42 protein-coding genes and 1 pseudogene are annotated in these 40885 nt (G+C 57.3%); 8 read left to right on the top strand and 35 right to left on the bottom strand.

Annotated elements, in window-relative coordinates; genetic code table 11:
• Nucleotides 1–22: 22 nt before the first annotated feature.
• The 6 genes from A1355_RS06080 to A1355_RS06055 form a co-directional block, all read right to left on the bottom strand.
• Nucleotides 23–1372, bottom strand: coding sequence for an autotransporter outer membrane beta-barrel domain-containing protein (locus A1355_RS06080; RefSeq protein ID WP_064026038.1), 1350 nt, complete (start codon nucleotides 1370–1372; stop codon nucleotides 23–25).
• A gap of 131 nt (nucleotides 1373–1503) precedes the next feature.
• Nucleotides 1504–2577, bottom strand: coding sequence for a molybdenum ABC transporter ATP-binding protein (modC, locus tag A1355_RS06075; RefSeq protein WP_064026036.1), 1074 nt, complete (start codon nucleotides 2575–2577; stop codon nucleotides 1504–1506).
• A complete protein-coding gene (gene modB / locus A1355_RS06070) occupies nucleotides 2574–3260 on the bottom strand; it encodes a molybdate ABC transporter permease subunit (RefSeq protein WP_064026034.1) in 687 nt (228 codons plus the stop codon). The genes modC and modB overlap by 4 nt, the downstream gene beginning before the upstream one ends.
• Nucleotides 3261–3262: 2 nt before the next feature.
• Nucleotides 3263–4033, bottom strand: coding sequence for a molybdate ABC transporter substrate-binding protein (modA, locus tag A1355_RS06065; RefSeq protein ID WP_064026032.1), 771 nt, complete (start codon nucleotides 4031–4033; stop codon nucleotides 3263–3265).
• A gap of 311 nt (nucleotides 4034–4344) precedes the next feature.
• The gene (locus tag A1355_RS06060) at nucleotides 4345–5850 is read right to left on the bottom strand and encodes an alginate export family protein (RefSeq protein ID WP_082885385.1); all 1506 of its coding nucleotides are present in this window, start codon (nucleotides 5848–5850) and stop codon (nucleotides 4345–4347) included.
• Between the two features lie 352 nt (nucleotides 5851–6202).
• Complete coding sequence (locus A1355_RS06055) at nucleotides 6203–6544, bottom strand: cupin domain-containing protein (protein ID WP_064026046.1); 342 nt, start codon at nucleotides 6542–6544, stop codon at nucleotides 6203–6205.
• A gap of 30 nt (nucleotides 6545–6574) precedes the next feature.
• Between A1355_RS06055 and A1355_RS06050 the strand changes: the two genes are divergently transcribed.
• Nucleotides 6575–7219 carry a DoxX family protein gene (locus A1355_RS06050; RefSeq protein ID WP_082885382.1) on the top strand — a complete coding sequence of 215 codons (645 nt, stop codon included), beginning with the start codon at nucleotides 6575–6577 and terminating at the stop codon, nucleotides 7217–7219.
• A gap of 4 nt (nucleotides 7220–7223) precedes the next feature.
• On the opposite strand, the gene A1355_RS06045 is transcribed toward A1355_RS06050, so the two are convergent.
• Nucleotides 7224–7523 carry a DUF2288 domain-containing protein gene (locus A1355_RS06045; RefSeq protein ID WP_064026028.1) on the bottom strand — a complete coding sequence of 100 codons (300 nt, stop codon included), beginning with the start codon at nucleotides 7521–7523 and terminating at the stop codon, nucleotides 7224–7226.
• A gap of 87 nt (nucleotides 7524–7610) precedes the next feature.
• On the opposite strand from A1355_RS06045, the gene A1355_RS06040 reads away from it, so the two are divergent.
• Nucleotides 7611–8318 carry a hypothetical protein gene (locus A1355_RS06040; RefSeq protein WP_064026025.1) on the top strand — a complete coding sequence of 236 codons (708 nt, stop codon included), beginning with the start codon at nucleotides 7611–7613 and terminating at the stop codon, nucleotides 8316–8318.
• On the opposite strand, the gene A1355_RS06035 is transcribed toward A1355_RS06040, so the two are convergent.
• Nucleotides 8303–8854 (bottom strand): DUF1415 domain-containing protein, encoded by a 552-nt coding sequence (locus A1355_RS06035; protein WP_064026023.1) that lies wholly within the window; start codon nucleotides 8852–8854, stop codon nucleotides 8303–8305. The genes A1355_RS06040 and A1355_RS06035 overlap by 16 nt on opposite strands.
• 48 nt (nucleotides 8855–8902) lie before the next feature.
• Between A1355_RS06035 and A1355_RS06030 the strand changes: the two genes are divergently transcribed.
• A complete protein-coding gene (locus tag A1355_RS06030) occupies nucleotides 8903–9694 on the top strand; it encodes a thermonuclease family protein (RefSeq protein WP_231883579.1) in 792 nt (263 codons plus the stop codon).
• Here A1355_RS06030 and A1355_RS06025 read toward each other — a convergent pair.
• The 14 genes from A1355_RS06025 to queF form a co-directional block, all read right to left on the bottom strand.
• A complete protein-coding gene (locus A1355_RS06025; protein WP_064026019.1) occupies nucleotides 9691–9996 on the bottom strand; it encodes a hypothetical protein in 306 nt (101 codons plus the stop codon). The two genes, A1355_RS06030 and A1355_RS06025, sit on opposite strands and share 4 nt — an antisense overlap.
• Before the next feature lie 433 nt (nucleotides 9997–10429).
• Nucleotides 10430–10933: a thiol peroxidase gene (gene tpx, locus A1355_RS06020; RefSeq protein ID WP_064026017.1), complete on the bottom strand. Its 504-nt coding sequence runs from the start codon at nucleotides 10931–10933 to the stop codon at nucleotides 10430–10432.
• Nucleotides 10934–10999: 66 nt separating this feature from the next.
• Nucleotides 11000–12391 (bottom strand): ribosome biogenesis GTPase Der, encoded by a 1392-nt coding sequence (gene der, locus A1355_RS06015; RefSeq protein WP_064026015.1) that lies wholly within the window; start codon nucleotides 12389–12391, stop codon nucleotides 11000–11002.
• A gap of 3 nt (nucleotides 12392–12394) precedes the next feature.
• Nucleotides 12395–13606, bottom strand: coding sequence for an outer membrane protein assembly factor BamB (gene bamB, locus A1355_RS06010; protein WP_064026013.1), 1212 nt, complete (start codon nucleotides 13604–13606; stop codon nucleotides 12395–12397).
• A gap of 16 nt (nucleotides 13607–13622) precedes the next feature.
• The gene (locus A1355_RS06005) at nucleotides 13623–14279 is read right to left on the bottom strand and encodes a YfgM family protein (RefSeq protein ID WP_064026011.1); all 657 of its coding nucleotides are present in this window, start codon (nucleotides 14277–14279) and stop codon (nucleotides 13623–13625) included.
• Between the two features lie 13 nt (nucleotides 14280–14292).
• Nucleotides 14293–15600 (bottom strand): histidine--tRNA ligase, encoded by a 1308-nt coding sequence (gene hisS / locus A1355_RS06000; RefSeq protein ID WP_064026009.1) that lies wholly within the window; start codon nucleotides 15598–15600, stop codon nucleotides 14293–14295.
• 7 nt (nucleotides 15601–15607) lie between these two features.
• Nucleotides 15608–16375: a type IV pilus biogenesis/stability protein PilW gene (pilW, locus tag A1355_RS05995; RefSeq protein WP_064026007.1), complete on the bottom strand. Its 768-nt coding sequence runs from the start codon at nucleotides 16373–16375 to the stop codon at nucleotides 15608–15610.
• Nucleotides 16365–17486: a 23S rRNA (adenine(2503)-C(2))-methyltransferase RlmN gene (gene rlmN, locus A1355_RS05990; RefSeq protein ID WP_064026005.1), complete on the bottom strand. Its 1122-nt coding sequence runs from the start codon at nucleotides 17484–17486 to the stop codon at nucleotides 16365–16367. Before rlmN ends, pilW begins: the two co-directional genes overlap by 11 nt.
• A complete protein-coding gene (gene ndk / locus A1355_RS05985; RefSeq protein WP_064026003.1) occupies nucleotides 17461–17892 on the bottom strand; it encodes a nucleoside-diphosphate kinase in 432 nt (143 codons plus the stop codon). The genes rlmN and ndk overlap by 26 nt, the downstream gene beginning before the upstream one ends.
• Nucleotides 17893–18045: 153 nt before the next feature.
• Nucleotides 18046–19893 (bottom strand): protein translocase subunit SecD, encoded by a 1848-nt coding sequence (secD, locus tag A1355_RS05980; protein WP_064026001.1) that lies wholly within the window; start codon nucleotides 19891–19893, stop codon nucleotides 18046–18048.
• Between the two features lie 75 nt (nucleotides 19894–19968).
• The gene (yajC, locus tag A1355_RS05975) at nucleotides 19969–20310 is read right to left on the bottom strand and encodes a preprotein translocase subunit YajC (RefSeq protein ID WP_064025993.1); all 342 of its coding nucleotides are present in this window, start codon (nucleotides 20308–20310) and stop codon (nucleotides 19969–19971) included.
• A gap of 96 nt (nucleotides 20311–20406) precedes the next feature.
• Nucleotides 20407–21267: an archaetidylserine decarboxylase gene (gene asd, locus A1355_RS05970; RefSeq protein WP_064025991.1), complete on the bottom strand. Its 861-nt coding sequence runs from the start codon at nucleotides 21265–21267 to the stop codon at nucleotides 20407–20409.
• Between the two features lie 3 nt (nucleotides 21268–21270).
• The gene (locus A1355_RS05965; protein WP_064026042.1) at nucleotides 21271–21549 is read right to left on the bottom strand and encodes an EscU/YscU/HrcU family type III secretion system export apparatus switch protein; all 279 of its coding nucleotides are present in this window, start codon (nucleotides 21547–21549) and stop codon (nucleotides 21271–21273) included.
• A 16-nt stretch (nucleotides 21550–21565) separates the two neighbouring features.
• Nucleotides 21566–21955, bottom strand: a complete 390-nt coding sequence (queF, locus tag A1355_RS05960) for a preQ(1) synthase (protein ID WP_064025988.1) — start codon at nucleotides 21953–21955, stop codon at nucleotides 21566–21568.
• 576 nt (nucleotides 21956–22531) lie between these two features.
• Here queF and A1355_RS05955 point away from each other — a divergent pair.
• Nucleotides 22532–23119 (top strand): TVP38/TMEM64 family protein, encoded by a 588-nt coding sequence (locus A1355_RS05955; protein WP_231883578.1) that lies wholly within the window; start codon nucleotides 22532–22534, stop codon nucleotides 23117–23119.
• 32 nt (nucleotides 23120–23151) lie between these two features.
• Here A1355_RS05955 and A1355_RS05950 read toward each other — a convergent pair whose 3' ends face one another.
• Together A1355_RS05950 and A1355_RS05945 are read right to left on the bottom strand one after the other, a co-directional pair.
• Nucleotides 23152–24654: a TIM44-like domain-containing protein gene (locus A1355_RS05950; RefSeq protein ID WP_064025986.1), complete on the bottom strand. Its 1503-nt coding sequence runs from the start codon at nucleotides 24652–24654 to the stop codon at nucleotides 23152–23154.
• The gene (locus tag A1355_RS05945) at nucleotides 24651–25274 is read right to left on the bottom strand and encodes a TPM domain-containing protein (RefSeq protein WP_064025983.1); all 624 of its coding nucleotides are present in this window, start codon (nucleotides 25272–25274) and stop codon (nucleotides 24651–24653) included. Before A1355_RS05945 ends, A1355_RS05950 begins: the two co-directional genes overlap by 4 nt.
• A gap of 59 nt (nucleotides 25275–25333) precedes the next feature.
• On the opposite strand from A1355_RS05945, the gene A1355_RS05940 reads away from it, so the two are divergent.
• On the top strand, nucleotides 25334–26353 hold the full coding sequence (locus A1355_RS05940; RefSeq protein WP_064025981.1) for an SPFH domain-containing protein: 1020 nt from the start codon (nucleotides 25334–25336) through the stop codon (nucleotides 26351–26353).
• A gap of 144 nt (nucleotides 26354–26497) precedes the next feature.
• On the opposite strand, the gene A1355_RS05935 is transcribed toward A1355_RS05940, so the two are convergent.
• The 9 genes and pseudogenes from A1355_RS05935 to mobA all read right to left on the bottom strand — a co-directional run bounded on the left by A1355_RS05935 (nucleotide 26498) and on the right by mobA (nucleotide 36055).
• Nucleotides 26498–27367: an AraC family transcriptional regulator gene (locus tag A1355_RS05935; RefSeq protein ID WP_064025979.1), complete on the bottom strand. Its 870-nt coding sequence runs from the start codon at nucleotides 27365–27367 to the stop codon at nucleotides 26498–26500.
• A gap of 351 nt (nucleotides 27368–27718) precedes the next feature.
• Complete coding sequence (locus A1355_RS05930) at nucleotides 27719–27976, bottom strand: hypothetical protein (RefSeq protein WP_064025977.1); 258 nt, start codon at nucleotides 27974–27976, stop codon at nucleotides 27719–27721.
• An 810-nt stretch (nucleotides 27977–28786) separates the two neighbouring features.
• Entirely contained in the window at nucleotides 28787–29182 is a 396-nt protein-coding gene (locus tag A1355_RS26025; RefSeq protein ID WP_064025971.1) for a hypothetical protein, read from the bottom strand.
• Between the two features lie 218 nt (nucleotides 29183–29400).
• Nucleotides 29401–31938: an ArsR family transcriptional regulator gene (locus tag A1355_RS05910; protein WP_064025969.1), complete on the bottom strand. Its 2538-nt coding sequence runs from the start codon at nucleotides 31936–31938 to the stop codon at nucleotides 29401–29403.
• Between the two features lie 9 nt (nucleotides 31939–31947).
• Entirely contained in the window at nucleotides 31948–33129 is a 1182-nt protein-coding gene (locus A1355_RS05905; protein WP_064025967.1) for an ATP-binding protein, read from the bottom strand.
• 219 nt (nucleotides 33130–33348) lie between these two features.
• Nucleotides 33349–33738 (bottom strand): annotated as a pseudogene (locus tag A1355_RS05900) (type II toxin-antitoxin system PemK/MazF family toxin).
• Nucleotides 33732–33986 carry an AbrB/MazE/SpoVT family DNA-binding domain-containing protein gene (locus A1355_RS05895; protein WP_064025965.1) on the bottom strand — a complete coding sequence of 85 codons (255 nt, stop codon included), beginning with the start codon at nucleotides 33984–33986 and terminating at the stop codon, nucleotides 33732–33734. Before A1355_RS05895 ends, A1355_RS05900 begins: the two are co-directional and overlap by 7 nt.
• A 122-nt stretch (nucleotides 33987–34108) precedes the next feature.
• Nucleotides 34109–35392 carry a DUF2130 domain-containing protein gene (locus tag A1355_RS05890; RefSeq protein WP_064025963.1) on the bottom strand — a complete coding sequence of 428 codons (1284 nt, stop codon included), beginning with the start codon at nucleotides 35390–35392 and terminating at the stop codon, nucleotides 34109–34111.
• A gap of 75 nt (nucleotides 35393–35467) precedes the next feature.
• Nucleotides 35468–36055 carry a molybdenum cofactor guanylyltransferase MobA gene (gene mobA, locus A1355_RS05885; RefSeq protein ID WP_064025961.1) on the bottom strand — a complete coding sequence of 196 codons (588 nt, stop codon included), beginning with the start codon at nucleotides 36053–36055 and terminating at the stop codon, nucleotides 35468–35470.
• Between the two features lie 17 nt (nucleotides 36056–36072).
• Between mobA and A1355_RS05880 the strand changes: the two genes are divergently transcribed.
• The 3 genes from A1355_RS05880 (at nucleotide 36073) to A1355_RS05870 (ending at nucleotide 39089) form a co-directional block, all read left to right on the top strand.
• Nucleotides 36073–36531: a DUF302 domain-containing protein gene (locus A1355_RS05880; RefSeq protein WP_064025959.1), complete on the top strand. Its 459-nt coding sequence runs from the start codon at nucleotides 36073–36075 to the stop codon at nucleotides 36529–36531.
• A 28-nt stretch (nucleotides 36532–36559) separates the two neighbouring features.
• Nucleotides 36560–36961 carry a hypothetical protein gene (locus tag A1355_RS05875; protein ID WP_064025956.1) on the top strand — a complete coding sequence of 134 codons (402 nt, stop codon included), beginning with the start codon at nucleotides 36560–36562 and terminating at the stop codon, nucleotides 36959–36961.
• A 382-nt stretch (nucleotides 36962–37343) separates the two neighbouring features.
• The gene (locus tag A1355_RS05870) at nucleotides 37344–39089 is read left to right on the top strand and encodes an LTA synthase family protein (RefSeq protein ID WP_197471731.1); all 1746 of its coding nucleotides are present in this window, start codon (nucleotides 37344–37346) and stop codon (nucleotides 39087–39089) included.
• Here A1355_RS05870 and A1355_RS05865 read toward each other — a convergent pair.
• Nucleotides 39025–39651, bottom strand: coding sequence for an alpha-ketoglutarate-dependent dioxygenase AlkB family protein (locus A1355_RS05865; protein ID WP_064025951.1), 627 nt, complete (start codon nucleotides 39649–39651; stop codon nucleotides 39025–39027). The two genes, A1355_RS05870 and A1355_RS05865, sit on opposite strands and share 65 nt — an antisense overlap.
• The coding region (locus A1355_RS05860; RefSeq protein ID WP_064025949.1) for a putative transporter at nucleotides 39648–40885 on the bottom strand (1238 nt) is incomplete at its 5' end. The genes A1355_RS05865 and A1355_RS05860, both read right to left, overlap by 4 nt.

The following is a 40885-nucleotide window of genomic DNA, read 5'->3' as shown; positions in this document are numbered from 1 at the left end:
GTCCGACAGGCTCCTAGGCCGGTTAAAACTCCCAGCGCAATCCGCCTTCCAGCGCGTGATTGTAGGAGCCGGACATAATCAAGGCCTGATAGCCCAAATTCGCGGCCAAGCCGTTCGATAGATTGAGTTGCAGGCCGGCGCCCATGTTGCCCCAATCGCGTTCGGCGGCGTTGGAGACGATGCTCGCCGCCAAGCCGGAGCGGGTAAAGGCGCGGGTGACTCGCGGATCGTTGGCGTATTCGCGCACCCACTCGCCGTTGACGCGGGGTGTCAGCACGCCGAATGGCAGGCTCCACGCATAGGTCAATTCGACGCCGAAGGTGCTGGTGACCGAGACTACGTATTGCTCCGGTACCGTCAGCAGGCCGCTGCCTGCACCCAGTAGGCCCTGTTCGCGGTAGCCGCCGATATTCATGTAAATCGTCGAGGCTTGACCGTAGCCGCGCAGGCTCCAGGCGCCGATGTTGTGGGTATAGCCGGTGCCGGCCAAAATGTTGAATTCGTCGGTTTCGAACTGGGCTTTGGCCCCGCCGCCGCAAGTCAGGCATTGCCGGTTTGCCGCGTTATCGTGTTTGGCGTAACCGGCCGCCAGATCGATATACGTGTTTTCGGTGGGCGTTAAGGTTGCGAAGGGCGAGAATCGAAAGATGTTCGCATCGAAACGGCCTTGGGCGCGATCCAGCTCGGCGGCGGAACTGGTATAGCCGAACAGAATACCGGTCGCGAAGCGCTCGCTGATTTTGAAATCGAGCGCGGCGTTGAAATTGCGGTTGTACAACGCGAAGCCGGCACTGCCGGTATTGCCGTCCACGTGGCCCCAGGAACCGCCGGCATTGACGAAAAATCCGAACGGTCCGACCATGCTGTAGAGGTCGTCGCCGGCACCGCCGCCTTTCGCGGTGGAATGATCGATGCGCAGGTGACGGAGCGACTGTAACGAGCTGGAAATCTGGGTGGTGCTGCGGTTGAGTTGCAAACCGATCGTGGTGGCGTCGTTGACGGCGTTTAGGCTTTTCTGCTCTTGAGGCGTGGTGCCTGTCGCGAAATTGCCGGTCGCATAGGCGGTAAGGCTAGCGCAGTCTTCGATTGAAGTAGCGGTACGGCCTTGGTAGTAACAAGTCAGTAAACCGCCCAGCGTGGCTTCCAGGGTAAAGACATCGTCGGTGACGACGATTTTTGCGGTAGACAAGTCTAGATTGTTGCTGGTTTCGTAGTTCAGTAACTGAGTGTAGGCGGTTTCGATCAGCGAAGCCGACGAAAAGTCGTTAATCGAGTAGCTTTGCAGCGAATCGGAACTGATCAAACTGCCGGTGATCGTCGCGTGGGCGGACATGCTCAATCCTAAACCGGCCAGGGCCAATAGTGTTTTCACGGTTCAACTCCATGGTGTTGAGATGGTAAACCCTCGGGATTATAAGGCCTTAGGCAACTTTGTCACGGTCTAGTCGCCTTGAAACCGCGCGGACTCTGGATGCCCGGTTTGGGCACGTCTCCCCAAGCGACTTAGTTCAGGATGGAAGTGCCCTTGATTTGTGCGTAGACCAGCATGCCGGTTTTTAAGCCCAACACGACGGCGGATTTTTGACTGACGTGCGCCAGTAGCGGCAACGGGCCGACTTGCAAGCCGACCACGCATAGGCCGTCGCACTCGGCGGCAAGCCCGGTGACCGTCGCGGGCAATACGTTGAGGATGCTGGTCGCCGCCGGTTTTTCCAGCGCGATGCTGACATCCCGCGCCTGAATTTGCAGGCGTAGCGGCGTGCCCGCGGCGGCGGGTAAAGCCGCCAAGCTCAGCGAGCCGGCGGCGGTTTCCACGCGGGTTAGATGGTAATCGGATTCATGACTTTGAATTAGACCTTGCCAAACCGTGGCTGCTTCGCGGTCCTGAGCTAGCGGCATGTCCAGTCGGCTCTGGGTTTCGGCGAGCGGGCCAGCGGCTAAAACGCGGCCGTTGGCCATTATCACCAGGTGGTCGGCGAGTTGAGCGACTTCCTGTTGCGAATGCGTGACGTAGACCACCGGGATTTTCAGTTCCCGGTGCAGGCGGGACAAATAGGGCAGGATTTCTTGCTTGCGTTTGAAATCCAGCGCCGCCAGCGGCTCGTCCATCAGCAGTACTTTAGGGTTCAGGGCCAATGCCCGCGCTATGGCGACCCGTTGGCGCTCGCCGCCGGACAGCGCGTCCGGCATGCGTGCCAACAAATGGTCTATGCCCAGCAGTTCCAGAATGTGGGTCAGGTCGACGCCGGCTTGGCCGGTGCGTTTCAAACCGAATTGCAGATTACCCTTGACCGACAGGTGCGGAAATAGATTGGCTTCCTGAAATACGTAGCCCAACGAACGTTGGTGGGTTGGTAAAAACAGCCCGCGTTCGCTGTCCTGCCAGACTTCGCCGTTGATCTGCAAAAAGCCGCTGCTGGATTTTTGCAAACCGGCGATGCAGCGCAGCAGCGTGGTCTTACCGGAGCCGGAATGTCCAAACAGCACCGAGACGCCGCTGCCGGGCAACACCAAATCTACATTGAGTCGAAATTCGCCGTAGTCGAGGTCGAATTCGGCGCGGATGGGTGCGGTCATTTAAGTTGATGGGCGACGGGGTGGGTTTTCAACGCGCTGTACAACGCCATTAGAACGGTAAAGGAAAACAATAGCAGGCCGCCGGCCAACCAGTGGGCTTGTTCGTACTCCATGGCCTCGACGTGGTTATAAATCTGTACCGATACTACTCGGGTCCGGTCCGGGATATTACCGCCGACCATCAACACCACGCCGAATTCGCCGACGGTATGCGCGAAACCTAAAATCGTCGCGGTCATGAAGCCGGGTTTCGCCAAAGGCAGCACGACGCTGAAAAAGGTATCCAACGGTCCGGCCCGTAGCGTCGCGGCGGCTTCCAAGGGTTGCCGTCCGATCGCGGCAAACGAGGCTTGTAGGGGTTGAACGACGAAGGGCAGCGAATAAAACACCGAAGCCACGATCAAGCCCGGAAACGTGAAAGGCAAGGTGCCCAAGCCCAATTCGCTGGTCAGTTTGCCGATGGGGCCTTTGGGCCCCAGCGTTACCAACAAATAGAAGCCCAATACAGAGGGCGGTAATACCAGCGGCAAGGCCACCAACGCGTTGCAGAATCCTTTGAAACGGGAGTGGGTGCGCGCCAGCCACCACGCCAACGGGGTACCCAGAATCAGCATGATCAGGGTGGCCAGGCAAGCGACTTTAAACGTCAGCCACAAGGTGGCGATATCGGCGGAGTTGAGCATGCTTAGGGTTGGCTGGGCAGGCTGTAGCCGTATTTCAAGATGATGGTCGAGGCCGCCGGCCCTTTTAGGAATTCCAGCAATGCTTGCGCGGCGGGATTCTCGTCTCCCTTGTTAAGCAGAATTGCATCTTGCCGGATAGGGTTGTAGCTATCGCTGGGCACGATCCAGCCCGAGCCGCTGCCGATCTTGCCGTTATCGATGACTTGAGACAAGGCGACGAAGCCCAGTTCGGCATTGCCGGTACTGACGAATTGATGGGTTTGCGAGATATTTTCGCCTTGAACGATTAGCGGCTGCAATTTCTCCCGCAAGCCGAGTTTTTTCAAAACGTCAATCGCTGCGGCACCGTACGGTGCCAGTTTGGGATCGGCCAGCGCCAGATGTTTGAAACCGCCCTTGGCGAGGATTTCGCCTTGCTCGTCGACCAAGCCCGGCGTTGCCGACCACAACACCAGCTTGCCCAATGCATAAGTAAAACGAGTGTCGGCGACCGCCAACTCGGCGTTGACCAATTTGACCGCGCTTTCCTGATCGGCGGCCAAGAAGACTTCGAACGGCGCGCCGTTTTCGATCTGCGACACGAATTTGCCCGAGGAGCCGAACGACAGCTTGGCCTCGTGACCGGTGGCTTTTTGGAATTCGGCGGCGATTTGTTCCATTGGTTTGGTGAAGTTGGCGGCGACCGCGACCAGCGTGGTTGCGGCCCAGGCCGACGACGCAGGCAATAGCGAGGTCGCCAGAACGATGGCGCGAAGGGTAAGGCGATGTATCATAGGGTTCTCCCAAAGGTTTAAAACAGCAGGTTCAAAATTCAAACTGACGCAAATGTGTGCCGGCACGAATCGGCACGGCGAAAGCCTCGCCGATCAGGGATAGGGTTTCGGTCATCAACGTGCTTGGTACAAAGTCGAGCCTACCGATCATTAATGGCTACCGGAGTTCGTGAATGCCGAATCATTTCATGCCGAGCAATTTCGGGTTTGACGCCGCCGCCCCCAAGTCAGGAACCGTTACCGATCATCTTACTAACTGGCCTTCTAAGAACCGTCGAGCTATCGGATCTGTCGCGACGTGAGGCGGCTCGTCAAAACCGAAACAAACTTTGCACATAGAAGTAATCGATGTCCTGAGGTGCGGGTGCGTTGGTCGCCGTTTTGGCAAACGTTCCTTTAAATAAGTGGGTCCAGCCGGTTTCGAAATTCAGACTGCTGTTAAAGTCCCAGCGCGCGGTCAATTCGAGTTGCTGGCCGATGAAATTTTTGGTCTTCCCGGTTCTGTCGCGCAGCATGGTGGTCGCGGTGCCGGAAGTTGTCCAGCCGTCCTTGTCCTCGGCCAGCCAGAAAAAACGGTGGCTCAGGCCGAGCTGGACTGCCGAAGTCGGCGCAAGATTGATGCGGTAGCCCGGCGAGTTGATGTTGCTGCGAGCGAAGGCGCCATAGATGCCGGTCGCGCCGAAGTCTCCCCGTCTGACGCCGTATAAGGTATCGAAGCGTTGATCTTTGTTGTCGTTGGGGTCGTGGTCGCCGCTGGCGTAATCGTATTCCAAACCCAGTCGCGGAGACCAAGGGATTCCTAGGGTATAGCCGACATCCAGATGTTGGAACCAGGCGGAGTGTTCTTGATCTAGGCTGGCGGAGGCAGCGGTCGATGCGCGAACCGTCCCGAATTGGCCGATGGTTTCGGTTTGGAAGTCAAATTTGTCCTTGCCGGGTTTTCGGTAAAAACGCATGCCCGGCGTAAAATAACGGCGATTGCGAGTTTGATTGCGAATGCTGTCGCCCTCGTCGAGGTTGTACAGGTATACCTCGCTGTTGACGCCCCAGCCGATGTCGAAAACCTCTAAAAAGCCGCCGGAAAACCAAGTATGGGTGTCTTCCTCATCGAATTCGTGGGTCTCGTCGAGGATATCGACGGCAGTGTTCGGGTAACGAAGTACAGGCATCGTCACAAAACTGGTGAATTGCCATTTGTCGTAATCCAGAACCCGCAGTTTTACCCCGGTGAAGGTGTTCATGGTGTTGCGCATCGCGTTACGGGCGACCAGGCGGCGGCTCCCCAAATTCAGGGTTTGCCGGCCGGCGACCACTTCGGTGCCTAAGCCACTGTAAAACACGTTTTGGTCCGCCCAGGCAATATAACCTTGTAGAAAATCCGCGGTATCGGCGTGAGTGTTGTTAACGCCGGAGCCGCTGTCGGCGCCTAAGGCCCGCGAATCCACGAATTCGGTCGCGAAACGGAATTGACCGAGGTGCGCTTGCAACCACAAGTCGGTTTGCAATGGAATTTGTTGGTCGCCTCCCTTGGCGTTTGCTGTGAAGCGTCCATCCAGGCTTTCGTAGCGGGTGCGCTGTTCAATCGATATGTCCAACCATTTGGGTAACTGCAACGCATCGTGCAGATTCCAGACCGGCTTTTCGAATTTACCGCCGCCCAACAACGCATCGTCCATTTGACTGGAGAAGGCTGTGACGGCGGGTTTGGTGTAGGTTTTGGCTTCGGCGCAGTCTGCCGGATTTGCGTTAACTCTAGCCAGCGCCATCGCAATCAGGTAGCGGCCGGAAGTGGGGGTGGAGAATGGGCAATTAATCATCACGGTATCCCTGGTTAGTTTGTCGGACGACGGCTCCTTCCGGCGGTCCGGTTTCGGAGTCTCGTGGTTAGCCGGCAAAGACTGGACTCAAAGTATATCAGCCGTTATGTATCATTGATAATAACGTAGAGCAAATACACTATTGCCGGTCAGTTAATTTTAGTCGAGGCTGCGCAAATGGCTGACTAGGGCGCGTTGCTAGGATTTTCAGGCGTTGGAACCGTATTCCGGGCGTAGCGGCGACCTCGATTGGGAGCGTCGTTTCCAAAACGTCGCCGGAACTGACGAGGTGGAGTAAGATGGCTGGCGCCTGTCGAGAAGTTCGGAAAGGTTGCGTGACCGAGAGCTGGATTTAGACGCTAGTCGATTTGGATTCTAGATGAATGGCCAGCCAGACGGTTTCTGTGTCGGGATCGGTCCAATCGACCCGATGCCGGCAGTGCGCCGGAATCAGCAAATAGTCGCCGGCCCGCATCTCCAATACCGCCCGGTCCGCGAACGCGAGTCTGGCCCTACCTTGCAGAACGATGACCCATTCGTCCTCGGCTTGATCGTACCAATCGTCTGGAGCGCTGGCATGGCCCCGCGAGACGATGCGCTCGATGCGGGCGGTAGGCGCGGCATGCAAGGTTTGGCATAATTCGGCCGGCAATCGGCTGGGAATGTCGGCGAAGATCGAAGAACAGCCAGTCATGATAAAAACGAACATTTCGAGGGGGAGAGCATGAATAATACGACGTTTGCCACGTTAATGAACATCGCGGCCGAAAAGGTGCCGGTCGCGGCGCGTTGGTGCCGAAAGGCTTGCGACACCGCCAGGTGTCTGGATTTTCTGGCGCCGCTGCTGATCCGGCTATATTTGGCGCCGGTATTTTGGATGGCCGGAACCAAGAAATTCGCCAACTTTACCGACACCGCCGCATGGTTCGGCAATGCGGAATGGGGCTTGGGCTTGCCCGCGCCGTATGCGCTGGTGTTTCTGGTGGCCTTCGTCGAGACCTTCGGCGCCTTGTTTTTAATGTTCGGTTTTGCAACGCGGGTGATCAGCCTGCCGTTGTCGGTCATCATGGTGGTGGCGGCCGTGACCGCGCATTGGCAAAACGGTTGGCTGGCCATCGCCACCGGTAGCGGTCTATTCGCGACCGATCGTACCGTGGCGGCGATCGAACGATTGGACAAGGCCAAGGAGATTTTGCAGGCTCAGGGCGATTACGCCTATTTGACCGAATTCGGCAGTCTGGCGATGCTGAACAACGGGATCGAATTCGCGGCGACCTATTTCGTGCTATTGGTTGCGTTGTTTTTTCTGGGCGGCGGCCGTTACGTCAGCGCCGATTACTGGCTTAAACGCAAATACCTGATCGATTGAGCACTCAGCGCGCTTGTACCAGCACCCACGGTTTGACGACGACGGCCCAAACCAGGCTGTCGTCGGCATACCAGCGTCCGGCTTGCTCGTCGCTAACATGGCCGATACGGCCGCTATTCAGCCATTGCTCGACTTGGGCCTTGTTGTCTTGGGAGAATTGCCAAGCCACGTCTACTAAATCCAAATCGGCGGCGACGGCAATCGCCAGTCCGGCCGCGAAGAAACGTTGCAATTCCCGCCAGGCGATGGCGGAGGTTTCCAGATTGATTTTGGCGAATTCGGTAGGGTTGGCGGTGTCGGTCATTAACATTTTCCGGCGGCTGGGCGATGGTGTAGTATGCACGGCTATTTTAACGCAACCCGATCGGTTAACCATCAGCGAGGATTTTAGATGTCGTTATTGAGTTCCATTAAAAAACGTTCGACGTTGGATGCGGCGATCAAGCAAGTTGCCCAAGCCCGCAAAGCCGACGGCGGTAGGGCCGAGCAATTGTTCAAGGGCGCTTATCAAGGTTTCGCCAGCGTGGTATCCGACCAGCCCCTGGTGGCGGACGGCTTGTATCATTGGGGTTTTGCGTTATTGCACGAAGCCAAGACCAAGCAAGGTCAGGAGGCGGTCGAAATCTACGAGGACGCGATTTCCAAGTTTTCGTTTTGTCTGTTGATCGCGACCAATTATCTGGGGGCCGCCATCGACGGCGGCGTGGCATTTATGGAATTGGCCCGGATCAGTCCGGACGAGAGCAAACCGGGCTTGTATCAATTGGCCGAGAGTTTTTTCGAAAAAGCGTGCGACATTCAAACAGGTAGCGCAGCTTATAACTTGGCTTGCATTTTTGCGTTACGAGGCGACCAAGAGGCTTGCTTGGGGGCTTTGCGGACGGCACGCGATTACGGCAGCCTGCCTGACGAGCCCAACATACTGCAAGACGAGGACATGGCGGAAGTGATCGACCAGGCTTGGTTCAAGGATTTTCTGGAAGAAGTCCGAGCCAAGGTAGCCGAACCCAAGGAAAAGCTTAAAGACGTTCAAATCGATGTCGAGCCGAATTTTAAGTTGAAAAAGACCGAAGATTTCGACTACTACTCCAAATCCTGAAAGCAACCGGCAAGGATGTCGCGTAATTTCTCCACCCCCATTCGCCGGGTCAACGCAATATTGCGTTCCGGGATCGTTTCGGGATGGGCGTAATGGGCCAGGGCCGCCGCGATGCTGGCTTCTCGGATCAGATGCAGCATCGGGAACGGCGCGCGATTGGTGTAATTGGCGGCATCCTCGGCATCGACGCGGTCGAAGCAATAGTCGGGATGAAAGCTGGCCAGCTGGTAAATACCTTCGTAGTCCTGATCGCTCAGCAACTGTTCGGCAATCGCCAACAGGTCCAGGAAATCGTCGAAATTCTGAAAGTCCTCGTTAAAAATCAACAAGGTGGTTTCGGTTTCCGGTTCGGCGTCCAGATGCAGGCACTCGCTAATCAAGGTTTCCAACGCGAATTCCAGGCTGTTGCCGGCGACGAGCCGGTATCGGATACTGCCGCGTTGATGCTCGCGCCGGGCGAAAGGGCAGATGTCGTAGGCAATCACAAAGTGTTCCAGCCAACGGCGGGTGGCAGTAATCGCGGGGTGTTCAGTCATGGTTAGTGGTGGGTGATGGCTAAGCGGTGGGAATTATGCGGGCTAGGCATGCTGCTTGTCTCCGTGGCTCAGGGCGGCGACGTTTATCGTTGGACCGATGCGCAAGGACGGCGGCATTATTCGGACCGGGGTACCGAAAGCGCCGAGGTTTTGAGTGTCGATCCCGGCGTCGCGCTGGTCGAAGTCGAGAGGGTCTACGACGGCGACACTATTTTATTGGCAAACGGTGAAAAAATCCGATTTCTGGGCGTCAATACGCCGGAAGTTGCCGGTCGCAACAAGTCCGCCGAAGCGGGCGGAGAACAAGCCAAGGCTTGGCTGCGCGCCAAATTGGAGCGCCGAAAAGTGTATTTGGAAGGCGACGTCGAGAAACAGGACAAATATCAACGCCGATTGGCTTACGTGTTTACCGAGTCGCGTGAATTCGTCAATCTGGAGTTGGTTCGGGCTGGCTTGGCGATGGTCAACATATTCCCGCCGAATCTGAAATATGTCGATAGCTTGTTGGCGGCTCAGCGCGACGCCGAACGAGCCGGTTTGGGTATTTGGGGTCGGTCCGAGTACGCGGCGCAACCCTATGCCAGCTTGAACGCCGAAAATTATCACGGTTGGAAGCGGTTGACGGGCCGAATTAGCGGTATCAAACGCACCGCGAAATATAGCTATCTGCAATTTTCCGACGGGGTGGCCGTCGCGGTGGAAAATCGCTATGCCTCTTTGTTTCCGCCGCTTGCGTCCTATGTCGGCCGGCAAGTCGAGGCCAGAGGTTGGGTCCGGCGCAGCAAGGACAAATTCGCGTTGCAAGCGCGCCACGGCGGCGACATCCTGCTCGGCGACTAATCGTCCGCGAACAGCTCGCGGATCATCTGTTTTTCGTCGTCGTTGAGCAGATCGTCGGCGGACAGCAGGCGAACCCGGCGGAACGCGTGTTCGGTGGCGGCGGAGCGCAACGAGGCGCGCCTGTCCATCGCACGGCGTTCGGACTGACGCCGATCGCCCGCTCGCCGGTCGAATTTCGGCCAGAGCAGATACTGTTCCCGCATCATCGCAATCCATTCCTCGCTGTTGAAAGCGTAGGGATTGGTTCTGCGTTCTGCTTGGCGACGTACGACGCTACGGCGCGCCGAGAGCTTGCTATCCATTAATGGCGGTTTTCCAGGCTGCTCCTACCCTGCTTGCTATTTGATCCGGCCGATTAAGGAACGACCGGATGGGTAGGCAATTGGTTTCGAATGCTGCTTTTTAGCGCGATTACCATAGTAAATAGAGGTTTTTTCGCCTAAAAAAGCAACGGGCACCTTGATTTTATCTGGAAATCGACTAGCGGGCGAGACCTTCGGTCTCGGCGTTTTGAGGAGGAACGTCCCGAGTCGCTTGGCGGCGGAACTGGAAAGTTATCCAGTAAGGGCGCAAGATTATGTTCCTAGGCCATTATTCGTGGGTTGGTCGCGCGTTCGAGTTGTACTGCCTTTAAAATGCAAAATTTGGTAAATTCCGCCGAAGCACAACGATTTCGACCGTGAAAGCGGTTGAAATCGTGGTTGCTCCTTAAGAAAGCGTTGCGAATTCGGCTGATCAGGCTTTGGAGAGAGCTGCCAGCGCTGCCGCGTAATCGGGTTCGTCGGCAATTTCGGCGACCAGTTCGGCATGAATCACGGTATCGGTTTCATCGAGTACCAAGACCGCGCGCGCGGTCAGGCCGGCCAGGATGCTGTCCAGCAATTCGACGCCGTAATCTTGCGCGAAGCTGGAGCGGAATGTCGAAAGCGCACCGACATGTTTGATACCTTCGATTTCGCAGAAGCGCACCTGGGCGAACGGCAGGTCGGCCGAGATCACCAAGACTTCGGTATTGTGCAGATGGGCCGCCTTCTCGTTGAACTTGCGGGTCGAGGTGGCGCAGGTTGGGGTATCCAAACTGGGGACGATATTCAGTAATTTACGCTTGCCGGCAAAGTTGGTCAGGCCGACATCTTGCATCTTTCGGTTGGTCAGCTTGAAATCCGGGGCTTGGGAGCCGATAGTCGGTAAATCGCCGCAGGTATTGATCGGTTTGCCTTGGAAGGTGATGGTGGCCATGCAGTTCTCCGGGAATGGCTGAACACAATAGCCGGGCGTCGTACCTCGGCTCTGTTCGCGGGTTAGCTATTTGTGACGCTTGCTGAAATCGATCAGCCGCTTGCGTTTCTTGACTTGGCGGTCGCTAAGCTGGTTTTTCTGGCCGTGGAACGGATTCTCCGGCGATTTGAACACCAGCCTGACCGGTGTACCGGCCAAGCGCAATTGCTCGCGGAAATAGTTCATCAGATAGCGCTTGTAGGCGCCGGGCAGCACGTCGGTTTGTACGCCGTGAATCACGACGACAGGCGGATTGCGGCCGCCTTGGTGCGCGTATTTGAGCTTGATGCGTCGGCCGCCGACCAGCGGCGGTTGGTGGGCCGCAACCGCGTCGCTAAGAATGCGGGTCAACAGCGGTGTGGACATGTCCACCATCGCCGAGTCGTACAAGGTATGTACCACGTCGAACAGTTTGCCGACGCCGCTGCCGTGCAGTGCCGAAATCGGATGTTTTTCCGCGAAATCGAGGAAGGACAATTTCATCTCGATCTGCTTCTTGACGAAGTCCTTGTGTTCGGCGTTCAGGCCGTCCCATTTGTTCAAGCCGATAATCAGTGCCCGGCCGGCTTCCAACACCAAGCCCAAAATGTGGGCGTCCTGATCGGTGATGCCTTCGCGGGCGTCGATCAGGTAAATCACCACGTGGGCTTTTTCGATGGCTTGCAGCGACTTGATGATGCTGAATTTCTCGACGGTCAGCGAGACCCGCGAGCGGCGGCGCATACCGGCGGTATCGATCAGCGTGAATTTTTTGCCGTCGCGTTCGAACGGAATGTAAATGCTGTCGCGGGTGGTGCCGGCTTCGTCGAACACCACGACCCGTTCCTCGCCGAGCAGGCGATTGACCAGCGTGGACTTGCCGACGTTGGGCCGACCGACGACCGCAATGGCAATGCCGGGATCGACTTCCTGAAACTCATCGGCCTGAGGTGGGAGCAGCGTGTCGATCTGGCCGAGCAATTCGTGAACGTTGCGGCCGTGGGCGGCGGCGATCGCCACCGGTTCGCCCAGACCCAAGCCGTAGAAATCGTTGGCGACGGTGTTGCTGTCGATGCCGTCTATCTTGTTGACGACCAGCACCACCGGTTTGCCCAACTTGCGCAGCATGTCGGCGATGGCTTCGTCCGACGCGTTGACGCCGTCGCGGGCGTCCACTAAAAAGAACACCACGTCGGCTTCTTGCAGCGCGATTTCGACCTGCTTCTTGGCGAACACGTCAATGCCGTCGCGCTCGTCGGTAATACCGCCGGTATCGACGACCAGGCAGTCGCGCTCGCCGCGCTTGACTCGGCCGTACTGGCGGTCGCGGGTCAGGCCAGGATAGTCGGCGACCAGCGCTTCGCGGCTGCGGGTCAGATAATTGAACAGCGTGGATTTGCCGACATTGGGGCGGCCGACCAGGGCGATGACGGGTAGCATGATTTAGTGGACTCTCAACGCGGCCAAGGTGCCGTCTTTAGCGTAAACATAAACGGTATCGTCCACGACGACCGGCTTGGCCTCTATCGCGGCCTTGCCGACCTGAATGCGGCCCAGCTGGCGGCCGTCGGTAATCGACAGCCAGTGCACATAGCCCTCGTAATCGCCGACCACCACATAGTTTTGGTAGGCAACCGCGGCGGTCAATTGCCGATTGTGCAAATCCTTTTGTTTCCACAGCGACGCGCCGCTACGTTGATCCAACTGCCAGACCTCGCTTTTGGTATCGCTGACGTAGAGATAACGGTAATCTAGGCTCAAGCCGCTATACGACGACACGGCTTCGTTGCGCCACAGCACATCGCCGTCGACTTCCGACACCGACGAGGTGCCGCCTTGAAAGCTGGCGATATAAATCGCCCCGCGGGCGGCGACCGGATCGACGTCCAGATCGACCAAGCGTTCGACTTCGGAACGTCCGCTCGGAATCGCGATCGTGGCTTCCCACAAGGCCTTGCCGTCTTTTAACTGTAAGGCCTGCAATTTACCGTTGGCCGAGCCGATGACGACGCTGTCGTCGATGACGATAGGGGCGCCGGTACCGCGTATGCTCAGGGCCGGCACGCTGTGCTCGAACGACCACAACACGCCGCCGCCGTTTTCCTGCAAGCCGAGGACCTTGCCGTCGGTGGTGCGGACCAGGACGATGCCGTGGCTGACCACCGGCGTCGCCAGTACTTCGCTGGGAACGTCGGTTCTCCAACGTTGCTCGCCGGTGCCCTTGTCGAAGGCTACCACTTCGCCGGTGCTAGTGCCCATGATGACGCTGTGCGGCCCCAGACCGGGGCCGGCCGAAAAGCTGTACTCGCTATTGTTTTCCCAGGTCAAACTGCCGTTGCCGGCGCCGCGCGCTTGCAAATGGCCCTTGTGGTCGCCGACGTAGACGCTGCCCTCCGCGGCGGCCGGGATCAGTTTCAGATATTTTTCGTCGGCGCCGCTACCGATCGATTCCTTCCAGACGATTTCGGGCTGGACTTCCATCGTATATTCTTGCAACGTCGCCGGCGGGTCGGCGTTATCGTCGTCGCCGGTAATGTATTCGGTGATGCCGGAGATGAAGTCGCGGCCGGCATCCAGACCGGCGCAACCGCCGAGTAACGGCAGGCAGGCGATCAGAGCGGCCAGCGGGTGAAGTCGATAAATCCTGGTCGGCATGTGCATTGAATGAGGGTTAGTTGGCGGCTGGCGGCGCTAACGGCGTTTCGGTGCTCAGATCGTCCAGCTTGAATTGAGTCAGCGGCGTGGCTTGCCCGGTGCGGATCGCGCTTTGGTAAGCGTTGCGGGCCTCGTCCGGCCGGTCCAGGGCGACGTAAAAGTCACCTTGCAGTTCGTCGTAGGCGGCGGCAAAGCCTTCCGATTTGGCGGGGTCGACCGACGCGATCAGTTGCAGGCCTTGTTCGAATTCGCGGCTGGCCAGCAGCAACTGGAGCAGACGCAGGCGAGCGACATGGCGCAGTTCGTCGCTGGTGGTGGTTTCGACGGTTTTTTTCAACAGGGTTTTCGCGCCTTCCAGATCGCCTTGTTCGACCTTGGATTTCGCCAATTCCAGGCCGGCGAACTCGGCGTAAGCGGTTGACGGAAACTCGCTAGGCAGGCGCTCGGCCAGTTTTTCGGTCGATTCGCGGTTGCCGGAATTCGCGCTTTCCAGCATCTGCTGAAACATCAGCGAGGCCTGGCTGTTTTTTTCGGTGTGATGGTTTTGCCACAGATTCCAACCGGTCACCAGGACCAGCGCGGTGACGACGCCGGCAATCACGGCTGTCTGATTGGCTTCCCACCATTTTTTCAACTGTTCCAGTTGTTCTTCTTCGGTATCGTAAATTGCCACGGTAATTCTCTACTTAGTTTGCGGTTGTGTGAAATCGTTGCTGTTGCCAGGCGCGCAAGGTTTCGATGAGCGCCTGATGATCCAGCGTGGTTTGTTCCTGTTCAAGGCGCAACGGCTTTAGCGCCGCGACCTGGTTTTGGGCTTCGTCGTCGCCGATGATAATCGCGTATTCGGCGCCGGATTTGTCGGCCTTTTTGAATTGGCTCTTGAAGCTGCCGCCGCCGCAATTGACCTGGATTTTTAAGCCGGGCAGGGCATCTCTCAGCTGCTCCGCCAATCGCATGCCAACGGTTTCGGCCTGTTCGCCGACCCGGATCAGATAAACGTCGACGCCGGCCGGAATGTCGACGTGTTCCAATTGTTCGATCAGCGCCAGAATACGTTCCATGCCCATCGCGAAGCCGATCGCATGGTTGGCCTTGCCGCCGAGTTGCTCGATCAGGCCGTCGTAACGGCCGCCGGCGCAAATCGTGCCTTGCGAACCTAGGCGTTCGGTGACCCATTCGAACACGGTTTTGCCGTAGTAATCCAGGCCGCGTACCAGACGGGTGTTGATCGCGTACTTCAGCCCCAAGTCGTCCAACGTGCCTTTCAGACGGTCGAAATGCGCCAGGCTGTCTGTGCCCAGATGATCGAGCAGAACCGGCGCGCCGCGCAGCATCGCCTGCATGTCGGGGTTTTTGCTGTCCAGAATACGCAGCGGATTGGTATCCAGGCGGCGGCGACTGTCTTCGTCCAAGTAATCCAGGTGTTGATTGAAGTATTCGACCAGCGTGCCGCGGTAGGCCAGCCGTTCTTCGGCGGTACCCAGCGAGTTGATTTGCAGTTCGACCATGTCGCGGATACCGAGGCGTTTCCAAAGCCGATCGGTTAACAAAATCATTTCCGCATCGATGTCGGGACCGGCCATGCCGTAGGTTTCGACGCCCAACTGGTAAAACTGGCGGTAACGGCCTTTTTGCGGACGTTCATGGCGGAACATCGGTCCGTAATACCAGAGCCGATGGCTTTGATTGTGCAACAAACCGTGTTCCAGACAGGCGCGCAGACAGCCGGCGGTGCCTTCCGGACGCAAAGTCAGCGAGTCGCCGTTGCGGTCGTCGAAGGTGTACATTTCCTTCTCGACAATATCGGTGACTTCGCCGATCGAACGTTTGAACAGCTCGGTTTTTTCGACGATGGGCAGCCGAATTTCCTGATAACCGTAGGCGCCGAGCACGTCGCGGGCATGACCTTCCAGCCATTGCCAGTGCGGCGATTGCTCGGGAAGAATATCGTGCATGCCTCGGATGGCCTGTATGGCCTGCTGTTGTTTTGCCATGTTGGGTTTACTTGCTAATCGCGGATTTAACGAGTTGAGCTTCCTTCGAAGCCGGGAAAGCGGATAGGAGTTTGTCGCGGTACTCTTCGGCCAGTTTGCCGTTGCCCAGCGAGCGTTCGGTTTGAAAAGCCAGCCACAGGGTTTCCGGGGTGTGATTGGCGACGGCCAGATAGCGTTCCAGGAAGCCGCGCGCCGACAGATATTGGCGGTTCTGATAACTGATTTTCTGCATCTCCAGCAAGGCCGGAGCGTATTCGCTTTGGGCTTGCAAGGCTTGGCGGAAATAGCCTTCGGCCTGCTGCGCGTCGTTTTGCTTGAGCGCGCAAGCGCCGAGATTGGTCAGTGCGAACCACGGCCGGGTGTTCATTGCCGAGTCCAGCGCTTGCTTCAATAGTTCCACGCCTTGGTCGACCCGGTCGCGTTCGCATTGAAACCGGCCGTAATTGTTCAAGGTGCTGAAATTGGCGGGGTCGCGGCTTAAGGCGCTACGGTAGCTGTCGTCGGCGGCGTCGTAGTCCTTGACCCGCTCGTAAAACACCGCCAATGTGTTATGGATTTCGGCATTGCCGGAGTCCAGGCTGAGCGCGGTTTGCAATTTTTCGCGGGCGGCGTCCAACATGCCCATGTCCAGATAGCGAGCGCCCATTTGCAGATTGAGCGTGGCCTTTTCGGCATTGCTCATCGACGGCTTGATGTCTGGCAGCAAGCCGCACCCGCCGGTCAGAAGACCGGCGATGCCGCAGATAGCCCAGTATCGTATCGGTTTACGCGACATTGCCGCTGCCGTGCGCCTGCATCGCTTGGAGTTTTAGATGGCGGCGACTTTTATCCTGGACTTGGCCGACCAGTTGGCCGCAGGCGGCGTCGATATCTTCGCCGCGCGTTTTGCGTATCGTGGTGACTAGTCCCGCGTCCTGCAGAATGTCGCGAAAGCGCAGGATGTTGGCGCTGCTGGAGCAACGGTACGACGACTGCGGGAACGGATTGAACGGAATCAGATTGAGCTTGGACGGGACGTTCTTCAACAGTTTGACCAAGGCGCGCGCGTGTTCGGCGCCGTCGTTGATGCCGTCCAGCATCACGTATTCGAAGGTAATGTGCTTGCGCGGACCGGTCTTGGCGTAGTCGCGGCAAGCGTCCATCAGTTCGGCGAGCGGGTATTTGACGTTGATCGGCACCAATTGGTCGCGCAGTTCGTCGTACGGCGCGTGCAACGATACCGCCATGCTGACGTCGCAGACGTCGCCCAGTCTTTTCATCGCCGGCACGACGCCGGAGGTGCTGACGGTGACCCGGCGTTTGGACAAGCCGTAGGCGAAGTCGTCCATCATCAGATTCATCGCCGCGACGACATTATCGAAGTTCAACAGCGGTTCGCCCATGCCCATCATCACGACATTGGTGATGCGGCGCTCGGGCCCGAGGCGTTGTTGGGCCAGATAAAGCTGGCCGACGATCTCGGCGGTACTTAGATTGCGGTTGAAGCCTTGCTGGGCGGTCGAGCAGAAACTGCAGGCCAGCGCGCAGCCGACTTGCGACGACACGCACAAGGTCGCGCGCCGATCTTCCGGAATATAGACCGTCTCGACCCGATTGCCGCAGCGCATTTGCATCGCCCATTTGCAGGTGCCGTCGCTTGCCAATTGTTCCGTGACAATGTCCGGCGCCCTGACTTCGCAATGTTCCCGCAAGTGCTGGCGCAACGATTTGCTCAGGTTGGTCATTTGCTCGAAATCGGCAACGCCTTCCTGATAAATCCACTTCAGTAATTGGGTGGCGCGAAACGGCTTTTCGCCGAGTTCGACAAAAAAGGCTTGCAGACCTTTTCTGTCGAAATCCAGCAAATTGACCAATGCCGGTTTAGCGGATGCGGTCGCAGAGTTCATTCGCGCTGAAGAAGTAAGCGATTTCTCTGGCGGCCGATTCCGGAGCGTCGGAGCCGTGAACGGCGTTTTCGTCGATGCTGACCGCGAAATCGGCGCGGATCGTGCCCGGCGCGGCTTCTTTAGGGTTGGTCGCGCCCATCAGTTCGCGATTTTTCAGAACGGCGTTTTCACCTTCCAACACTTGTACGACGACCGGACCGGAAGTCATGAAGCTGACCAAGTCTTTAAAAAAGCCGCGTTCCTTGTGTTCCGCGTAAAAGCCTTCGGCTTGGTCTTGGGTCAATTGCAGCATTTTCGATGCAACGACGCGCAGTCCGTTTTTTTCGAAGCGGCTGACGATTTCTCCAATCACGTTTTTTGCGACGGCGTCGGGCTTGATGATGGAGAAAGTACGTTCGATGGCCATTGATTTAACTCCCGTAGGTTTATGATTAAAAAATAGAATAGGGCATTATAACCCGTTCGCCGGGGTGATGAGAAACCCGGCCAAGCATATGGAGCGCCTGTGCCGGAGTAGCCCAGCGTATCGGCCGGGCTTCCGGACAGCGGCGCGGGCGGATTAGATCGACAGCCGGCTGGGGTCGCCGTTGCTGCCGTAGAACCAATTGACCAGCATCCGGGTGCTGGTGACCGCGGTAAACACCGAGGTGGCGATCCCGATCACCAAAACCAGCGCGAAGCCCTTGACCGGGCCGGTACCGAAACCGAACAGCAGGATCGCGACGATGAAGTGGGTCACGTTGGAGTCCAAAATCGTCGCGAAGGCTTTTTCGTAGCCCATGTAAATGCTGGTTTGCAAGCTGTTGCCGTGACGCAGTTCCTCGCGGATCCGTTCGTTGATCAAAACGTTGGCGTCCACCGCCATGCCCACCGTCAACACGATACCGGCCATGCCCGGCAAGGTCAGGGTCGCTTGCAGCACCGACATGATCGAAATCAGCAGTACCACGTTGAACAGCAGCGCAAAGTTGGCGATTAGGCCGAAGGCTCGGTAGTAAATCACCATGAAGACCACGACCAGCAAGAAGCCTGCGACGATGGAGTTCATGCCCTGGTCGATGTTTTCCTGACCCAGACTGGGACCGACCGTGCGTTCCTCGACGATTTCGACCGGCGCGGCCAGGGCGCCGGCGCGCAGCAACAAGGCCAAGGTGCGGGCTTCCTCGGGGCTGTCCAGACCGGTGGTCTGGAAGCGTTTGCTGAAGCTGTCGCGTATGGTCGCGACGCTGATGACTTTTTCGACTTTTTCCTTGTGCTGGACTTTTTCGCCGTTGACGACGCGGGTCTCGGATTTGTATTCGATGAAGACCACCGCCATCGGCTTGCCGATATTTTCTTGGGTCAATTTGCCCATCTTTTTAGCGCCGGCGCCGTCCAAGGTAATAAAGACCGCCGATTGGCCGTCCTGGTCCATGCCGGACGAAGCGTCGGTAATCTGGTCGCCGGTAACGATGACCGAACGTTTCAGCAAGATCGGATTGCCGTTTTTGTCCTTGTAAAGGCGGGCGCCGGCCGGTTCGTGGCCGGACAGGGCCGATTGCACGTCGTGTTCGACGTCGACCAAGCGGTATTCCAGCGTCGCGGTGGTGCCGAGCAGTTCCTTGGCGCGAGTCGTGTCCTGTACGCCGGGCAGTTGGACGACGATACGGCTGTCGCCTTGCTGCTGGATAATCGGTTCGGCCACGCCCAGCTCGTTGACCCGGTTACGCAACGTCGTGATGTTTTGGCCCAGCGCCGATTTTTTAATGTCGCGCAATTCGCGCTCGGTGATCGACAACGTGAATTCGTTGGGGCCGGTTTCCTTCAGGTCCAGATTGCGGAAATCCTTGTTCAATACCGCCGCCGCCGCGACCCTGGCCTCTTCGTTCGGCAACACCACCTTGATGCCGTTCGCTTCCTTGCTGACCGACTGATAACGGACCTTGGCGTCGCGGAAGGCGGTGCGGATGTCGTTGTTATAGCGTTCTTCGGTTTGCTTCAACGCGGAGTCCATGTCGACTTCCAGCAGGAAATGCACGCCGCCCCGCAAGTCCAGACCCAGATGCATCGGCTCCGCGCCGATCATGCGCAACCAATCCGGCGTGGCCGGCGCCAGATTGAGCGCGACCGTGGCTTGCTCGGCCAGCTTGTCGCGCAACAGGTCGGCGACTTTCATTTGTTCGTCGGTATTGTTGAAACGGGCCAGCACCTTGCCGTCGGTAAATTCGAAGGCCTTGGTCGTGAAACCGGCGTCGCGGATGCTGGCGGCGACATCGTCCGCTTGGCGTTGTTGCAACGGCGTGGCGGAGGACGAAGCCACTTGCACCGCCGGATCGTTGCCGTACAGATTCGGCAATGAGTAGAGCGTGCCGATCACCAAAAGGGTCAGAACCATCAGGTTCTTCCAGACTGGAAAATGATTTTGCATAGGTTTCCGTTAATAGCTGCGCGAGCCAGGCCGCCGGAGGGGCGAGCGGATTGAGGGCGGCGTTGTGAGCAGTCGTTAGGCTTTTTTGTTCAGGGTTTTGTACGTGCCTTTAGGCATCATCGTCGCGACGGCGTGGCGTTGGACTTGGATGAAGGTGTTGTCCGAGACTTCCAATTTGACGAAGTTGTCGTCCAGATCGACGACTTTACCCAGTATCCCGCCGCTGGTGACCACTTCCGAACCTTTGCCGAGCGCGGCCAACATTTGTTTTTGTTCCTTGTTGCGCTTGGATTGCGGGCGAATGAACAGGAAGTAGAAAAAGATCAGGATGCCAAGCGGAAACAGCATGCCTTCGATGCCGGGTTGTTGGGCGGCGGGTGCGGTTTGCGCAATCGCGTCTGAAATCAAGAAACTCATTGTTGTCCTCTAATTGTTATCGTTTTGTTAGCGGTCCGGCCGGGCGGACAGGCGCGCATTATGCCATAGCCCGCCGCCGATCGCATTTTAAGGGTGTTAAACCAGATGCCTACCGATGCTTTCGCCCAGCCGGACCGGCCGGCCGGCGGTCAGATCGGCATGCCAGGCGACTTGCTCGGGGCCGAACAGGACGATGATCGTCGAACCCATGTTGAAGCGGCCCATCTCGGCGCCTTTAGCTAGCGTCGGTGCGTCGGCGCCGTATTGCCAAACCCGCGCTTGGCTGACGGTCGGTGGCGTGACGACGCCGTGCCAGACCGTTTCGACGCTGGACACGAAGATGGCGCCGACCAAAATCAAGGCCATCGGCCCGGCTTCGGTGTCGAAAATGCATGCCACCCGCTCGTTACGCGCGAACAGATTCGGCACCGCGCCGACCGTGGTGTTATTGACGCTGAACAGCCGGCCGGGTACGTGGATCATCTCCTTCAGCGTGCCGGCCAACGGCATGTGCAGGCGGTGGTAATCCTTGGGCGACAAATAAATCGTGGCAAACCGACCATCACTGAAAGCAGCTGCGCGCTCCGCGTCTCCTCCCAGTAACTCCAGCACGCTGTAGTCGCGGCCCTTGGCTTGGAAAATCCGCCCGGCCTCGATCTTGCCGGCTTGACTGACTTCGCCGTCCGCCGGGCAAGCCAGCTCGTCGCGGCCCGACGCAAAAGTGCGGGCACCGTCTTGCAATTCGCGGGTGAAAAACTCGTTGAAACTGGCGTAACTGTCCGGGTCTGGATATTTGGCTTCCGCCATGTTCACGCCGTACAGGCGAACGATGGTCTTGATGAACAGGTTTTTCCAGGTCGAGTTTCGGCAATGGGTCAGCTTGGCCATCAGATTCGACAGCGCGTGATGGGGCAAGCCGTATTGCGGCAGGACGGTTAACAATTCTTTTAAATTCATGGATTACAGGTCGGGCGTTTTGCCGGCGATCAGATAGGCGAAGGCGATGACTTCGGCGACGGCGACGTAGAGTTGTTCGGGTATCTCGTCGCCGAGCGGCACCTGGGCCAGAATGCGCGCCAGTTCGGGTTGATTTTGTAGCGGAATGTCGTGTTTTTCGGCAATCGCCAGAATTTGTTGAGCGGTAAAACCTTCGCCCTTGGCGGTGACCTTGGGCGCGTTCTTGCCGTCGTATTTCAGAGCGACGGCGATGTCGGCGTTGTAGAAGGTTCTACCGCTCATCATCGGACGGATCGGATCAGGGCAACTGGACCGGCGTCGGCGCTTGCCAAGCCGGGTTGCGATGTTCGACGACCACCGTCGTATAGATCCCGCCGCGCACATTGAAGTCGGCACGCAAGCGCATGAAATTCGGTTGGGTCGCCGCGGCGATGTGATCGAGAATTTCGTTGGTGACCGCTTCGTGGAAGGCGCCGCGCTCGCGGAAGGTCCACATATATAGCTTCAGCGATTTCAATTCGACGCACAGCCGATCCGGCACGTATTCGAGCGTCAATTTGGCGAAATCCGGCTGGCCGGTCATCGGGCACAAACAGGTGAACTCCGGAATGTCGATACGGATCGTGAAATCGCGCGCCGGTCTGGGATTTTCGAAAGTGGTCAGGTCGGAACTGGGTTGGGTACTCATGATGGACTTATTAGAATTGATCGCTCGAAATGCCGCCGAATGTCGGCGATCCGACAATTTTACCAGCTATCGGTTCGCAATGACGGCCGATTGTCGCGCGCGGGCGATCTTCGCTAGTTTCAGTTTAAATGCCTATGGTCGAACGGCGTTGTCTTATTGCGGTCATCCGGGCATGGTATCAATTGGAGGATTCTTCGCGAGCGGCTGTGCGGAAAGTGTTGGCCCGTGGGCGGATCAGCCGCCGAACGATCCCGTGAGGCTTATTGCCCCGAGAAATGGAATATAGAACACGTCGTTAGTCGCGATTGTCCGCCCCGCGCACGGGTTTAAATGGGGTTGTGTCCGATGACATTGACAGACTCTCGTTGGGTGTGGGTGTCACGTCGCGTTGATGAACGGACCTGGTCGGCAGAGAAACAACCAGTCGTACCCGCACGAGTTCTCCAGAGTAATACGGCTAGGGATTTATTCGAAGATGGCGGTTTTGTGATAATAAAAAAATATGCTTTGGCGTTGTTATTTATTTTGTTTTTGGCAGTTTCAATCTATTATGCCGACAATTTGACGCTGGAAACGGTGAAAACTAATAAAGTTTGGTTAAGTCGGTTTATTCAAGATCATTACTCGTTTTCGGTGATCTTGTTTTTTCTGGCTTGTGTCGTTTTCGTCAACTCCCCGGTACCGGCCGCCGCGGTGATCAAAGTGTTGGGCGGCTATTGTTTCGGGTTTTATCTGGGAGCTATCTATAATGTCGGGGCGACTATTTTAGCCTGTTTGGTCGGGTTCGCCATTAGCCGCTATGCGTTAAAAGGGTGGTTTGAAAAAAGCTATTACGATCGAATAAAAAATATCGATACCGAGTTGGAACATAATGGCTTTTATTATTTCCTGAGTTTACGACTGGTCATGGTGGTGCCGTATTTTATCATCAATATCACCGCCGGGATTTCCAGAGTATCGTTTCGGCAATATTGTCTGAGTACGATATTGGGTGTGTTGCCGACTTCGTTGATTTACGCTAACGGCGGCGAAAAACTGGAGCGGATCGCGTCGTTTAACCAATTGCTCGAACCGCCGGTAATTGCGGCTATCTTATTAGTGGCGGTCGTTTCGCTGGTGCCGGTGCTGGTCAAAAAATTGTGGATCAAACGGAAGACCAATTAGAACACGGCTTATCTTTGCGAATAGGGTTTTACTCAACCCGCATACACCTCGTCCTGCTCGATCAAAAACAGCACCCAGGAAAACTGGCCGGTGCTGATCTTGCTGCCGCAATAACCGCATTCGCCGCTTTGGCCCATGTTGTCGGCCGGGGCGCCGCAACTGGGGCATTGGCTTAGCGCGTAGGGCTGGGCGCGGTGTTCGGCGGCGGTACGGCGGACGAAGGTCCAGTATTCGGAATAGCGCCGTAACTTGGATTTGGAGCCTCCGACCAGTTTGCCGTTGCCGTCTTCGGTGTAATCGTTGCAGGCGGCGAAGATGCGTACGGTGACGGCTTCGTAAAACAGGTCGCTATCGATTTTCGCCAAAACGACTTGTTCGATCCGCAGATTATCCAACCGGTTGAACCAGCCGCGCGCGACGTACATTTTTTGCCAAAAGGCGTTGGTTTCGTAGAGTCGGTCCGACAGCAAATGCCGGGCCGCTTGCCAGTCGCGCCGGCTCCAGCAAGCATAAATAGTCAAGAAATACGGGCGCACCACGTCGTTCTGAAACGGCGTCCAGAACGGCGTCCAATCGGCAAGGCCGTATCGTTGCTGCCAAGCATTGATCTGTTCGATCAGATCGCTTTGTTTGATCGTGACGGCTTGCGTGCCTTGCTCTTCGGCGTAGGCCGCCAAGCCTTCGTCCACCGGTACCGCGTGGGTACCGACCACGATGCGCTTGCCCAGACACCATTGCTCGCCGCCTTTTTGTACGGTCGCGCCGCAATAGCCGCACACGCCGGTATCGGTAAAATGCGCGGGGCCGCCGCATTGTGGGCAGCTCAGGGTCTGCATTTTTTCAGGTTCCGCCGACAGCAAGCCCTTGCGGCGGTATAGCCGCCAACGCTCGACGACGGCGTAGCGCGAATGCGCGTCTTGCAGGTCCAAGCTGTAGTTGGCGTCGATCTCGATGTCGATACTGTCGCTGTCGGCGCCGGTCGTGTCGACGGCGAGCCAGCGCATGCCGTTGACGACGATTTCGCTGACGGTCCAGGGTTGGGCTTTGTTGAAATGGCCTTGTAGCTCGGCGCTCAAAAATGGCGACAAGTACTCGAATTCCGGCTTGGTCGAGTATTCGTAAAATTTGCAATACAGGGAATGCACGAATTCCAGAAACACGATCGCCGAAAAGTTGCGGTCCAGCCGCTTCAGCGCGGCGACTTGCTCGGCAATGCCGTTTTGTCGGCGGACGCGGACTTCCGGCGGCGGGGTGGCGGGGATGGCGCGGGTTTGCGATTGTTGGTGGATGATGTAAATGACGATCGCGGCGATAATTAGAAATAGGACCAACGCTTCCAGCGTCGACATCGGATGAGCGGCCGACGATCCGCCGCCGTGGGTGCTCCAACCGGAACTCGAATGGGAGCCGCCGCTAAAACTGTGCGAACTCGATGAGCTGTGCGAACTGCTGGAATGCCCGCCGCCCGGCCGGGCCGGCAGCGCTTGGGAAACGGTCAAACCGACCAACGTTACGATCGCAAGCCACTTTTTCATAAATCGACGTCCAGCCGGTCCGGCAATTCGTTGAGGTCGCCGGTGCGCACCGGCAGGTAGCGGGCGCAGGCGTCGGCGGTGTTCGCCAAGGCCGGCAGCAAGGCCTGTTCCGGCCGGCCGGCGGCGAAGACCGCGTCGAACTCGGCTTGCAGCGTCCGCCAAACCGGTTGCGGAATCGCCTGCTCCAGTCCCCGATCCGCCAACAGAAACACTCGCCGCTCCAACAGCGAGCAATACACTAGCAAGCCGGTCTTGCCGCTCGTATGCTGAATGCCGGCTTTTTGAAAGATCGCCCGAGCCAGGATTTCCACCGCCTTGTCCAGACGCGCCCGGCGTACGCTAAAGCGCTTGATGATCGGCAACGTGGCGACGGCGTAAGCAAAAGCGAAAGTCAGCAGCGGGGCGTAGTAGATTAGCCAGTTTTCGAACTCGACCGGCGCGTACATCAGCAGCGTAAAACACAGCCAGGCCGCAGCCAATCCCCAGACCAACGGCACCGAGCCGTATTCGGCCGAGCGCGCCCGGAACACCACCACGACTTCGGCTTGCGAACCGCGTTCGATATGCTTGATCGCCTCCCATAACCGGGCCTGATAGTCTGCCGCCAAATATCGTTTCATCGCTTTTTCACCGCCGTGCTCTATAGTTGGTTTCCAAGTTTTATTCTCAGGGGACAATCATGGGACTTTTCGACGGTTTGCAACGCCAACTGCGCTCGGTTATCGAATGGCAACAGCCGGCGCCGAACGCCTTGTTCGAACAATGGACCGACAACGGCGACGAAATCAAAAACGCTTCGACCTTGATCGTCGGCCCCGGCCAGGGTTGCATCTTCGTCTATCGCGGCAAAGTGCAGGCGGTGTTCGACACCGAAGGCTCCTACAACCTGCAGACCGACAACATCCCGTTTTGGACCACGATTGCCAGCTTCATGCAGTTCTTCGAAAGCCAGTACAAGGTCGGCATTTATTTCTACCGCAAGACCGTGATTTTAGATCAGAAGTGGGGTACCACTTCGATGATCAAATATCTGGACCCAACCTATAAATTTCCGGTCGGTCTGCGCGCCTACGGCAATTATAGTTACCGTCTCGCCGACCCCGCCGGGTTTTTCGTCAACGTGGTCGGCGAGCAAAAGGCCTTTACCACCGAGCAATTGCGTACCGTGATCGTCGCGCGGCTCGGCCAGCCGCTGGCCGATTTTCTGGCCACCAGCCGCTTCGGTTATCTGGATATCGATACCAATCGCGAAGAAATCGCCGCCGGCGTGCTGCAAAAGTTGCTGCCGATGTTTGCGGAACTGGGCTTCGCGATCACCGACTTCAGAATCGAAGGTACCGACTTCGACGAAGACACCCTGAAACGCATCAACCGCATCGCCGACATGACCGCCGAAGCCCAGGCCGCCAAGGAAGTCGGTCTGGACTACGCCCGCATTCAGCAATTGGAGGCGATGCGCGAAGCCGCCCGCAACGAAGGCGGCGGTGCCGGCATGGGCATGGGCTTGGGCGCCGGCATCAGTTTCGGTCAGAACATCGCGCAAGCAATGAACAATCCCGCGGCCGGCGGAGCCACGTCCGCGCCGGTCGCCGCCGATCCGATGGAAAAACTCGCGCAACTGAAAAAAATGTTCGAAGCCGAGTTAATCACCGCCGAGGAATACGCGGAAAAGAAGAAGAGTATTTTGGATGGGATGTGACGGCGCGCGGCTCTGTCGCCGGTCGTTTAAGCTCGACCGGATGATTGCGGGGCGGGCAGTTCGGCCGGAACCGAGCGCGATGCTGAACGCATTGGACGCAAAAGGCCATAAATCGCGTTAACACGGCTGCTCGAGTACCGGCGTTTAGGCCAATGGCAGGTAGATATCCGTGATCTGTTCGTGCTCCAGCGTTTCCGGCACGCGCTTGATATAGTGGAAAAACAGCGGAAAGTCCCGCAATTCCTCGCCGCTGCCGGGCAGCCAGTCGCGGAACAGGTAGTACACGCTATCGCTGATGCGGTCGGTCGAGCCGATATGGCGCACCACGGCGCAACGTCCTTCCGGAATCCGTTTGTTGACGACGCCTTGCGGGTTTGCCGGCACGGCTTGCTCGACCTCGCCGCAGACATCGAAGCGAAACTCGTCCGGCGGTGTGACGGCCGGGTCGTCATAGGCGATACCGAAGGTCCGGCTCGTGGCAATCGGCGACAGGCCGCTCTGCTTGCGCCAATCGATGAAGGTTCGAACCGTGTCCATCACTAGGCTGGGCGCGGCGCGGTGCTCCAGCACGGCAATCAGAGTTTCGGAAAATTCGACGATGTTGACTTGCATAAAGTGACTCCTGATACGTTGGGGTAAGCGCATGCGCTGGTTCCACGGCTGCCATGCGGGTTGGGTTCTGAATTGAGTCGGCGTTTGTCCGAAGCATTTTTTGAAGGCGCGAGAGAACGATTCCGCGTTACCGAATCCGGTTTCCAACGCAATATCGGTAATCGGCCGCCGTTCCTGAAACACCAGTTGATACGAGGCTTTGCGCAAGCGCAATAGCTGCACGTAGCGGGTCGTGCTCAGCCCGGTATAAGCGGAAAACTGCCGTTGAAAGTGGAAGCGGGAAAAATGTGCCTGCCGGCTCAATTCGTCAACCGACAGCGGCTCGAACAAGTGCCGGTCGATGTACTCGAAAACCCGATCGAAGCGCGCCGCATAGGCCGCGTTCGCTACTGTGTCTGTCACGGTAATACCTCCTGATTCGGGGCTTACTGTAACAAGCGCCGAATCCCGCCGCCTGACCGAACGTGCGGAGTTGAGTGGATTTAAGCTGGCTCCCAAGCTCCGGCTTGGGAGCTCAAACCTGAGAAGTTCCAGTTGCCTAACTCAATCATCGGGAATCCCTGATTGTGCCGATGACTCGCTCTGCCTGGCCAATAGGGCCGGTTCCGGTCGGAACCCGATAGGCAGGGGCGGGAAGGGGCTATTCGGCCGCCCGCCTGCGAACCGCTGCCTAAATAAAAAAGCCCCGAACGCCGGGTGGCGCTCGGGGCTCCTCTTAACAGTCCGTGGCCGGTTACCCGGCCGACTGGGCGCTTATTTCACGATTTCAGCGGCCGCCGCTTTCAACTTGGCGGTGTCGGCCTGCATCGGTTTCATCATGTCGTTTTTCGAGGCTTTCGCTCCGGCGACCAACTCATCGGCGGTTTTGAACTTGCCTTTCAAGGTTTCGAAGCTGGGCGCTACCGAACCGTTGTGGCAACCCTTGCAAGTATCGGCGTCGCCGGCTTGCGACAACGACGGCAGCCAGGCAAGAAACAGCGATGCGGCAGTGGTGATTAGAGCTTTCTTCATAACTCGGACTCCTCGGTTTTATAGTAATTATTGAGTTGAGAATCGGCGTTCGTTCCAATCAAATTTTCTCGACGGACGGACACCGAGCGCAGTCGGATTTTTTCCGATTGCGAAAAAATTTCTATCACACGACCTACCGCAATGCAAATCGTGGCGGCATAAAAGCGCGAGCGGACCGGGGCCAGACCGGCGCGGCGCTTTGTTTAACGATGCGGGTTCCAGCCTTGGACCAAGCGTCGAGTTTGGATTTCCAGGGCAAAGACGGTTAAAGATCTGAACCACGAGGGTATTAAACCATCGGCCCGACCAGCCAGCCGACGAACTCGGCCCTTCAATGCCGTTTGCCTGGCGAAGGGCGCGCCAGCCTGCGCTTAGACGAGCCCAGACCGAACGAAATGCCGGCGATACAAGGGGCCGGGTTAACCACTCGATCCTTTTCTACCGGCGCGTCCTTAGAGGGAGTCGCCAATCCGAGCGCCGCCAATCCTGTCCTGAACGCCGCTGAAACGCTCGGTTTGAACGGGCGTCCGCCGGAGCGCGCCGCGCGGAGGCCAATGCCGTCGGCAAATCCGGCCCGAACACCGGCGATACTCGACGCCGAGTCTTTTTTGCTCGGCGTCGAGCCGGTGATATGCGGCGTCGAGTATTTTTTGTTCGGCCGAACCCCAGCCATACGCGGTGCTGAGATTTTCGCCGGAATCCGGCGTGGGTTTCATTCAATTTTGTCAGATGACTCAACAAGCATTGTGTTCCGGGATGGATGGCCGGACCCGTTAGAGCTCGGAGCGAATCCGGACGCCATGGACGGACTTAAGCCATACCGCCATGGCACTGGATGCCCGATTCCCGGCACGCATGACGGTCTTGAAACAAATCCGGGACGATGGCGCAGGATCGGGCTTTCGCTAAACCGATGTAGGCCGCCTTTCGAACCACGTCCGGAAGCGCCAGCTTCCCAAATTCTCGCCAGTCTTTGATCGCGTCGACCAATCCCACCGCGCCCGCATAATGCCGCGAACCGGAATAACGCCAATGCTCCGGCAAATCCACATAGCCGCGTTTGACCGGGTCAAGGTGGATGTAAACCGACTTCCGCCGCCTCGCCGCCTCGGATTCGATCCGCCGCGGATGACTACCTTCCTCCCAAACCCGGTACTCGCTCTCGATCTTATGCGACCGCTTCAACAGCGCCAATACCGCCAGCACTGGCGCAGAGCCGCTTTACTGCAGTTAGGCGATGATTTGCTTGGCGGTGTAAGCCTTAAAACGCAGCATGTCCCGGCTCAGATCCGGCGAAGCGGCGATCAGGTGCAGGTGATTTTCCAAGCTCACCTAACCGTAAAGTTGAAACCCGCTGCCGCGCCGTAAAAACCGTCGGGAATCCAGTGCGATATTCAAGCTTTTCCGAGGGCGAATAGGTTTGCTTAATCTTCCCCGAGACCGAAAGTCTGAACCAAAATTTGCCGTTCTTCTTGGTTCAGGTCCAGCAAAACGCTACGGTCCTGAGCGCCGGCTTTCAGAAAGTCGGTGCCGGTGCGCAACAGGCGTAGCGGTAATTTCAAAGCCTCGCTGTTTGTGCCGGCGGCTTCCCAAGCCACGCACCATTGTTCCAGATTGTCGGGGCTAGGCGTTTCGTTGGGGTCTCGGTGGATAGAACCCAGATGGTGTATTAGGGCTTCGCCGAGGTAAGTCGATGCGTGGTGTTGTTCGAATACTTGCGCTAATTCGGCGATGCGTTGTTTGCGGGCTGCTGTCGTCAGACTACTGGCATAGACAAACGCGACCATGGCTGTAAATAGAACTTCTTCCGGTTGACTCTTCGCGGTTAATTGACCTAAACCGTCCGCAAGTCTTGCCATTCCCACGTTCCAGCGTCCTAACATAAAATTTACTAATGCCAGAGCGAAATGTGCGTCCGTAGATAAGTCATCCGGTAGATTATCGATAGTTAAAATCGTGGCGTAATCGCGTTCGGCATCTTCAAGTCTATCAGTCATGGAATAGAGCAAACCTCGGTTATATAAGGCATTCGCCAGGGTCTCAGGCGATTTTTCAGGAAACTCAATTGCCGTTGTGTTGGCTGCAATCGCGTCGGCGAAGTCTCCCAACAGTCTTAATGCTATTCCCCGGCTGTAATGTGCTCTTGAGATCAAATCCGGCGAAACGTCGTGCAATTCGCCAACGCTATTAAAATCTCTCAGCGCTTCTTCGATTTCGCCCATTTGTCCTTTTATCCTTCCTCGTTGAAGAAGCGCTTTTGCAGTTTGTTCCGGTGCAACATCACCAAATTCGATTACGTGACTATAGTCTTTGAGCGCTTTTTCGGGCATGCTCAATTCTTCGTAAATAGTCCCTCTTCTGTTGAGAGCTATCGATACTAGATCACCGGATGCATTCGGTAATTCAAGCAGGCGTTCCACCATTAACATGCCCGCTTCGATCCGATTGAACTCAAAGTAAGTAATGGCAGCTATGGCGTATGCTGCTTCAATAACTGGCTGAGAGTATTTGTCCGTTTCCCGGCATATTTCTTCCAGGTACCTCATCCCTAGTTCATGATTTCCTTTGGCTAATTCCCCACAAGCAAGCGCCAGCTCTTCAGATAGTTTTACGGTGCTTTCTATTAGAGACATCCATTGTTCACGCTGCTCGTCATTCAATTCGCTCCGAAAATCCTCCACCAACAACTGCGCCCGCAAATTACCCCAAACCGAATTTCTATCGATCGCCGCCTGCAAATAATGGCGCGCCAAGCTGCCTTCGCCGCAGGCCGACAAGCGTTCGTCGAGTTGCACGCCGTCGTACCAAACCCGTAAAAAATCCACCAATAGCCGTAGCGGGCCGGGCGTTTGGTTTTCCTTGATTTCCACGCAAATCCGCATCAAAGGTTCGGCAATTTCGTACAGCGATTCGCGGCCGCGCTGGGCCGATTGCACGTAGCCTTTTGCCCGCAAATCCTTGAGCTGGCTGGAGATGGTTTGTTGACTGGCGAACAGGTGGCGGGCCATATCCTTGACCGGCGTCGGCCGTTCCCGGCTGCATAAGAATTCGACGATCTTGCGTTGTTGCGGCGGCAGCCAGCGGATGCGTTCCTGATAGTAGGGCGTCATTTCGTCGACCATTTTGGCGAAGGGGTCGACCAAGGCGTTGATGTTGTCGCCGGTAATGAATTGCGACAGCACCAGATAAACCCGATGGTTGCCGCCGGACAAATGATGCAGGGCCCGCACCCGCGAACGGCCGGTGGGGCTGCGCAAAAAGGCGGCGGCTTTGTCCTGACGGTTGAGCGCGGCGATTTTGCCGAGCAATTCGGCGGCTTCTTCCACCGATAACATCGCCAGCATTTCGGTCTGAAAAAAGCCGAAGAAGGTGCTGTTACGCTTGGACACATCATCGACCAAACGTTGGGCGGTAGCGACGATAGTCATCACCGGATGTTCCTGGATAAAGGCGCGCAAGCGCTGTTGGCCGGTTTTGCCCAGGCCTTCGAACAAGGCGTCCAGGTTTTCCAGTGCAACCAGCAGCGTTTTGCCGGCCTGCTTTTCCAACAATAAGCTTGCCAGCAGCCGTTCGGCCGCCTCGGCATCCAAATCGTAAATGGGTTCCAGGTCGTCCGCGCGGTAATCGCCGGGGTAGCGTTTGCTCAGCGCCAAATAGATGCGGCGCAACAGTTCGAGCAGCGTGGTGCTGGTTTCGTCCTCGTTCAACCAGGCGATCCGTAATGACTGTTGCAAGCTTTCGTCCGAGCCGGCACGGTGAACCAATAAGGTCAACAAATGGCTTTTACCGGTGCCGCGGGGGCCGACGAACAACAGATGATGTTTATGGCCGCTGCCGGCGCTTTCCCGAACCCGTTCCACGGCGTCGGCCAGCAGCGCATGGCGCTGAACGAAGATGGCTTCCAAATCTTCCGGCGCGGTCCGGCTCGGCGTGAATACCGACAAAAAGGCTGACTCGTTCATCTTCGTCTCCTAAAGTCCGCGCGACAAGCGCCACCAGCGTTTCAGCAACGGAAAACGAAACTGGTAGCCTTGTTCGTCTTTGGCGAGGTAGTGGTCTTGTTCGACCGCTTTCAGCAGTTTCAGCAATTCTTCCCTGTCCACGGTCAAGCCTTGACCTTTCAGTTCATGGAGTATGGTATTGACCGCCGTTGTGTCGTCGCGCACCGCGATGCTATCCAACAGCGCTAAAACGGCTGCTTCGGAACCGGCCCCGTAATAAGTCGAGATTCGGTCGCGGTAATGCGTCAGCTCCCAGGGATCGTTGCTATCCAACATTTGTTTGCTGACTAGCTTGTCGATTACCTCGGCGGTCGCTTCTTGTCCGGATAATTTCACCGCCTTGACGATGTGGTGGATGTAAAACGGAAACCCGTCGGCTCGTTCGGCGACGGTTTGGGCGGACATGGCCGCATCGGACGTGGCGATGTTTTCGCCCTCGATCAATTTTTCTGCCAATTCTCGCGCGAAATTGGGCTCCAAAACCGGCAATTCGAAGGCATATAAATCGTTTAACGGCGAATTGGCGTAGCCATGTTGTTTCAGGCTGTCAATGACATGGTGAAAGCCGATCGATCCGGTCAAGATCATGCGCAAGCCCTGGCCGCCTAATTCCTGGCGTAGTGCTCTCAAGGTATCCAATACTTCCATCGCGGCGGCTTGGCCTTCGCGAGCGGCAATGCTTTGCAACATCAGCGGCACTTCGTCCCAAAGCAACAAAGGCCGCTCCTTTTGTTGGTGTTGGGATACGACCAAATCTTCGATCGATTTGCTCAGTAACGTCTTCCAAGGCGTTTGGTCGTTAAAGGTAGGTAACTTGAGCACGCCTTTGATTTCCGTACCGCCGATGGCTTTCCAAAAATCCTTCGCTCGTCGCGCGCTCTGCTTCCGAGCCGATAGGTAAGCATCGACTTCGCGGTAAACCGCTTGGGCGAAATCCATGGCGCTATGGTATTGCTCCAAATCCTGGAAAATCGGTACCCAACCGGCTTTAGGGGACGCGCAAAGTTTTTTGATGACGGTGGTTTTACCGATGCGGCGTTCGGCGTTGATGCGTATCGATTGCTGCTCCAAGGTTTCCCAAAGCTGTTCGATGACGCGATCGCGGCCTATGATTTCGTTTAAATCGATCTGACCGCCGGGATTGGCTTTCATAAGCGCCTCGTTGATAGATGTATTTGATACGTTAAAAATAACGTGCGTTAATTTTAACGTATTTTTAGCGCTATAGCTAAATACATACGACTGGGCTAAATAACGAGAACCCTATCCATCCAAACTTCCAAGCGGAAATTGGAGAAATCCGTTCGTTTGCGATATCGGCACAGGGAAAGCTTGGGACGACTCCACCCTAACCTTAGCAGTCCAGAGGGATCACCCCGAACCAATCTGAATAATCTGATTCAACCGCTCGCAAACCTGAGCGAACAAATTGCCAGGTAAGACCTTGAGCGGATGGGGTTTGGCTTTGCGCAAGCGCCAGTCGAACGACTTGGGTTGGTGGCAGAGCACATAACTGGTTTGTTCGGCTTTACGGCCGCCGGCTTTACCAATCGCTACGGCAAACGGATTGTCGGCGTTGTAGGCAGCGCTGGTCATCGGTAGGCCGATCACCAGCTAGGTTTTTTCGTTGAAGATGCGCGGAGAGAGCACCAAAAACGGATGGATGTCGCGCATTTCCTGGCCGACTTGCGGATTGCAATCGATCCAGATGATGTCTTGCCTTTCCGGTATCCAAGCCGCTGTTTGCTTACGGCTTACCAACGTTCGGCACCGATTGCTTCCGCGGTTGCCATGGCTTCGCCGCCGTGCCGCTCGGGGTCGAAACGGGCCAAGCGTTGTTCCAACGTTAAAGCTTCGTCGGCTAACGGGGTGATAATCACCTTGTCATCTTCAACGGATATCCGTACTCGTTGATGGTTGTGCATATGGGCGGCTTTGGCAATGGCCGCCGGTAGGCGTACGCCCAGGTTATTGCCCCATTGTTTTATATCGAGTATGGCTTCGGTCATGTTGTTTCCCTGAAGTGTTTAAACGTGAGTATAAACATCGTTTTATATTTGGGTCAGTTTTGTGAATTTCTCTGGTTCCCAAGCCGGAGCTTGGGAGCCAGACCGACCGGCTGGTCGTTAGCTCAATCCAACTCATCATCCATCCCCAACGCCCGCATCTCCAAGCCTTCGATTTCTTGTAACGATTTACCGGCGATGCCTTGCAAGTCGCCGTACATGCCGACCGTGGCGTTCATCACCCGCTCGATTTGCGCCTCGCGTTTGGCCCATTGTTTGGTGATGGCTTTGCGTTCCTTGTCCAGGTCTTCCTGCATGGTGGAGAAGGCTTCGACGATGGCTTCCACCCGGTGACGGAAGCGCGGGCCGGTCAGGTATTGGTAGACCATCTCGGTTTTTCCGTGTTGGCCTTCGGCGGCGAGGCGGGCCATGCCCACTTCCAGCAGGGTGTGGCGTAGCACGGTGGCGACCGGCAGGGCGGCGCGTGGGGCGGTGACCCAGATGCCGTCGATGACGTCGAAGCTGTCCACGCCTTTGGGCAGGGCGTGGCTGACCAGCACGGCGATGTCGGCCTTGGCGCTGCGCTGGTCTTCGCGCAGTTTCACCAGCCAGCCGTCGCTCCAGTTTTTGGTGCGTTTGGCTTCCCAGAGAATGCTGCCTGCAGCTTGCCCGGAGCCGCCGACCACGCGTTGCAGCAGGTCGCCGCCGAATTCGCCTTTGGCGACCGGTTCGATGTTGTCGAACGGAAACTTGGCGCGCAGCAGGTTTTCCAGCTCCAGTTCCTGCACTTCGCCTTGCAATTGCTGCGAGCCTTGTTCGGCTTTTTGTTTCAGTTCTTCGATTTTTTGCTGCATGGAGGCGATGGTCTGGTCTTTTTCCATTACCCGCAGTTTCAGGCCTTCCTCGGCTTCGCGTTTGGCTTGGTTGCGCACTTCGTTGAGATTGGTTTGTACGCGTTTTTCGATGGTCAGCTCCAGCTCGCGCTTGGCGTCGTCCAGTTCGCGTTGTTTCTTGATCAGCTCGGCTTGGGCTTGTTGGGCTTCGGCCAGTTTGGCGTCGCGGACTTTCAAGACTTCGTTCAGTTCGGCCAGTTCCCGGCTTTTGTGCTCCAGTTCGGCGGCGGCAGCTTGTTTGGCTTTGCGGGTTTCTTCCTCGATCACCCGCTGGCGTTCGGCTTGTAATTGTTTGGCGACTTGCTGCGCGACTTGATCGTCCAGGCCGCGCTTGGCTTCGGCCAGTTGTTTCTCCTGGTCCTTGATGCCTTGTTCGCGCAGGGCGATGGCTTGGTCTTTTTGCTGTAACTGCTGCTCGAACTGTTTGCGGGTGGCGGCGAGCAGCGGCGCGGCCAGCGACTCGGTCAACGGTACTTGCGTGCTGCAATTGGGGCAGGTGATGGTGGCTTCGGTCATGTGGGTTGGAAAGTCGGCGGATTTGGGAGCGGCATGATACCGGCACGGATTGGTTTCGTCTAACGGGAACACTACTTAGGTGTGCCGGTCCAGCTCGGCCAGGTCCAGTGCGGTATTGACGTTGGCGAAGATGCCGGGCCGATCCGAGAAATCTACTAGGACTGGGTTGTGCTCGGCAAACCAGCGTTGCAATTTGCGCTCGCCGCGGTCGAGATAGGCTTGCAGGTCGGCGGCAAGGTGGGTGCGTAACGCGGCGACGGTCGGATGCCAGCGATTGCCGTCGTGGGCGGCGGCAATCGCTGGCTCGTCGCTTAACGCGGCCAGCAGGCGCTGTAAATCGGCGGTTTCGATCAACGGCGTATCGCAGGGTAAGATCAGCAGAATCTCGCTATCGCAGGCTCGCATGCCGGCCAGAATACCGGCCAGCGGGCCGTCGAAGTCGGTGTTGGCGTCGGCAATTACCGGATAGCCGAGTTGACGGTAGGCGTCGCGATTGCGGTTGGCGCTGATCCAGGTAGCGCCCACCAAGGGTTGCAACGCGGCCAAACCGTAAGCGGCCAGCGGCAAGCCTCGGAAGGGCAGCAAGCCTTTGTCGCGGCCGTCCATGCGTCTGGCGCGGCCGCCCGCCAGGACCAAGCCGGCGACTGTGTTTTGCCCGTTCATGATGATAAACTTTGCCGATGTTGAAGAGAGCCGTCATTGTCGCAAGCCTGCCCCTGTTTGCAAGCTGCGCTGGGCTGCCGCCGAATACCGAGTTGGTGCCGTATTACCAGGTCGAAACCGTCAAGCCTTACGACGAGGTGCTGGCGGAACTGGAAGTGGCGATCGCCGAGCACAACTTTCGGATCACCGGCCACAGCCGGGTCGGCAAGGTGATTCGCGATCGCGGCGCGTCGGGCTTTCCGGAATACGACACGGTCCAATTTTGCAATCTGACGCTGGCGAAGGTGGTGCTGGAGATTACGCCGCACGCGATCGGCTTCATGCCTTGCAATGTGGTGACCTACCAGTTCGACGGCAAGACCCGAGTCAAAACCCATTTGCTGCCCGAGGACACCGATAATTCGGCCTTGAACGCGTTTGCCAAGGAAATGAATCCGCAATTGCGGCAAATCGTCGATTTCGCCGCCCAACCCTGATTTCAATCAACCCCATCCGAAATACACCATGAAAAAAACCTTGTTTTCGACCATTGCCGCGATCGCGCTTTTGACCGGTTGCGCCGCCCAGCAGGAAAATACCCAAGCCGAAGCCTCGGCCACCGAAGCGGCGCCGGCCAGGATTAACGACTTTCCGACCCGCGACCGGGTGGAGTACGTGTTGGAATGCATGGCCAAGCGCGGCGGTAGCGGCAGTTACATCACCCAATACGCCTGCGGCTGCAAGGTGGATAAGATCGCCGAGAAACTGACTTTTGCCGAATACGAGGCGGCGCGCACCTACACGCAAATGCAGAAAGCTCCCGGCGAATCCGGCGCGGCCTTCCGCGATGCCAAACAGAGTAAGGACTTGCGCGCCAAATTGAAGGAAGCCGACGCCGAGGCCGAAAAAGCCTGCTTCGTGAAATAAGCTGTTGTCGCCAACCGATACGTGGGCAGGCTTGCGTTCAGCGGCGGTTCCGCGTTCCGCTCGGCGGCCAATTGCGTATCGGCCGGTTTTCCGGCGTCTCCGAACTGAATGCCGGAAACCTGGACTATCTGCCTCAATCACCTATTAACCTGGCTCTTGAATACCGTTCGCCCTGGGCCTGTCGAAGGGCACACTAGCCTAGGTTTCGACGAGCTCAGCCCAAATGAAATACCTGTGATCAATAGGGCCGGGTTAATAGTTCCGTCTTGTTCCGATGATGCGGTGCTTGATCGCCGGTCACCGCTGACGGCGCGCTATTGCGGATCGCTTTTTGTCGTGGATGGTGTCGATTTCTCTGTCTCAAACGCCGTTGAAGGCCAAAATGCTTAAATTACTGGGCTGGCTGCTGTTGGCCGCGCCGCTGGCATTGAAAGGGCTGTACGTCGATCGCTTTATTTACGACTACACCGGCACCCGCTGGCTGGGTCTGGGGCAGGTAATCGCCAACGACGCGGTACTGTTTTTCGCGATCTTGTTATTGGGATATGTGTCGCTGTCGCCACGCTTGCCGCGTCCGGCGGTAGCGCTGTTACGCCTGACGGCCTTGGCGATCTGGGCGGTGTATTGGATCGATTACGCGATCATCGTTAATTTCAATACCCATCTAGCGCTCGGCGATGCGATCAAATACACCGATTATTCGCTGAAATACATTCGGCAAATTTACGGGTTGAGCGATGCCGGGCTGGCCTTGCTGGGCGCGGCGCTGGCGATATTGCCGGCTTACTGGGTTCTGGCGCGGTTTCCGGCCGTCGCGACCCGCCGGAAGTGGCCGCTGGCACTGATTTGCAGTCTGCCGCTGGCTACCGCCTTCGCGGAAAACGAGCGCTACGCCCACGCCTGGATTTACAAAAACGTCATCGACTACAACCTGACGATCCTGTCGGAAGCCTCGCCTTACAGTCCGGCTTTCCGGCATGCGCTGCGGTATCGCGAAACCTTGAGTTGTCAAACGGCGGCGCCGGCCGCGCCCAACGTCATTGTCCTGATGGTCGAGTCGCTGTCGGCCTACCAGAGTCGATTCTTTTCCGGTATCGAGGACTGGACCCCGAATTTGGACGCGATTGCCGCCGAACAACGGGCCTACACCCAGTTTTACGCCAACGGCTTTATTACCGAGGACGGCGAAATTGCGTTATTGACCGGGATCTTGCCGCTGTATCCGCCGTCCAGCTACAGCGACGACGGCGGTACGTCATTCCATAGTTTTTACGATTTGCCGGAGGCCTTGCCGCGTGTGTTAAAACCGCTCGGTTACCGTAGCGAGTTCCTGACTACCGCCGATCTGGATTTCGGCAATACCGGCGATTGGGCGCGGCGCGCCGGTTTCGATGGTGTCGAAGGTCACGATCATCCGGAATACGACCGCTGGGAGCGTTTTCACTTTCAGGCCGCGCCGGACGAAGCCTTGTACCGGCGGCTTATGGATCGCGTCGCGGCGCAACGCGGACCGTATTTACTGTTCGCCAAGACCGTCAGCAGCCACCATCCCTATATCAACCCAGAGACCAAGGAAAAATCCGAGTCGGCGGCGATTCGTTATACCGACCAACAATTGGGCCGGTTTTACCGGCAATTGCGGGCCTCGGGATTTTTCGACAACGGGGTGTTGGTCATTGTCGGCGATCATCATTCGATGACGCCGCTGAAAAAAGCCGAGGGCGAGCGCTTTGGGCCGTTCAAGGCTTCGGCCAGAGTGCCGTTGGTACTGGCCGGCCGCGGCATCCCGCCCGGTGTGGAAGCTCGGCCGTTTCAGCAAATCGACGTGTATCACAGCCTGCGAGGCCTGATCGAAGGCCGGCAATGCCACGGCGATTGGATCGGCGATTTGCTGGCCGGCGCACCGCCGCGTTTCATTTTGCATCGGCGCGGCGACAATCGCGATATGGCCAGTTTGTTTAGCGAGGACGCCGATTATCTGATCAAGCTGGACGGCGATGCGACCCGCTTGGCCGGCAAGGCGCCGGCCGATCCGAATTTGGCGCGCGAGTGGCTGGACAAGGTCAATTCGGCGCGGATTGCCCGAGCGGACTGGGCGGCGCGGCAATCCGCCGAAAGGTCAAATTGATGCGCGCTTGCTTGGCTAGACGGGTTTTCGGCAATTCGTGACGCCAGTGGTGTTGCAGGCTGCCGGCCATGATCAGCAAGTCGCCGTGCGCCAAATCGATATCCAGGGTTTCGCGGCCGCGCTTGTGTCTAAAACGTAATAGCCGGCTGTCGCCGAAACTCAACGAAGCGATCAGCGGATTGCGGCCCAATTCGGGTTCGTCGTCGGCGTGGAGGCCCATCGAGTCGCGGCCGTCGCGGTACAGATTGGCCAACACGCTATTGAAGGGATGCTCGCAAGCCGTCTCCAGCTCGCCGCGCAGGGCTTGCAAGTGGGCGGTCCACGGCAGCGGTGCGTGATCGACGCCGGAATAGCGGTAATGGGCGTCGGCGTCGCCGTACCAGGCCATCAAGCGCGGCACGGTCACCCAGCGGCCGAACAGGTGGATTTGTTCGGATTGCCAGGTCAGTTCGGTTAACAAGCGCTCGAAATGGTCGTCGGCCGATGCGGTCGGATAAAAACCGCGTAGCCAATACAGTTCGCCGTCGAACGGCGCCAGATTGTCAGCGATCGCCTGATTCAATGGACCAGCAGGACCAACATTTGCGCGGCGACGATGCGCAGGATCATGACTAGCGGATACACGCTGGCGTAGGCCACCGAGACCGCCGGCGACGGGCTGAAGCTGTTGGCGAAGGCCAGCGCCGGCGGATCGGTCATGCTGCCGGCCAACAAACCGCATAGCGACAGAAAGTTCATCCGATACACCAGCCTCGCGATGCCGGCGACGATTAACAGCGGCAACAAGGTAATCGCCGCCGCGCAGGCCATCCAGTAAACGCCGTCGCCGTGCACCAGCGTGGCGACGAATTGGTCGCCGGAGTTCAGGCCGACGCAGGCCAGGAACAGCACGATGCCGATGTCCTTCAAAATGATGTTCGAGCTTTTCGGCAAGTGCCAGGTGACCGTGCCCCAATTGCCGATGCGGCTCAACACGATGGCGACCAACAGCGGGCCGCCGGCCATGCCGAGTTTGATCGCCGACGGTACGCCGGGCACGTACAACGGAATGCTGCCCAGCAAAATACCCAGAGTCAGGCCGATAAAGATCGGGATGATTTGCGGGTGGTCCAGCGTCTCCAGCGAATTGCCCAAGGCCGCCGCGATGTTCGTCAGCGCCTGTTTACTGCCAACTACGTGCAACTCGTCGCCGTATTGCACCTGCACGTTGCTGGCCGGCGAGAATTCCACGTCTGGGCGATGTACCCTGGAGATCGTCACGCCGTAGAGCAGGCAAAGCTCGCCGATGGTAACGCCAATCGCCGAGCGGTCGGTCACGACCATGCGCTTGCTGTCCAGATGGCTGGGAATTTGTTTCAGGTCGACGTCGGATTCCGGTCCGATTAGCATTTTGAGCTGTTCCAACGGCTCGCGCGGACCGACCAGGCGTAGGATGTCGCCGACCGCCAGTTGGCTTTGGCGCTTGGCCAACTGCACTTGGCCTTCGTGCAGAATCCGGGTGGTCACCACGTTATGCTCGTGAATAAACGGAATCTCTTCCAGCGTCTTGCCGTGCAAATTCAGGTTTTCGACGCGCAAGTCCTTCCAGATCGGTACATCGTTTTTTTGTTGGCTTTCGGCGTATTGTTGGGTTTCGGCGTCGATGTCCACCTGGCAGAGTTTTCGATAGATCAGCATGGTCAGGATGATGCCGATGATGCCGAACGGGTAGGCCACCGCGTAACCCAGGCCGGGCATTTTCAAGGTTTCCGGGTTGATGCCCGGCGTGCCGCCGAGCACTTGCTGAGCCGCCGCCA

It is taken from the genome of Methylomonas koyamae (assembly GCF_001644025.1).
Taxonomy (GTDB): Bacteria; Pseudomonadota; Gammaproteobacteria; order Methylococcales; family Methylomonadaceae; genus Methylomonas; species Methylomonas koyamae_A.
Note: the sequence above shows the minus strand (reverse complement) of the source record. Positions and strands in the feature narration are given on the sequence as shown.

Bases quoted from the DNA above. Each gene is read 5' to 3' on its own strand.
- modC (WP_064026036.1), bottom strand. From the start codon at position 2,577: ATGACCGCACCCATCCGCGCCGAATTCGACCTCGACTACGGCGAATTT.
- modB (WP_064026034.1), bottom strand. From the start codon at position 3,260: ATGCTCAACTCCGCCGATATCGCCACCTTGTGGCTGACGTTTAAAGTC.
- modA (WP_064026032.1), bottom strand. From the start codon at position 4,033: ATGATACATCGCCTTACCCTTCGCGCCATCGTTCTGGCGACCTCGCTA.
- A1355_RS06060 (WP_082885385.1), bottom strand. From the start codon at position 5,850: ATGATTAATTGCCCATTCTCCACCCCCACTTCCGGCCGCTACCTGATT.
- A1355_RS06055 (WP_064026046.1), bottom strand. From the start codon at position 6,544: ATGACTGGCTGTTCTTCGATCTTCGCCGACATTCCCAGCCGATTGCCG.
- A1355_RS06050 (WP_082885382.1), top strand. From the start codon at position 6,575: ATGAATAATACGACGTTTGCCACGTTAATGAACATCGCGGCCGAAAAG.
- A1355_RS06045 (WP_064026028.1), bottom strand. From the start codon at position 7,523: ATGACCGACACCGCCAACCCTACCGAATTCGCCAAAATCAATCTGGAA.
- A1355_RS06040 (WP_064026025.1), top strand. From the start codon at position 7,611: ATGTCGTTATTGAGTTCCATTAAAAAACGTTCGACGTTGGATGCGGCG.
- A1355_RS06035 (WP_064026023.1), bottom strand. From the start codon at position 8,854: ATGACTGAACACCCCGCGATTACTGCCACCCGCCGTTGGCTGGAACAC.
- A1355_RS06030 (WP_231883579.1), top strand. From the start codon at position 8,903: ATGCTGCTTGTCTCCGTGGCTCAGGGCGGCGACGTTTATCGTTGGACC.
- A1355_RS06025 (WP_064026019.1), bottom strand. From the start codon at position 9,996: ATGGATAGCAAGCTCTCGGCGCGCCGTAGCGTCGTACGTCGCCAAGCA.
- tpx (WP_064026017.1), bottom strand. From the start codon at position 10,933: ATGGCCACCATCACCTTCCAAGGCAAACCGATCAATACCTGCGGCGAT.
- der (WP_064026015.1), bottom strand. From the start codon at position 12,391: ATGCTACCCGTCATCGCCCTGGTCGGCCGCCCCAATGTCGGCAAATCC.
- bamB (WP_064026013.1), bottom strand. From the start codon at position 13,606: ATGCCGACCAGGATTTATCGACTTCACCCGCTGGCCGCTCTGATCGCC.
- hisS (WP_064026009.1), bottom strand. From the start codon at position 15,600: ATGGCAAAACAACAGCAGGCCATACAGGCCATCCGAGGCATGCACGAT.
- pilW (WP_064026007.1), bottom strand. From the start codon at position 16,375: ATGTCGCGTAAACCGATACGATACTGGGCTATCTGCGGCATCGCCGGT.
- rlmN (WP_064026005.1), bottom strand. From the start codon at position 17,486: ATGAACTCTGCGACCGCATCCGCTAAACCGGCATTGGTCAATTTGCTG.
- ndk (WP_064026003.1), bottom strand. From the start codon at position 17,892: ATGGCCATCGAACGTACTTTCTCCATCATCAAGCCCGACGCCGTCGCA.
- secD (WP_064026001.1), bottom strand. From the start codon at position 19,893: ATGCAAAATCATTTTCCAGTCTGGAAGAACCTGATGGTTCTGACCCTT.
- yajC (WP_064025993.1), bottom strand. From the start codon at position 20,310: ATGAGTTTCTTGATTTCAGACGCGATTGCGCAAACCGCACCCGCCGCC.
- asd (WP_064025991.1), bottom strand. From the start codon at position 21,267: ATGAATTTAAAAGAATTGTTAACCGTCCTGCCGCAATACGGCTTGCCC.
- A1355_RS05965 (WP_064026042.1), bottom strand. From the start codon at position 21,549: ATGAGCGGTAGAACCTTCTACAACGCCGACATCGCCGTCGCTCTGAAA.
- queF (WP_064025988.1), bottom strand. From the start codon at position 21,955: ATGAGTACCCAACCCAGTTCCGACCTGACCACTTTCGAAAATCCCAGA.
- A1355_RS05950 (WP_064025986.1), bottom strand. From the start codon at position 24,654: ATGAAAAAGTGGCTTGCGATCGTAACGTTGGTCGGTTTGACCGTTTCC.
- A1355_RS05945 (WP_064025983.1), bottom strand. From the start codon at position 25,274: ATGAAACGATATTTGGCGGCAGACTATCAGGCCCGGTTATGGGAGGCG.
- A1355_RS05940 (WP_064025981.1), top strand. From the start codon at position 25,334: ATGGGACTTTTCGACGGTTTGCAACGCCAACTGCGCTCGGTTATCGAA.
- A1355_RS05930 (WP_064025977.1), bottom strand. From the start codon at position 27,976: ATGAAGAAAGCTCTAATCACCACTGCCGCATCGCTGTTTCTTGCCTGG.
- A1355_RS05910 (WP_064025969.1), bottom strand. From the start codon at position 31,938: ATGAACGAGTCAGCCTTTTTGTCGGTATTCACGCCGAGCCGGACCGCG.
- A1355_RS05905 (WP_064025967.1), bottom strand. From the start codon at position 33,129: ATGAAAGCCAATCCCGGCGGTCAGATCGATTTAAACGAAATCATAGGC.
- A1355_RS05895 (WP_064025965.1), bottom strand. From the start codon at position 33,986: ATGACCGAAGCCATACTCGATATAAAACAATGGGGCAATAACCTGGGC.
- A1355_RS05890 (WP_064025963.1), bottom strand. From the start codon at position 35,392: ATGACCGAAGCCACCATCACCTGCCCCAATTGCAGCACGCAAGTACCG.
- mobA (WP_064025961.1), bottom strand. From the start codon at position 36,055: ATGAACGGGCAAAACACAGTCGCCGGCTTGGTCCTGGCGGGCGGCCGC.
- A1355_RS05880 (WP_064025959.1), top strand. From the start codon at position 36,073: ATGTTGAAGAGAGCCGTCATTGTCGCAAGCCTGCCCCTGTTTGCAAGC.
- A1355_RS05875 (WP_064025956.1), top strand. From the start codon at position 36,560: ATGAAAAAAACCTTGTTTTCGACCATTGCCGCGATCGCGCTTTTGACC.
- A1355_RS05870 (WP_197471731.1), top strand. From the start codon at position 37,344: ATGCTTAAATTACTGGGCTGGCTGCTGTTGGCCGCGCCGCTGGCATTG.